The following is a 57,671-nucleotide window of genomic DNA, read 5'->3' as shown; positions in this document are numbered from 1 at the left end:
CCAGGGCGGCGATGGCATCGTTCATGTGCTGTTCCAGCACCCGGTGGGTCAGTAGGATCATGGGCACCAGGCCGTCGTGTTCTTCGACTTCCTTCTGCATGATCGACTCAATATTGATGCCACGCTCCGAGAGGATGCTGGCCACCTGGGCCAACACGCCTGGATGATCCTTGGCCTGGATTCGCAGGTAGTAGGAGCTTTCGCAGGCTTCGATCGGCAGGATCGGGTGGGCCGACAGCGAATCCGGCTGGAACGCCAGGTGCGGCACGCGGTTTTCCGGGTCGCTGGTCATGGCGCGGACCACGTCCACCAGGTCGGCGATCACCGACGAAGCGGTGGGTTCCATGCCGGCGCCAGCGCCGTAGAACAGGGTCGAACCGGCCGCATCACCATTGACCATCACCGCGTTCATCACGCCATTGACGTTGGCGATCAGGCGGTCGGCCGGGATCAGGGTCGGGTGCACGCGCAATTCGATACCGGCAGCGGTGCTGCGCGCCACGCCCAGGTGCTTGATGCGGTAGCCCAGGGCTTCGGCGTAGTTCACGTCGGCGGTGGTCAGCTTGGTGATGCCTTCGGTGTAGGCCTTGTCGAACTGCAGCGGGATCCCAAAGGCGATGGACGCCAGGATGGTCAGCTTGTGCGCCGCGTCGATACCTTCCACGTCAAACGTCGGGTCGGCTTCGGCGTAACCCAGGGCCTGGGCTTCGGCCAGCACGTCTTCGAAGGTACGGCCCTTCTCGCGCATTTCGGTAAGGATGAAGTTACCGGTGCCATTGATGATGCCGGCCACCCAGTTGATACGGTTGGCCGACAGGCCTTCGCGGATCGCCTTGATCACCGGGATACCGCCAGCGACTGCGGCTTCGAACGCCACGATCACGCCCTTCTCGCGGGCCTTGGCGAAGATTTCGTTGCCATGCACGGCAATCAGCGCCTTGTTGGCGGTAACCACGTGCTTGCCGTTTTCGATGGCCTTGAGCACCAACTCACGGGCGACGGTGTAGCCGCCGACCAGTTCGATGACGATATCGATTTCAGGGTTTGTGGCCACGTCGAAGACATCGTTGGTAATCGCAATACCGGTCGTTTGGTACTGAGGCTTTGGCGTACGCATGGCAATTTGTGCCACTTCAATCCCACGCCCTGCACGGCGGGAAATTTCCTCAGCATTACGCTGAAGTACGTTCAAGGTGCCGCCACCGACGGTCCCTAACCCACAGATGCCTACTTTGACCGGTTTCACTGAAGAACTCCCCATGAAACGGCCGACTCAAGGTCGGCCGTGAAAAACAGCCGCACAACTGCGGCTCGCTATTAATGACCCGCCGACGGGTCGGCGGGTCTGACCGTCAAAGGCTCGACGATACTGTTTATTTGGCACCCAGCGCCAGTTTGGCGATTTGTGGGGCCGGCTGGTAGCCCGGAATGACCTGGCCGTCAGCCAAGACGATGGCCGGCGTACCGTTCACGCCAATCGACTGGCCCAGGTTGAACTGCTTGGCGACCGGGTTGGCACAGGCAGCAGCCTTGATGTCCTTGCCGTCGACCATCTTGTCCATGGCGCCTTTTTTGTCAGCCGAGCACCACACCGCCTGCAACTGCTTGTCACCCGGCGAACCCAGGCCCTGGCGCGGGAACGCGACGTAGCGCACTTCGACGCCCATCTTGTTCAGCTCAGGCACTTCGGCGTGCAGCTTGTGGCAGTACGGGCAGGTGGTGTCGGTGAACACGGTGATGTGGGTCTTGGTCTCGCCAATGGCCGGGTACACCACGGTTTCGGCAACCGGGATGGCGTTGATCAACTTGGACACGCCCAGGCGCTCGGCCTTCTCGGTGAGGTTGACCGGCTTGCCGTCTTTCAATTGGAACAGGTAGCCCTGGACGATGTACTGGCCGTCGGCGCTGGCATACAGCACGCGGCTGCCCTTGAGCTTGACTTCATACAGGCCGGCCATGGGGCTGGCGCTGATGCTTTCGACCGGAGTTTCGAGTTGGAGGCTTTCCAGACTCTTACGGATTGTCTTCTCGGCGGCGTCATCGGCGACGGCAAAGGTTGAGACCAACGCAATGGCTGCGGCGGCAAAAATCTGGGTCAAGCGCATGGGAACTCCTGAAGGCAGATGCAGGGACGAAGGCCAGGACGCCGATCTGGAAACACGGCTCGGGACCGTCCCCTTTGCAAACCGGCAAAGCCTACCACAATTGGGCGCCAGGGCAGACGCCGACGGCCAAATTGGGGCCTGTCAGCCCCTTGGGTGATGTTTGGCATGCAGGTCCTGCAACCTTGCGCGCGCCACGTGGGTATAAATCTGCGTGGTCGACAGGTCGCTGTGGCCCAGCAACATCTGCACCACGCGCAAATCCGCGCCATGGTTGAGCAGATGGGTGGCAAATGCATGGCGCAGGGTATGGGGGGACAGCGACTTGCCGATCCCGGCCACCTTGGCCTGGTGCTTGATGCGATGCCAGAAGGTCTGGCGGGTCATCTGTTCGCCGCGCAGGCTGGGAAACAGCACGTCACTGGGGCGCCCGCCGAGCAACTCGCTGCGGGCATCGCGCATGTAGCGCTCGACCCACACGATCGCCTCTTCACCCATGGGTACCAGGCGCTCCTTGCTGCCCTTGCCCATCACCCGCAACACGCCCTGGCGCAGGTTGACCTGCTCCAGGGTCAGGCTGATCAGCTCGGTGACGCGCAGGCCGCAGGCATATAAGACTTCCAGCATGGCGCGGTCACGCTGGCCGATGGCTTCGCTCAGGTCGGGCGCGGCCAGCAGGGCCTCGACGTCGGCTTCTGACAAGGACTTGGGCAACGGCCTGCCGAGCTGCGGCATATCGACTTGCAGGGTCGGATCGACAGCAATCAGCTTTTCCCGCAGCAAATAGCGATAAAACCCACGCACTCCCGAGAGGAATCGTGCAGTGGAGCGCGGCTTGTAGTTTTGCTCAAGACGCCAGGCCAAGTGATCGAGAATCAACTCGCGCCCGGCATGGCTCAGTTCGAGGTTTTTCTCCAGCAACCAGCCATTGAACAGGGCCAGGTCGCTGCGGTAGGACTGGCGAGTGTTGTCCGACAGGCCTTTTTCCAGCCAGAGGGCGTCGAGGAAGCGGTCGATCAGGGGGTGGTCAATGGCGGACATGGGCGCTCGAACGGAGAAAAGAATGGGTAGATCCTATCGCAGCCGCGCTCTATGTAGGAGCCGGCTTGCCGGCGATGGCGGTCTCACGTACTGCGGTGTTGCTGCGGCCCTCATCGCCGGCAAGCCGGCTCCTACGGGTCAATCCACAAACCCAGGCAACACCGGCACCGGCCGCTTATCGTCATCAATTGCGACAAAGCTGAACACACCCTGGATCGCCTTCTCGCGGCCATCGGCACTCATGCTCTCGACAAATACTTCCACTTCCACCTTGAGGCTGGTGTTGCCAACCTTGATCACGCGGCCAATCAGTTCGACGATGGAACCGGCCGGTATCGCGTGATTGAAGTCGATACGATCGGTAGACACCGTCACCAGCGGCAAACGGCAAAAACGCGTGGCGGTGATGAACGACACTTCGTCCATCCAGGCCAACGCAGTGCCGCCAAACAGGGTGTTGTGGTGGTTGGTGGTCGGCGGGAATACGGCCTTGGTGACGTGGGTCACGGACAGGTCGGTGCGGCGCTGGATTTCTTCGAGGCGGGTGGTCATGAACGGGTTCCGGGCAATGGGCAAATTTCAGGCACAAAAAAGCAGCCCGTAGGCTGCTTTTTTCTGCATCGGGAAGCTGGACTTAAGCCAGTTTTTCCTTGATGCGAGCTGCTTTACCGGACAGGTCACGCAGGTAGTACAGCTTGGCTTTACGTACGTCACCGCGACGTTTAACGGCCATGCTGTCGATTTGCGGGCTATAGGTCTGGAAAGTACGCTCTACGCCAACACCGTTGGAGATTTTACGAACAGTGAAAGCACTGTTCACACCACGGTTACGCTTGGCGATTACTACGCCTTCGAACGCTTGCAGACGCGAACGGTCGCCTTCCTTCACTTTCACCTGAACGACAATGGTGTCGCCCGGGGCAAAGGTAGGGATCTCTTTGGTCATCTGCTCTGCTTCGAGTGCAAGGATGATTTTGTTAGTCATGCTGTGCTCCTAAGGTAAATCGTCGGATCTACCATCGATACGTTGTTAACTATCGTCCCGCGCGAGGATGTATTCCTCGAGCAGCTTCTTCTCTTCTCCAGAAAGCGAGCGGCTTTCCAGAAGATCGGCGCGTCGTTCATAGGTCCGACCAAGGGACTGCTGTAAACGCCAACGCCGGATGTGTGCGTGATTGCCACTTAGCAACACGTCGGGAACACGCTGATCCGCATACACCTCCGGTCGGGTGTAGTGCGGGCAATCCAGCAAACCATCCGTGAAGGAATCTTCCTCCGCGGAGTCCGCATGCCCTAAAGCTCCAGGCAGCAGTCGTGTAACCGCATCTATCAGGACCATCGCCGGCAGCTCACCGCCAGACAGGACATAGTCCCCAATCGACCACTCTTCATCGACATGAGCTTCAATAAAACGCTCGTCAATGCCTTCATAGCGACCGGCAATCAGGATCAGTGCTTCCTCATTCGCCAGTTCGCGTACCGCAGCCTGTTTCAGCTGGCGGCCTTGAGGGGACAGGTAAATTACCTTCGCCTTCTCCCCTGCTGCTGCCTTGGCCTGAACCAGGGCGTCTTCCAGGGGCTTGATCTTCATCACCATGCCCGGGCCACCGCCAAAAGGGCGATCATCCACAGTGTGATGTCGATCCGTCGTGTAGTCTCGCGGGTTCCAACAAGTAAGCTGCAAGAGCCCTTGTTTCACCGCCCGACTGGTGATGCCGTACTCGCTGATGGCGGAAAACATCTCGGGAAACAAACTGATCACTTCAATGCGCAAATTAGCCACGCTTAGAAGTCCGCGTCCCATTCCACCTTCATCTCGCCCGCTGCCAGGTCGACGGCCAACACGCATTGCTCGGTATACGGCAACAGGCGTTCGCGATCATCCAGGCTGCCAGCGCAAGGCTTGACCACCATTACATCATTGGCGCCGGTTTCCAGAAGATGATCGATTTTCCCGAGCAATTGCCCGAGTTGATCAATAACCTTCAGACCTTCCAGCTGGTACCAGTAGTACTCGCCATCGGTCAATTCAGGGAACAGGTTGCGCGGCACACAGATCTCATAACCGGCCAGAAGACGCGCTTCTTCACGATCATCGAGACCCTTGAGCTTTGCGACCAGGAACTTGTCGTTCCCGCGTCCACTGACCAGCTCGACCTGTTTCACACTACCTTCGCGCTTGAGCGTCCAGGTCTTGTACTGCAACAGGTTTTCAGTCGGATCAGTAAAGGAATACACCTTCACTTCGCCGCGAACGCCATGAACAGAGTAAATCTTGCCGATAACGATCAAATCATCAGCAACAGCTGGCGTCGCGTTCATATTGCTCAGGCTGCGGCCTTAGCCGAGTCCTTCAACAACTTGGCAACACGCTCGGATGGCTGTGCACCAACGCTCAGCCAGTAGGCTACGCGCTCTTGGTTCACGGACAGACGAACTTCTTGACCACGAGCAACAGGGTTGAAGAAACCAACCTGTTCCTTGTGCGAACCGTCACGCGGGTTGCGGCTGTCGGTTACGGTCAAGTGGTAAAACGGGCGCTTTTTGGAGCCGCCAAGGGCAAGACGGATTGTTAGCATGTGAACATCGTTCCTGTAGTCGGTGCTGCAAATCTAAATGCACAGCGGGCATGGGTGCCCGAAAGGCCGCATATTCTAAGGAATATCCGGACTTTTGCAAATGTCTTTTTCCGGCGCCTGACCGCGTGCCATTCAGATCTGCTATAGAGCCGTCGGTTAAAACGGCGAGTCAGCTCCCGCCAACGGCGGGTTTGCTGGAGATCCCACATCCCTGTGGGTCTGCGCAAGAGCGAACTCTTGCGCGAATTCTTTACATCTTCGGCATGCCACGACCGGGCATCATACCGCCCATGCCACGCATCATTTTGGCCATGCCGCCTTTGGCCGAGAATTTCTTCATCATCTTTTGCATCTGCTTGTGCTGCTTGATCAAGCGCCCGATGTCCTGCACCTGGGTGCCGGAACCCATGGCAATCCGACGTTTGCGCGAACCGCTGATCAGCTCAGGGTCACGGCGCTCGGCCGGGGTCATGGAGTTGATGATGGCTTCCATCTGCTTGAACTGCTTCTCTGCCGCGCCCTGGGCATTGCCCATTTGCGCCAGGTTCACACCGCCGATGTTCGGCAGCTTGTCCATCAGGCCGCCGAGGCCGCCCATGTTCTTCATCTGTTGCAACTGATCACGGAAGTCTTCGAGGTCGAAGCCCTTGCCCTTCTTCAGCTTCTTGGCCAGTTTGTCGGCCTTGTCCTTGTCGAGGGTTTGTTCAGCCTGCTCGATCAGGCTGAGCACGTCGCCCATGCCGAGGATCCGCGAGGCGATCCGCTCCGGGTGGAACGGCTCGAGCGCTTCGGTCTTCTCGCCCATGCCGATGAACTTGATCGGCTTGCCGGTAATTGCGCGCACCGACAGTGCGGCACCGCCACGGGCATCACCGTCGACCTTGGTCAGGATCACGCCGGTCAAAGGCAGCGCATCACCAAAGGCCTTGGCGGTGTTGGCCGCATCCTGGCCGGTCATGGCGTCGACCACGAACAGGGTTTCTACCGGGTTGATCGCAGCATGCAGCGCCTTGATCTCGCCCATCATCTCTTCATCGATGTGCAGGCGACCGGCGGTATCGACGATCACCACGTCGATGAATTTGAGCTTGGCTTCTTTAATAGCAGCGTTGGCAATGTCGACCGGCTTCTGGCTCAGGTCGGACGGGAAGAAGGTCACGCCGATTTCCCCGGCGAGCATTTCCAACTGCTTGATCGCGGCCGGACGGTAGACGTCGGCCGACACCACCATCACGGACTTTTTCTTGCGCTCTTTAAGGAAGCGCGCCAGCTTGGCAGCGGTGGTGGTCTTGCCCGCCCCCTGCAAACCGGCCATCAGCACAACGGCCGGTGGCACGGCGCTGAGGTTCAGGTCTTCGTTGGCCGCGCCCATCAGGCTTTCGAGTTCGGCCTGCACGACCTTCACAAAGGCCTGGCCCGGCGTCAGGCTGCGGGACACTTCAGTGCCAACCGCACGCTCCTTGACCGAGTTGACGAAATCCTTGACCACAGGCAAGGCAACGTCGGCTTCGAGCAACGCCATGCGCACTTCGCGCAGGGTGTCTTTAATATTGTCCTCGGTCAGCTTGGCCTTGCCGGTGACATGGCGCAGCGTCTGCGAGAGACGGTCAGTCAGGTTTTCAAACATGCGCGATCCTTTCAGGCCCTATTCATCGAAGTGCATCGGTAGACCGAGGTAATGGCGGCCCAGGCTGTGATAAATCGCTATTAAAAACAGCGCTCGGCGAGCCTGCGGCGTGGGCAGGTCGCGGATTATAGCGAAGACTGCCGCCATGCACACCCGCTGTCTGGCCCAGTGGTCTTTCGTGGAACGCAGGTGTGTGCCAAACTCATCGGCTTTCGGGCTTGCCTAACAGGATTTATGCTCCCTTTGTCACCCAGTTTGCTACCCAGTCTCGCCGCCGCACTCTTGTATGCCGCTGCGACCCTCTATCAGGGCACCCGCCTGGCCCAACGCGCCAGGGCGGACAAACGCCTGCTGGCCGGCCTCGGCGTGCTCGCCCTGGTGGCCCACGCTGCCAGCCTGTTCACCCACCTGATGACGCCAGTGGGCCTGGGCCTGGATTTTTTCAGCGCCGCCAGCCTGATTGCCGCCGCGGTCATCGCGTTGACGCTGCTGGCCTGCGCGCGGATCCCGGTGGAAAACCTGCTGTTGCTGCTCTTTCCCCTGGGCATGCTGACGGTGCTGCTGGCGCAATTCGCCCCCACCGGCACGGTGCAGGTAATTGATGAAGAGCCGGGCATCCTCGCGCACATCCTGTTGTCGATCCTGGCCTACGGCATGTTTACCATCGCCGTGTTCCAGGCATTGCTGCTGCTCTTGCAGGACCACCAGCTCAAGCACAAGCACCCTTCCGGGCTGATCAAGAACTTCCCGCCGCTGCAGACCATGGAAAGCCTGCTGTTCGGCTTTCTCTGGGCCGGCTGGACGCTGCTGTCGCTGTCGCTGATTTCCGGTTGGCTGTTCGTCGAGAACCTGTTCGCCCAGCACCTGGTGCACAAGACCCTGCTGGCATGCCTGGCCTGGGTGGTGTTCAGCGTACTGCTGTGGGGCCGCAATCGCCTGGGTTGGCGTGGGCACAAGGCAATCCGCTGGACCCTGGCCGGTTTCTGCCTGCTGATGCTGGCGTATTTCGGCAGCAAGCTGGTTCGCGAATTCATCCTGCATATCTGACGGGCAGCGATTATGGACAATTTGCCCCTGGAGCCGATGCTCGCCGTAGTCGCGCTGCTGGTCTTGTGGTCAGCGCTGTTTACCGCCATCGAAGCCGCCCAGCACCATTTGCTGGCCCTGCGCCCCGGTACACGCCAGGGCGACAAGGCCGCCGCCCGCCTCAGCTTCCCGCGCAATAGCCTGATCCTGTGCAATACCTTATGCCGCGCGGTGGTAGTGATTCTCTGCACCCTGCTGGCGCTTCATGCCTGGGCCGAAAACGGTCCCTGGCTCGGCTGGGTGATCTCCAGCGGGCTGCTGCTGGTGCTGGCCGATTACCTGCCGCGCACCCTCGCCACCCGCTACCCGCAGGCGGTGCTGGGGTTTGGCAATACGCTGCTGGGCGTGCCGCTGAAGATCCTCTACCCCTTGGCCTGGGTGCTCAATGGCCTCAGCCTGCTGTTGTTGCGCCCTTTCGCACGCAAGTCCGGGATCGTCAAGAAAAGCGACGAGCCACAGAGCGACCCGTCCGACGAGCAAGCGTCAGACGCGAACGATGACCCGACGTCAGGCATGCCGGGCATCCACGCCCTGGACAACATCACCGTCAATGACATCCTGGTGCCGCGCAGCGAAGTGGATGGCATCAACCTCGACGACCCTATCGAAGAGATCATCGAACAACTGCGCACCTCCCAGCGCACGCGGCTGCCGGTGTTCCACAGTGATATCAACCAGGTCGAGGCGGTGCTCAACACCCGGCAGATCCAGCACCTGCTGCCCGACGCCAGCCTGACCAAGGACGCCCTGCTCGCGGCCTGCCACGAGCCGTACTTCGTCCCGGAAAGCACGCCGCTGCAACTGCAACTGCTGAATTTCCACAAACAACAACGCCGCCTGGGCATGGTGGTGGACGAGTACGGCGAAGTGCTGGGCATCGTCACCCTGGAAGATATCCTGGAAGAAATCGTCGGCGAATTCGAAAGCGAGCAGAGCCTGGACAACCCGCTGATCCAGCCCCAACCTGACGGCCGCTATGTGATTGACGGCGCCGTATCGATCCGCGAGCTGAACAAGTGCCTGGGCTGGCACCTGCCCAGCGACGGCCCCAAGACCCTCAACGGCCTGGTGACCGAAGCGCTGGAGACCATTCCCGATTGCGCGGTGTGCGTGAAGATCGGCCGTTATCGCCTGGAAATCCTCGAAACTGAAGACAACCGGGTGAGCAAGGTGTTGATCTGGCATATCGGCTCAGCGCCGATTGCTACCTAAATCCGAGAGCAGGCTTGTGTGGGAGCGGGCTTGCCCGCGATAGCATCACCTCAGTGTCACTGATACACCATCGCGCCAGGATCGCGGGCGAGCCCACATTTGATCTTTCCAGCCCCAAAGACCGCGCTCCAGCCCTTGTTTGCAGCGCAAACCCCTTCCTATAATCAACCCCGCTTACCCAAGCCCCGCCCGACCGCGTGCTACCCGCACTGAGCGTGTCCAGGCACCGCGTCATCGTGTCTGACCGGTACTCGCTCCCATCCCGAGCCGACTCCGCGCACTGCCCTGATCCATGGGTGCAAGACCAATAAGAATCCGCGCCAAAGGCGCAATGACCATCAGGGATACCTCAATGAGCACCACCTATAACGAGGCCGCTCCCGCCGCCCCGACCAACTCGACCAGCCGCGTCGCGACCGCGAGCATCATCGGCACCGCCATCGAGTTCTACGACTTCTATATCTACGCCACGGCCGCCGCGCTGGTGATCGGCCCGGTGTTCTTCCCGCAGAGCTCCGGCACCGCGCAGATGCTGGCGGCGTTCCTGACCTTCGGTATCGCGTTCATCGCCCGCCCCCTGGGCTCGGCGCTGTTCGGCCATTTCGGTGACCGGATCGGGCGCAAGTCGACGCTGGTCGCCTCATTGCTGCTGATGGGCGTGTGTACCACCCTGATCGGCCTGTTGCCGGGTTACGACAGCATCGGCGCCTGGGCACCGATCCTGCTGTGCGTGCTGCGTTTCGGCCAGGGCCTTGGCCTGGGTGGGGAATGGGGCGGTGCCGCACTGCTGGCCACCGAGAACGCGCCCAAGGGCAAGCGCGCCTGGTTCGGCATGTTCCCGCAACTGGGGCCTTCCATTGGCTTTTTGGCGGCCAACGGGCTGTTCCTGATCCTGGCGATGAACCTGGACGATGAGCAATTTCGCAGCTGGGGCTGGCGCATTCCGTTCCTGCTCAGCGCCGCGCTGGTGATGGTGGGCCTGTATGCGCGCCTCAAACTGCACGAAACCCCAGTGTTCGCCAACGCCGTGGCCAAGGAAAAACCGGTGAAAGTGCCGCTGGTCGAGCTGTTCAGCCAGCATTGGTTGCAGGTGCTGCTGGGCGCGGCGGCGATGGTGGTGTGCTATGCGCTGTTCTATATCACCACGGCGTTTTCCCTGAGTTACGGCGTGAGCACCCTGGGCTACAGCCGCGAAACCTTCCTCGCACTGTTGTGCTTTGCCGTGCTGTTCATGGGCGCGGCCACCCCACTGGCAGCCCTGGCCAGCGACCGTTATGGGCGCAAACCGGTGCTGATCGTCGGTGCGGTGCTGGCGATTCTTTCAGGGTTCACCATGGAACCGTTGCTGACCCATGGCTCGACCTGGGCGGTGGCGCTGTTCCTGTGCCTGGAACTGTTCCTGATGGGCGTGACCTTTGCGCCGATGGGGGCGCTGTTGCCGGAACTGTTTCCGACACGCGTGCGTTATACCGGGGCGTCGGCGGCGTATAACCTGGGCGGGATCGTTGGCGCTTCGGCCGCACCGTTTTTCGCGACCAAACTGGTGGCGATGGGTGGGCTGAGTTATGTCGGCGGGTATGTGTCGGCGGCAGCGTTGCTCAGTTTGATTGCGGTGCTGTGCCTGAAAGAGACGCGGGATAACGATTTGAACAAGGTCGCCTGATAGACCGCTATCGCGGGCAAGCCCGCTCCCACATGTGCAATGCATTCCAATGTGGGAGCGGGCTTGCCCGCGATGCTTTTACAGCTCTACAACCACCGCCTGGGAAGCACGGGTCGCCTTGGCCCGGGCAGCCTCGATAGACTCATCCCGCGCCAGCGCCACGCCCATGCGGCGCTGGCCATTCACTTCTGGCTTGCCGAACAGACGCAATGCCGTGTCCGGCTCGCTCAGGGCCGCGCCGAGGTTGGCGAACGCTGTCTGGGTCGACTGCCCTTCCACCAGGATCACCGCCGAAGCCGAAGGCCCGAACTGGCGGATCAACGGAATCGGCAAGCCCAGGATCGCCCGCGCATGCAGGGCAAACTGCGACAAGTCCTGGGAAATCAAGGTCACCAGGCCAGTGTCGTGGGGGCGCGGCGAGACTTCGCTGAACCACACCTGGTCGCCCTTGATAAACAGCTCGACACCAAACAGGCCACGGCCACCCAGGGCCTCGGTCACGGCTTTGGCGACGCGCTCGGATTCAGCCAGGGCCGCCGGGCTCATGGCCTGGGGCTGCCACGACTCCTGATAGTCACCCTTCTCCTGACGATGGCCCACAGGCGCGCAGAAGGTGGTGCCACCCACGTGACGCACGGTCAGCAGGGTGATTTCGTAATCAAAGTCGATAAACCCTTCGATGATCACCCGGCCCTTGCCGGCGCGGCCGCCTTCCTGGGCGTAGTCCCAGGCTTTCTGCACATCATCGACGCTGCGCAACAGGCTTTGGCCCTTGCCCGACGAACTCATCACCGGCTTGACCACGCACGGGAAGCCCAGGTCTTCGACGGCCTTGCGATAGTCTTCCACGGTGTCGGCGAAGTGGTACGGCGAAGTCGGCAGGTCCAGCTCTTCAGCGGCCAGGCGGCGGATGCCTTCACGGTTCATGGTCAACAGCGCCGCGCGGGCGGTGGGGATCACGGTAAAGCCTTCAGCTTCCAGCTCCACCAGGGTGCCGGTGGCGATGGCTTCGATTTCCGGGACGATGAAGTGCGGTTTTTCCGCCTCGATCACCGCACGCAGGGCCGCGCCGTCGAGCATGTTGATCACGTGGCTGCGATGCGCCACCTGCATGGCCGGCGCGTTGGCGTAGCGATCCACGGCAATCACTTCAACGCCCAGGCGTTGCAGTTCGATTACCACTTCCTTGCCCAGCTCACCGCAGCCACACATCAATACGCGGGTCGCGGTTGGCGACAATGGAGTTCCGATTCGGGTCATCTCAGGTCCTCAGGGGAGCGGATCAGGGGGAGAAAGGCCGGCATTTTACATGAACGGCGGGCATTGGCCTCAGTTAGCGACACGCTGGCGCCGCAAACGCCAGGCCATGGCCAGCCACACCACGGTGACCCCGGCAAATTTCGAGGCCAGGGCGGTGCCGACCACAGCGGGCGTCAACGCGCCGATCAGGCCAAAAAAGATAAAGGTATCGAGGGGAATGCTCAGTGCCGAACTTATCCACAGCCGGTCGTGCAACGGGCGCTTGGTGATGCTGAAGACCAGCCAGTCGATGCACTCGGACACCGCGAACGCCGTGGCGCTGGCCAGGGCGATGGACGGGTCGGAGGTGATATAGGACAGCACCAGCGCCGCGAGCATGGCGATGATCGCCCCGTGGCCGAAGCGCGTTTGCACCATGTCCCGCAGGATAAACACCAGGCCACCCCAGGCGGACCAGATGACATCCAGGTGCGGGGCGGTGGAAAAGGCGAAGTTGATCAGCACGACGCTGCTGATATAGGCGATCAGGAAGAGCATGGGGCGAGGGACCTGTGGGCAAGGGGCACAGGGTACTGCACATTTAGAAATATGTCGTCTGGGCGGGCCTCATCGCGGGCAAGCCCGCTCCCACCTGTTGAAATGCATTCCAATGTGGGAGCTGGCTTGCCTGCGATAGCGGTGGCTCAGGCGTCAGACTTTCCGGGAATCATCCACAACACCCCACTGGCCTTCGCCCGCTCATGACACAGCCCCAGCACCACCCGGCGCTCGGCGTTGTCCATGCGGCTCCAACGGGTGATTTCGTCGACATTGCGCTGGCAACCGGTGCAGATATCGTCGTCATCCAGGGCACAAATACTCACGCAGGGCGAGGCGACGGGGCGTTCAACCGGGTTCATTCCGGCTGCTCGACCAGGTCACGGGCATAGCGCTGAGAGTTGTGCACATAGTGCGCAGCGCTGGCTTCGAGCATCCTCTTCTGCTGCTCGGTCAACTCCCGTACCACCTTGCCAGGCGAGCCCATTACCAGCGAGCCATCGGGGATTTCCTTGCCCTCGCCGATCAACGAATTGGCGCCGATGATGCAGTGCCGGCCAATCTTGGCGCCGTTGAGGATCACCGCATTGATGCCAATCAGGCTGTAGTCGCCGACGGTGCAGCCATGCAGCATGGCGTTATGCCCAACCGTCACACCGGTGCCCAGGGTCAGCGGGTAGCCCATGTCGGTGTGCATCACGCTGCCGTCCTGCACGTTGCTGTTCTTGCCGATCAGGATCAGCTCGTTGTCGCCACGCAACACCGCGTTGAACCAGACGTTGGCGCCCTCCTCGAGCTTGACCTTGCCTACCAGCGTGGCATTGGGAGCCACCCAGCTGTGTGGATGGGTCTCGACACGGGCATCGCCCAGGCGGTATTTCATGGTCTTCCCTCACGGCTTGCCATTCAAACGATGGCTTAAGTATTGATAAAGCTTTTTGGCGGGCGATGCAGGCTGATGTCGGCATCGTCATAGAGCAGGTTGATCAATTCGACGATCATGATCGCCGTCAGGCCCCAGATCTTGTATTCACCAAACCGATAGCTGGGCACATACCAACTGCGGCCCTGGTAATCGATGCGATGGGTGTGCTCGCGCGGGTCCTGGCGGAAAAACTCCAGGGGCACGCTGAACACGGCGGCAATTTCGGCGTCGTTGGCCAGGTACTCGACGTAATCGGGGATCACCCCCACATAGGGGGTCACGCGGATGCCGTGCAGGGAGATCAGGGGGCTCAAGGGCCCGATCACTTCCACCAGGCCCGGCGGCAGGCCGATTTCTTCTTCGGCCTCGCGCAACGCGGTGAACACCAGGTCGGGGTCTTCGGGGTCGCGGCGCCCACCCGGGAACGCCACTTCGCCGCCATGGGTCGACAGGCCGCTGGCACGCAGGGTCAGGATCAGCTCGGGTTCGTCACTGCGGGTAATCGGCACCAGCACCGCGGCCTCGGGGAAACGTCCGTCAGTTTCCAGCGTGCGTGGCGTGTGATTGCTTACCCGGCGAAGTAGCTCGTCCAGCATGAGTCATCTCGATCTGTTGGCTACCTTGCATCATGCACCAAAGCGTACGGGTGCCCAACCCCAAAACCCCGGCGGTGTCGCTAAACGACAACTTGCAGGCCACTGCCCTGCACGCCAAGATAGGCGCAGTCCCCAGGAACCCAAGCATGAACTTCTGCAGCCAGTGCGGTAAACCGGTCACCCAGCGCATTCCCGAAGGCGATACACGCCTGCGTTATGTGTGCGACCACTGTCAGACCATTCACTATCAGAATCCCAATATCGTCGCCGGCACCCTGCCCGTCTGGGGCAATCAGGTGCTGCTGTGCCGGCGCGCCATCGAGCCGCGCCTGGGCTACTGGACCCTGCCTGCAGGCTTTATGGAAAACGGCGAGACCGTCGAACAGGGCGCCCTGCGCGAAACCCTGGAGGAAGCCTGCGCCAGGGTGCGCAACCTGAGTATCTACACGCTGATCGACGTACCGCACATCAGCCAGGTGCATATCTTCTACCGCGCCGAACTGGTCGACCTGGACTTTGCCGCCGGCCCCGAGAGCCTGGAAGTCCGACTGTTCGATGAAGCGGACATCCCTTGGTCCGAGCTGGCTTTCCGCACGGTCAGGCGTACCTTAGAATGCTTTTTTGCCGACCGTCGGCAACAGGTGTTTCCCGTGCGCAGCGAATCGGTGCCACCCTTGACTCAGCCTGCACGATAACAATCGAAGGTCACCTTCAAAGGGATATCGCTTCAATGCGTTGGTTGCTTGCTCTGCTCTGCCTGTCGTTCGCCACGCTGTCGTGCGCCACCACCCTGCAAACCCTGGGCGGTAAACCCGTCGAGAAGATCCTGGTACTCAAGTCCGCGCACCAGTTGCAACTGATCAACGATGGCAAACCGCTGAAGACCTACCGCATTTCCCTGGGCAAGAACCCCAAGGGCCACAAGCTGATCGAAGGCGACCGCCGCACGCCAGAAGGCTTCTACTGGATCGACTGGCGCAAGACCAGCGACCGCTTCAACCTGTCGATGCATATCTCCTACCCCAATATCAGCGATGCCGCCCGCGCCCGCCGCGAAGGGGTCAAGCCCGGCAGCATGATCATGATCCACGGCACGCCTGACAGTGAGGAATACCCGGAACAGTGGTTCCACACCCTGGACTGGACCGACGGCTGCATCGGCATGCGCAATGTCGACATGCGCGAAGTGTGGAACCTGGTCAAGGACGGCACGATGATCGAGATCCGTCCGTAACCTCGACCGTTGGTAAAATAATTCAAAAAAAATCTACCTCTCCTACAGCCCCTGTCGATGAATACCATTTCACCGACAGGGGCTGCGTCTTTCTGCGCGCGATAAAGACCTCTCTAATACCACTTGATACCAGGCACCTTTAGGGTGCCTGTAAACAGGCATGTGCCCGCTTTTGGCGGCATTGACATGGTATTTAAGTGGTATTAATTTCCGGCCATTACCGGGCGACAACACTCCAATAACGCATCGGAAACCCTACAGATGAATCCCATCCAGACCCTGCGTCCTGACGATCGGCAATCCACGCCGCTGTACCTGCAACTGGCCCGCAATCTCGAAGCGGCTATCCATGCCGGCCAGTGGAAATCCGAGCAGGCCTTGCCCTCCGAGCGCGTACTCAGCGAACAGTTGAGCATCTCCCGGGTAACCGCCCGCAAAGCCCTGGAAGTGTTGTTCGCCCAAGGCCTGATCCGCCGCAGCCAGGGCTCTGGCACGTTTATCACGCCACGCCTGGAACAGCCGCTGTCGCGCCTCTCGGGGTTCAGCGAGATGTTGCGGCTCAAGGGGTTTGCCCCCAGTTCGCAATGGCTGGTGCGCGAAATCACCCCGCCGACCCATGAAGAGCTGATCCGCCTGTGCCTGTCGCCCACCGACAAAGTGGCGCGGCTCAAACGCCTGCGCAAGGCGGATGACACCGTGATGGCCATCGAAATGAGCGCCCTGCCCGCCTCGATCATTCCCAACCCCCAGGCCATCGGCAGTTCGCTCTACGAATACTTGGAAGGCATCGGCAAACCGGTGGTGCGAGCCCTGCAGCATATCCAGGCCATCAACGCCTCGGACGAGTTCGCCGCCCTGGTGGGCATCGCCCCCGGCACCGCCATGCTGCTGATGACTCGGGTCGGCTACACCGCCGACAACACGCCAATCGAGATCACCGACACCTACTGCCGCAACGACTACTACGACTTTGTCGCAGAGCTGCGTAGGTACGATTTTTCCGCTGAACTGCGGCCCTAGAGAACTGCCATGTCCGAAGACAATATCCTCACGCCCCACGGCTGGATTCGCGGCCGCCTGGTGCACCACGAAGGCAAGGTCGGCGCCGTCGAAGGCGTGCCTTGCGACCCGGCCGACAATGACCTGCCCTACCTGCTGCCGGGTTTTATCGACCTGCATGTGCACGGCGGCGGCGGCAAGGACATCATGGAAGGCAGCAGCGCCTTCGAGACCATCACCCGCACCCATGTGCGCTTCGGCACCACCTCGCTGCTGGCCACTACCATGACTGCGCCGGTCGAGGAAATCTCCCGGGTACTCGGCGAACTCGGCCAGTTCTGCGAACGGCGCCCGGCCGGCAGCGCCCGGGTGCTGGGCGTGCATCTGGAAGGCCCCTACATCAACCCAGGAAAACTCGGCGCACAGCCCAACTTCGCCCACACGGCATTGATGGCCGAGGTCGAGGAGTACCTGCGCCTGGCACCGATCCGGGTGATTACCATTGCCCCGGAAATCGCCGGGCATGACGCTTTGATCCGTGCCCTCAGCCAGCGCGGCGTGCGCATGCAGATCGGCCATACCCTGGGCAGCTATGAAGAAGGCGTCGCTGCGCTGGCGGCCGGCGCCACCAGCTTCACCCACCTGTACAACGCCATGAGCCCGCTGCATCACCGCGAGCCGGGCATCGTCGGCGCCGCCCTGGCCCACGCGCAATACGCCGAGCTGATCCCGGACCTGCTGCACGTGCACCCAGGTGCCATGCGCGTGGCCCTGCGTTCGATTCCCTGCCTGTACTGCGTCACCGACTCCACCGCCGCGGCAGGCATGCCCGACGGCGAATACAAGCTGGGCAGCCACACCGTGACCAAATGCCTGGGCGGCGTACGCCTGGCCGACGGCACCCTGGCCGGCAGCACCCTGACCATGGATCAGGCGCTGCGCAACCTGGTGAAGATCGGCCTGCCCATCAGCGAAGCCTCACAGCGTCTGTCGCAATTTCCTGCGGATTACCTGGGCCTGGAACAACGCGGCCGCCTGCAACCGGGCAGCTTTGCCGACTGCGTGCGCCTGGACCGCTCCCTGCACCTCACCGACGTAATGGTCGAAGGAGAAACCATTGACTTCAAAAATGCTTGAAGAGGCCCTGTCCTCCTGTGAGGCCGTCGCGGCCCAACTGCAATGCCTCGACCCGCTGCTGGCCGAGGTCGCCGGCCGCCTGCGCCGCCAGCCGCCGCAAGTGGCGATGACCGTCGCCCGTGGCAGTTCGGACCACGCCGCCAGCTACTTCGCCTACCTGACCATGCAGCACGTGGGCGTGCCCGTGGCGTCGCTGCCTATGTCGGTGGTGACCCTGGCGCAGGCGCCGCTGAAAGTCAGCGGCCAGGCGGCCTTCGGCTTCTCCCAGTCGGGGCAGAGCCCGGACCTGGTTAACAGCCTGCGCCTGCTGCGCAAGCGCGGGGCGCTGAGCGTGTCGATGGTCAATGCCGAAGATTCGCCCCTGGAAGCCGCCTGCGAATTCCATGTGCCGCTGTGCGCCGGCCCCGAACGCAGCGTGGCCGCGACCAAGAGTTTTATCGCCACCTTGAGCGCCAGCGCCCAGTTGGTCGGCCACTGGAACCAGGAAGACGGCCTGCTCGAAGCCTGCCACGCCCTGCCTGCCGGCCTGCGCGAAGCGGCGACCCAGGACTGGAGCCTGGCCATCGACGCCCTGCGCGATTGCCAGCGCCTGATGGTCATCGGCCGTGGCGCCGGGTTTGCCATCGCCCAGGAAGCCGCACTCAAGCTCAAGGAAACCTCGGCGATCCAGGCCGAAGCCTTCAGCAGCGCCGAAGTGCGCCACGGGCCGATGGCGCTGATCGACGACAACTACCCGCTGCTGGTGTTTGCCCCGCGCGGCGCCGAACAGCCGGGCCTGCTGACCCTGGCCACGGAAATGCGCCAACGCGGGGCCCGAGTGCTGCTGGCCGCGCCTGACGATATTGCCGAACGCGACCTGACCCTCAGCCGCGCCGAGCACCCGGCACTGGACCCGATCCTGGCAATCCAGAGTTTCTATGTGATGGCTGCAGGCCTGGCCCAGGCCCGGGGCATGGACCCGGATCAACCCCGCCACCTGAGCAAAGTCACCCGCACCCACTGAGTTGGTTTCTGTCGTTTCCTGATGAGTACCGTGCCCATGCCCGACAATAATAATGACCTCACCCTCAGCGCCCCCCTCAGTGGGCCGGTGCTGACCCTGGGCAACGTGCCTGACGACGTGTTCGCCAGTGGCGCCATGGGCGACGGGATTGCCATCGACCCCCTCAACGACTGCCTGCATGCGCCGTGCGCGGGCGTGGTGATCCACGTTGCCCGTACCGGCCACGCCCTGACGATCCGCGCCGACAATGGCGCCGAGGTGCTGCTGCATGTGGGCATCGATACCGTCCAATTGAATGGCGAAGGCTTTGCCCTGCTGGTCAAGCAAGGCGCGCGGGTCAGCAACGGGCAGCCCCTGGTGCGTTTTGACCTGGACCGCATCGCCCGCCAGTGCAAAAGCCTGGTCAGCCTGATCATCCTCACCAACGGCGAGCAGTTCGAGTTGCGCCCGGTGGCCGTCAATACGGTCAAGGTCGGCGAAGCCCTGCTGCGCATCGTCGCGCGCCAGCCTGCCGCCGTGCAGTCTGTGTCCGACAACTCCCAGGCACATGCCAGCGCCAGCGTGCGCATTACCCATCGCGGCGGCCTGCATGCGCGTCCCGCAGCCCTGGTTCGCAAGACCGCCCAGGGTTTCAGCAGCCAGTCGCAGCTGCATTTCGCCGGCAAGTCAGCTTCGTGCGACAGCCTGATCGGGTTGATGGGGCTGGGTATTGGTGAGCAGGACGAGGTACAGGTCACCTGCCTGGGCAAGGATTGCGACGCGGCGTTACAGGCATTGGTCGCAGCCCTATCGGTCACCACCCACGAACACGAGCAGGCCCCAGTGATCGTGACTGCGCGCCCGCTCAACACCGAAGCGGGCGTATTGCAGGGTGTGTGTGCCGCACCCGGCCTGGTCTGCGGGCCGCTGTTGCGGCTGCACACCATCGAGTTGCCGCAAGACCCGGGCAACCACATGCGCGAAGAACAATTGCAGCACCTGGACAGCGCCCTGGAGCAGGTACGCGGGGAAATCCGCAACACCCTGGAGCACGCCCGCCAGCGCAAGGCCGTCGAGGAAGAAGAGATCTTCGCCGCCCACCTGGCCCTGCTGGAAGACCCGACCCTGTTGGAGGCCGCCACCGCCGCCATCGAGCACGGCAGCGCCGCCACCCATGCCTGGCGCGATGCGATCCAGGCCCAATGCGCGGTGTTGCTGGGCTTGGGCAAGCCGTTGTTTGCCGAACGCGCCAACGACCTGCGGGACTTGCAGCAACGGGTGCTACGCGCCCTGCTGGGTGAGGCCTGGCAGTTCCAAATGCCTGCCGGGGCGATTGTCGTCGCCCATGAATTGACGCCCTCGGACCTGCTGCAACTGAGCGCGCAAAATGCTGCCGGCATCTGCATGGCCGAAGGCGGCGCCACCTCCCACGTGGCGATCCTGGCCCGGGGCAAAGGCATGCCATGCGTGGTCGCCCTGGGCAGTGCAGTGCTGGAGGTGCCGCAAGGCCAACGGGTAGTGCTGGACGCCGGCAATGGGCGCCTGGAACTCACCCCGGACGATGCCCGCCACGCCCAGGTCCACCAGATTCGCGAGGCGCAACAGCAGCGGCGCCAGCAGCAACAGGCCCAGGCCCAGGCAGCGGCCGGCACCCTGGATGGCGTGGGCATTGAAGTGGCCGCCAATGTCGCCTCCAGCAGCGAGGCGCAGATTGCCTTGGCAAACGGCGCCGATGGCGTGGGGCTGTTGCGTACCGAGTTTCTGTTTGTCGACCGTCGCACCGCACCCGACGAGCAAGAACAACGCCAGGCCTATCAGGCGGTGCTGGATGCCATGGGCGACAAATCCGTGATCATCCGCACCATCGACGTGGGCGGCGACAAGCAGCTCGACTACCTGCCCTTGCCCGCCGAGGCCAACCCGGTGCTGGGCCTGCGCGGTATTCGCATGGCCCAGGTACGCCCGGAGTTGCTCGACCAGCAACTGCGCGCCCTGCTGCAGGTCTGCCCGCTGCAGCGCTGCCGGATCCTGTTGCCGATGGTCAGTGAAGTCGACGAATTGCTGCACATCCGCCAGCGCCTCGATCAGCTGTGCGCCGAGCTGGAACTGACCCAGCGCCCGGAACTGGGGGTGATGATCGAAGTGCCGGCCGCCGCGTTGATGGCCGAGCAACTGGCCGAACATGCGGACTTTTTGTCGATCGGCACCAATGACCTGTCCCAGTACACCCTGGCCATGGACCGCGACCACGCCGGCCTGGCCGCGCGGGTCGACGCCCTGCACCCGGCGCTGCTGCGCCTGATCGCCCAGACCTGCATTGGCGCGGCGAAACACGGGCGCTGGGTCGGGGTGTGCGGCGCCCTCGCCTCTGACCCGCTGGCCACCCCGGTGCTGGTGGGCCTGGGGGTGCGCGAGCTGTCTGTCAGCCCGCCGCAAATTGCCGAAATCAAAGACCGCGTGCGCCACCTGGACGCCGCGCAATGCCGGCAACTGAGCCAGGGCCTGCTCGACCTGAGCAGCGCCAGGGCCGTACGCCAAGCCTGTCAACACCACTGGCCGTTGAGCTGACAACAACAAGAAAAAGGAGACTCGCCATGTACCAACTGTTTATTGAAGGCCTGCAACGCCTGGGCCGTGCGCTGATGCTGCCCATCGCCATCCTGCCGATTGCCGGCCTGCTGCTGCGCCTGGGTGATACCGACCTGCTGAACATCGCGGTGATGCACGACGCCGGGCAAGCGATCTTCGCCAACCTCGCGCTGATCTTCGCCATCGGCATCGCCGTGGGTTTTGCCCGCGACAACAACGGCACGGCCGGGCTGGCCGGGGCCATTGGCTACCTGGTGATGGTCTCCACCCTCAAGGTGATGGACAGCACCATCAACATGGGCATGCTCGCCGGGATCGTCAGCGGGCTGATGGCCGGGGCGCTGTATAACCGCTTCAAGGACATCAAGCTGCCGGAGTACCTGGCGTTCTTTGGCGGGCGACGCTTTGTGCCGATTGTCACCGGGTTTTCGGCGGTGGGCCTGGGGGTGATCTTCGGGTTGATCTGGCCGCCGGTGCAGCACGGCATCAATAGCTTCGGCGTGCTGCTGATGGAAAGCGGCAGCCTGGGCGCCTTTGTGTTCGGCGTGTTCAACCGCTTGCTGATCGTCACCGGGCTACACCATATCCTCAACAACATGGCCTGGTTTGTGTTCGGCAGCTTCACCGACCCGGCCACCGGCGCGGTGGTCACCGGCGACCTGACCCGCTATTTTGCCGGCGACCCCAAAGGCGGCCAGTTCATGACCGGCATGTTCCCGGTGATGCTGTTCGGCCTGCCCGCAGCGTGCCTGGCGATGTACCGCAACGCCCTGCCGCAGCGGCGCAAAATCATGGGCGGGATCTTCCTGTCGATGGCCCTGACGTCGTTCCTGACCGGGGTCACCGAGCCGATCGAATTCGCCTTCATGTTCCTCGCGCCGTTCCTGTACCTGCTGCATGCGCTGCTCACCGGCCTGTCGATGGCGGTCACCAACCTGCTGGATATTCACCTGGGCTTTACCTTCTCCGGAGGGTTCATCGACATGGTCCTGGGCTGGGGCAAGTCCACCAATGGCTGGCTGGTGTTGCCGGTGGGCCTGGCTTACGCGGTGATCTACTACAGCGTGTTCAACTACTGCATCCGTCGCTTCAACCTGAAGACCCCGGGCCGTGAAGATAGCCAGGTGGCACAGGCCGAAGCGATGAGTGATCACCAGCGGGCCAGTGCCTATATCCGCGCCCTGGGCGGTGCCGACAACCTGCTCAGCGTCGGCGCCTGCACCACCCGCCTGCGCCTGGACATGGTGGACCGCAACAAGGCCATGGACGCCGAACTCAAGGCCCTGGGAGCGATGGCCGTGGTGCGCCCGGGCAATGGCGGCAGCTTACAGGTGGTGGTGGGGCCGATGGCCGACAGCATTGCCGATGAGATTCGCCTGGCCATGCCGTCGTTTGTTGCATCGGCGCCCGTGGCGGTTGTGCCTGTGGATAAGCCAGTCATGGTGAATGTGCAGGAGGCCGAACAATGGCTGGGCGCCTTGGGCGGCCGGGCGAATGTACGCCAGCTGGAAGCGGTGGCGATGACGCGGTTGCGGGTGGAACTGGGGGATGATTCGGTGTTGTCCGAAGCTCAGTTGACCGCACTGGGTTGCCAGGGCGTGAGCCGGCTTGAAAGTGGGGTCTGGCACCTGTTGATCGGTGACAAGGCAGCGGGGTTGGGTGAGGCCTTGGAGCGGTTGGTTAGCCGCCCGGTCAACGCCTGATCCGAACGGACGCAGAGCGTCCAGGGCGGCGTACCGCTACTTATCTACCGCCCAGCCAAACGCACAACTCCTCATGCTGAGGGTTCTTACCTCAAGCATGGAGAGCGTGCCCGTGAGCACAACACCCCAGACCTTTGAAGGCATCAAAGGCCACCTCAACCAGATCAGCCATCACCTGCTCCAGGTCGAAGCGCCGCTGTTGCCCGAACAAAAACCTGTTGCCGAACTGGCCTACCTGGAAAAAATCAATGGCCAGCTGACGCGCTACCGCCAGCAATACATGAACAAGAGCCAGGTCCTCTATATCGGTATCAAAGCCAACGTCCTGCCCGCCCGTGTGGCGACACTCAAGACCACCCTGAACACGTACCTGCAACAACTTGATCGCGACGAGCAGATCGACGGCAAACCACGCAAGTCCTATATGACCTTCGAAGCCGGGTTCAGCGCCCTGGCCCATGAAACCAAACTCAGCGCCCAGGACCGCCTTCTGCATCCGCAACAACAGGCCATGCTTGAGCGGGTGCCCCTGGGCAGCACGCAACGCCCGGGCCTGTACGCCCTGTCGTTCCAATACCAGGAGCGCACCGTCGAATTGGCCGGCGCCTTTGTCCTGACACAGCAATCCAGCCCGCTGGTCGCCGACCTGGACGCCGGGCCAGCGGTGGGTGAAGTGATGCTGTTCACCCCCTCCCGCGGGATCGCATCCTTCAGTTCCCTCGCCCAACTCAACCGGCATCTACTGCAAGGAATGGACGATGCCGAGCAACGTCGCGACTTCATGCAACTGCTGCCCGTGCGTTATCACGATGTCAGCCCCGAGGCCATCTGGCCGCTGCAACTGGCACCGATCAGCGACAGGCCGCTGTTTGAACACACCTACAACGCCCTGATCGACAAGCGCACCCAGGACATCGAGCGCGCCTTGAGCCTGGTGGACAACCCCACACAGAGCCCCGCGCAACTGATCAGTGCCCTGGACCGCGCCATTGCCGGCGCCTTGCCGGACCTGCGCGCGCGCCTGGCGTGGCGCGCGCGCCGCTTGCTGGAGCGCCACCTGCGCCACAGCGCGCCGGACTGGTATCGCAGCGCCAGCGAAGCGCGGCGCGCCACCCTCGCCACCCACCTTTGGCACTACAACGAAGCCCGCCAGGACCTGCTCGACCTGCTGGGCCCGGTCACCACCCCGCAGTCCCTGGCCCGCTACCAGTTGCTTGAACGCCTGAGCGACGAGCTGGACATTCAGGACCTGGCGCCAGAGCACCTGTTGATCAACACCCGGCGCTATGTCTACCCCATCGGCGAGTATGAACATGATCGCAGCCTGGTCGACCTGGCCCTGCGCGGGTTGCAAGACGGGGATGCCCTGCCGGGCTCGGACTTCCTGAACAAAACCACGCTCACCTATCAGGGCGCGACACTGCCCACCGCCTACCAGGACCTGACACCCGCCTGGCTCGCACAGACGCTGGCCACCTTACAGCCGCGTATCGACTTTGCCGACGCGCAACGGCAAATGCATGCCAAACCAGAAGTCAGCCGTAGCATCGAACGGATGCTCGACCAAAGGCTCACCGCACTGGCCTACACCGCCCTGCTGCAAGGCCACCTCAGTGACGAGGACTTTCAATTGGTGCAGGACCTGCGCCAGGGCACCAACCCGCACCTGAGCGCCGCCACTCTGTCGCTACATGCCGCTCAATTGCAGGACCTGTGGGTACTGCGCCAAAGCGATGCGAGCGGCGCAATCATCCGCCTGTTGCTGTGCACGCCCGAAGCGCCGCGCGCGCAGCAGTTCATGGCGTTTGACAGTGAACTCGCCTGCCAGAACCACATCCTCGGCTGGAGCCTGGACAATGGCAGCAAACACCCCCCGGGTACCCTCACCGACTATCTGATCAAGCGCGTCGCCCTGCGTTTTCGCGGGGCCATGAAGCAAGTCTTGAGCGGCCTGAGCTTCAAGTTCCACGACCAGGAATACCAAGAGATCGGCTTTGGCAATATCGGCAGCCACGCCATGTGCCTCAAGGCGATGTCGGCCCATGTGCTGGCGACCCGCATCGACGACTATGAGTTCGGCACCCCGAGTTGGTACCGATCCGCCAGCGTCGACAACCGCCAGCAGCTGTTGAAACTGGCCGAAGACAGCGAGGGCGCGCTGCTTACCTACAATGAACATCCGTTGTCTGACGCTCGATTTCCCAGCTTTACCCATTTCCTGCATGAACAGGCGAGAAAAAGCCTCAACGACTTGCTGGGCCGCCCCCAGAACGATGTCGACCCGGACACCGTGTGGGCCTTTTCACCGCCGTCGTTGCTCGGCGCGCTGACCCCGCCGCCCCTGACTTACACCCAGCTGTACCGCGATGGCTACGCCGACGGCGTGGGTTTTCTCGACGAGAAATTCTCGCGTTCGGCTCGTTTCAAAGGCCCGCCCGGCGTTGACTTGAGCCAATTAAGCGCAGAAAAAATTGCACGCTCGGTCACCGGCACCTGGGTCGGCGAGCGCTACATCAACCAGGTCAAGACCCGCTTGCTCAACACCGGCAGCACCGACTATGCACTGCGGCGCAATGCCACCTTGAGCATCACCCAGCACCAACTGCAGAACGCCGCCCTGGAGTGCCGGCTGGAGGGGTATATCGCCGGGGTAGACTGGACGTGGTTGCAACGCAGTATTGCGAGCATGCACGACACCGCCGCCCAGACCCGTGGCACCTACGCTATCCATCGCCTGCTGGTGGACGGCGAATGGGTGATGGGCAACCTGCTCTTCAGCCATGGCGATTTTCCGACGTTGCTCTACACCCCAAACGCACCGGACGGCATCAGCTTTCGCGAAGCGCGGCTGTTCAATTACCGGTTGAAAAAGATTCCCGGCATGGTGGGCTATTTCACCCTGCGGGTCGGCGCCCAGTCCCAGGTGCGGGTCCGGGCCTTCCTGGAAAACGCCAAGGCCCAATTACCCGAAGACCTGAGCCAGACCGACACCAGCCCGGCACGCTATGACTCGACCCACGGGCAACCCCCGCTGCAGGATCTACGCGAGGCCCTGTACAACATGCCGTTGCAGCGCAAGATCGATGACGTGCAAGGCACCACGGTCAATCGCAACCAAATGATCAGCGCCATTTTGTGGAACTGCGTGGAATGGGTCACCGCGATTGCCACCGCGCCGTTTCCCAGCCTCAGCCTGAGCCTGGGCATGCTGCTGGCATTCAAGGACGGCATGCTGGCCCTGCACGCGTACCAGCAGGGCGATACCGGGGCGGCACTGGAACACTTGCTCGGCTACGTGCTTAACAGTGCCGGGGCCGCCGTCACCGATCTGCGCCCGGCCCTGGCCTCGGTCAAACAGCTCGCCCGGCCGGGCCTGCGCCAGGTCACCAGGAGCCACGCTGCACCGAGCGAAGCGGTGAGGCTGGTGCAGCCCCTGCAACCCAAGCCCCTGGCGCTGGAAAATATGCAAGCGGTGCTGTTCGAAGGCCAGGCGCTATGGGCCAAAACCGTTCCAGACCCGATCGGCCGTTACCTGCTGTATCGACTGGATCCTGTCACCGGCAGGCTGGTCTCCACCACTCGGGTGGCCGCGCCAGATAGCCAAGGTGTGTGGCGCCGCACCGGGGTCACTGGTGGCGCACCCAAGTACGAAAAACTACCCGAGCCCCCCGAACCGCTGAAAACCTATGAGATGCCACCGAGCTATGCCCGCGATCTGGGTAAGGCCATCAACCCGGATACGCGCGCACAGATGCTGCTGAACACGAGTGAGTTAGTGGGCTCAGAGGGGGTGGCCAGGGGCGTGCTCGCCCTCGACCTTAACCCGCTGCGTACGGTTTACCTGCAACAGGTCGAACGCCTGAGCACTGACGCCCAGGACTTTTTCACCCAGCTCGCGCCTTTACCGGCGCGCACCGCTCCCCCGGCCGTGGACGCCAGTACCTCATTCGCGCAACTGATCGCCAGCGATGCGTTCAGCGGCAACAAAAACCTGATCATTGGCGCAATACCGGGCTCCATCGCCAGTAAGCAGCTGCTGATCACGCAGATGGATGCCTTGATCAGCAACGGCTTCAAACACTTGTACATTGAGTACCTGCCCGCCGATGCATTCCGCACACGCCTGCAGCGCCTGCATCAGGGTAAAACCTGGGAAAACATTCGCCAGCATCTCGAAGCGGTCGACAAGGGCTTTGGTCTTGCCCCGGACGCTGAATACTCCTACCTTGCCCTGGTACGCAAGGCCAAGGACAAGGGCGTGAAGATCCTGGCCCTGGACGCTTCCACCTCCTACTTGCTGGACGATTTCCTGCAAATGCGCGACACCCCGCCGACCATCCCGCGCAGCAACAGCATCAGGAATTTCTACTCCCATAAAGCCATCGGGGCCGATGCCCTCGTCGAACAGGACGAACGTTGGGTGGCCCTGGTGGATCACAGCCGCCTGCGCACGTTCGAGGGCACGCCGGGCCTGGCCGACTTGCAAGAAGCAGTGGCCCTGCGCGTGGAGGATGTGGCGGCGGGCCAGCCGGTGGGCCTCTGGGTCGACACGCCCGGCGCCATAGCCGGTGACCCGTTGGCCAAGGGCGATTATCGCCTGGCCCTGCACACGGCGTACAAGGAACCCGGGCAAGCCGCTTCTGCCAGCGTCGCGTCTACGACGGACGTGACGCACTTCAGCGACTACGATATCCCCCACGCCTTCCGGGACAGCATCAGCCGGCAAAGCACCGCCGGCCGTGGGCTGGACAGCAACTACGCCTCACCGATCGCCACCGAGCAAAGGGCTTTCAGCGTCTTTCTGGACGCCCGAGAGCGCCTGAGTCGCGATGCGGCGGCTTACCTGGAGCAGCATGTACCGCCAGCCAGGCCCGATCCCTCCACCCTGGGCACACCGGCCACCCCGCAGGCGCTGCTCGAACGTGTTGGGAGCAGCGAGTTTTCCGGGCTGGTGGTCGGTGAAGCGCACCAGGCGCAGTCGAGCAAGCGCTGGCTGCGTGAACATATGAAAAAGCTAAAGGAACAGGCATTCAAGACGCTGTACGTAGAACACCTGTTGACCGATATGCATCAGCAAGATCTGGATCTGTTCCTGCGCACCCAACACCTGCCGGACAACCTCAAGCGCTACCTGGCCATGCTTGATCGCGGCCAGATGCCGCACTACAAGGGCAAAAATTCCTACACTGAAGTGATCCAGGTCGCTGCCAGGCATGGCCTGCGCATCCGTGCCCTGGACTGCACCGCCAGCTATAACGTCAAGGGCCTGGAGGATGGCGATCTGGGGCGCAACCAGATGTTCAGTTACTTCGCGTCAAAAGTAATCCAGGCCGACCAGGCAGCACAGGGCCCGCACAAATGGGTGGCTTTTATTGGCAGCGCCCACACCAATAACAACCTGGGCGTGGCCGGGCTTGCGGAACTGCAAGGTGCAGTCAGCCTGCATGTGCGGGATACCGCCCCGGCGCTGGCGCAGAATATTCGCCCGGGGACCTGGGAGGTTTCGACCTCGGGCATAAAGCCGTTCAGGCGGGCGTTACGCGGCGACCTTGTTTTAGAAGCCGGTGTGGAGGGGATTCGTGCGCCAGCGCCCTTTGTCCCGGTAGACCGTCGTCGATTGAATCTCGCGGGCCTGTACTTGATCGAACGCCCGTCGCCTTCGCAGACCAACCTGCTGCACCGCTCGCGCAGCGGCGAAATCGTGTCGACGCCGATCAAGGTCGACCACGACGGCCTGTTCTATGTCGAACGCTGGGCGCCGATGCAGGGCAAGCGTTTCAGCTACGAAAACACGTTGATCAGCGCCCTGGAGGTGGAGGTGGGACTAAAACCTGCGCCAGACATCACGAGGCTTTGATTTCGGCGATCTGACAGGCAAAAAAACCCGCTGGCCAATTTGGCCCAGCGGGTTTCTTGTTCTAGCGGCCAGCGGATCAGAAATCCGCCAATTGCCAGACCTCATAAGCCGGTGTCTCGTAGGGATGACTCAGCTTCATCGCAGCAACTACCGCCACGATCAACGCATCGGCCACCACCAGCTCAACCTTCCATTCTGCAACCACCTCGACCTGGCCCACCTGCCCGATAAACGGCTGGCTGCCATCCATCGCGCGGAACTGGCCGCGGCCCAGCACTTGCCAGGCACAGTTGTCGTAGTTGCCGATGCGCCCGCCACCGGCCGCGAAGACGGCGCTTTTCACCGTCTCCACATGGCTGTCGGGCACAAAGAAGCTGAGCTTGTACACCGCCTTAGTTCACCCACACACGAGCGTTACGGAACATGCGCATCCACGCGCCGTCTTCGTTCCACTCTTCCGGGCGCCACGAGTTCTGCACGGCGCGGAACACCCGCTCCGGGTGCGGCATCATGATGGTCACGCGACCGTCGCGGCTGGTCAGCCCGGTGATCCCGCGCGGCGAGCCGTTCGGGTTGGCCGGGTAGCTTTCGGTGACCTTGCCGTGGTTGTCGACAAAACGCAGGGCCACGGTGCCGGACAGATCGGCTTCCAGCAACGCTTCCTCGCTTTCGAACTCGGCATGGCCTTCACCGTGGGCGATGGCAATCGGCATGCGCGAACCGGCCATGCCTTGCAGGAAGATCGAGTTCGATTCCTGCACCTGCACCATGGCCACACGGGCCTCGAACTGCTCGGAACGGTTACGCACAAAGTGCGGCCAGAACTCGCTGCCCGGGATCAGTTCGCTGAGGTTGGACATCATCTGGCAACCGTTGCACACACCCAGGGTGAAGCTGTCGTTGCGTTCGAAGAAGCCCTGGAACGCATCGCGCGCGCGGCTGTTGAACAGGGCCGACTTGGCCCAGCCTTCACCGGCACCCAATACGTCGCCGTAGGAGAAACCACCGCAGGCCACCAGGCCCTTGAACTCATTGAGGTCGACGCGACCGGCGAGGATATCGCTCATGTGCACGTCGATCGCATTGAAGCCTGCACGGTCGAACGCGGCCGCCATTTCCACCTGGCCGTTGACGCCCTGCTCACGCAGTACGGCAACCTGTGGCCGGATGCCTTTCTTGATGTACGGCGCGGCGATGTCCTGGTTGACGTCGAAGCTGAGCTTGGTGCTCAGGCCCGGGTTGTCTTCTTCCAGGATCACGTCGAATTCCTGCTCGGCACAGTCGACGTTATCGCGCAGGCGCTGGATCTGGTAGCTGGTCTCGGCCCACTGGCGTTGCAGCAGGCGGCGCTGGCCTTCAAACACGGTGTCGCCGTTGAAGACGATGTTGATCACGCCGTTGTTGATCGGCTGGCCAACCACCGCCACGCAGTCGCCCAGGCCAGCAGCGCTGAACTGTGCAAGCACGTCCGGGGTCGCGTCCTGGCGCACCTGGATCACCGCGCCCAGTTCTTCGTTGAACAGGATGGCGGCGATGTCAGCGGAAGTTTCCGCCAGACCGTCGAGGTTCAGGCTCAGGCCGCAATGACCGGCAAAGGCCATTTCCACGACGCTGGTCAGCAAACCACCGTCGGAACGGTCGTGGTAGGCCAGCAGGTGGCCGTCGGCGTTCAGGCCCTGGATCACGGCGAAGAAGGCTTTCAGGTCTTCGGCGTCATCGACGTCCGGCGCCTGTTTGCCAAGCTTGCCGTGGGTCTGGGCGAGGATCGAGGCGCCCATACGGTTCTGGCCACGGCCCAGGTCAACCAGGATCAGGTCGGTGGTGCCCTTGTCCATGCGCAGTTGCGGGGTCAGGGTCTGGCGGATGTCGGTGACCGGCGCGAAGCCGGTGACGATCAGCGACAGCGGCGAAGTGACGCTCTTGTCGGTGCCCTCATCGTTCCAACGAGTGGCCATGGACATGGAGTCCTTGCCCACCGGAATGGTGATTCCCAGTTCCGGGCACAGCTCCATGCCGACCGCCTTGACGGTGTCGTACAGGCGCGCATCTTCACCGGGGTGGCCGGCAGCAGACATCCAGTTGGCCGAGAGCTTGATATCGGACAGCTTGCCAATGCGCGACGCGGCGATGTTGGTGATGGTTTCGCCAATGGCCATGCGGCCCGACGCCGGGGCGTCCAGCAAGGCCAGCGGCGTGCGCTCGCCCATGGCCATGGCTTCACCGGTGTACACGTCAAAGCTGGTGGCGGTCACGGCAACGTCAGCTACCGGCACCTGCCATGGGCCGACCATTTGGTCACGGGCCACCAGGCCGGTGATGGTGCGGTCGCCGATGGTGATCAGGAAGCTTTTGCTCGCCACGGCCGGGTGGTGCAGCACGCGCTCGATGCTGTCGGCCAGGTCGAGGCTGCTTGGGTCGAAATCATCGCCCAACTCGGCTTCACGTACCGCCGAGCGGTGCATGCGCGGAGCCTTGCCCAGCAGCACTTCCAGCGGCATGTCCACCGGGCTGTTGCCGAAGTGGCTGTCGGTGACGGTCAGTTGCGGCTCGGCGGTTGCTTCGCCGACGACCGCAAACGGGCAACGCTCGCGCTCGCAGATCGCCTGGAAGCGTTCGAAGTCCGCAGGCCCCACCGCCAACACGTAGCGTTCCTGGGATTCGTTGCTCCAGATCTCGTGCGGGGCCATGCCCGGCTCGTCGTTTGGAATATTGCGCAGTTCGAAACGGCCGCCACGGTCGCCATCGTTGACCAGTTCCGGGAAGGCGTTGGACAGACCGCCGGCGCCGACGTCGTGGATAAAGCTGATGGGGTTCTTGTCACCCAACTGCCAGCAACGGTCGATGACTTCCTGGCAACGGCGTTCCATCTCAGGGTTTTCCCGTTGTACCGAAGCGAAGTCCAGGTCCGCCGAGCTGGTACCGGTGGCCATGGAGGAAGCCGCGCCGCCGCCCAGGCCGATCAGCATGGCCGGGCCGCCGAGGACGATCAGCTTGGAGCCGACGAGAATCTCGCCCTTCTGCACGTGGTCTTCACGGATGTTGCCCATGCCGCCGGCCAACATGATCGGCTTGTGGTAACCGCGCACTTCATCGCCACGGGGGGTGGTGATGGACTGCTCGAAGGTACGGAAGTAACCGGTCAGGGCCGGACGCCCGAATTCGTTGTTGAACGCGGCGCCGCCCAGGGGGCCTTCGATCATGATGTCCAGCGCGGTGACGATGCGCTCAGGCTTGCCGTATGGCACTTCCCACGGCTGTTCGAAACCTGGGATCTGCAGGTTGGACACGGTAAAACCGGTCAGGCCGGCCTTGGGCTTGGCGCCACGACCGGTGGCACCTTCGTCGCGGATCTCGCCGCCCGAGCCGGTGGCTGCGCCCGGGAACGGGGCAATCGCGGTCGGGTGGTTGTGGGTCTCGACCTTCATCAGGATGTGCACCGGCTCCTGCACCGCGCCGTACTGGCGGGTCTGCGGGTCCGGGAAGAAACGGCCGGCGACAGAGCCGACGATCACCGAGGCGTTGTCTTTATAAGCCGACAGAACGCCTTCGCTGTGCATCACGTAGGTGTTCTTGATCATGCCGAACAGGCTTTTTTCCTGGCTCTGGCCGTCGATATCCCAACTGGCGTTGAAGATCTTGTGGCGGCAGTGCTCGGAGTTGGCCTGGGCGAACATCATCAGTTCGATGTCGTGGGGGTTGCGCTGCAAGCCGTTGAAAGCGTTGACCAGGTAGTCAATCTCGTCTTCGGCCAGGGCCAGGCCCAGCTCGGTGTTGGCCTTCTCGAGGGCGGCGCGGCCACCGCCGAGCACGTCAATCGCGGTGAGCGGCTTGGGTTCGGCGTGGCTGAACAGGCCGCCAGCCTGTTCCAGCTGGCTGACGATGATCTGGGTCATGCGGTCGTGCAGGCTGCTGGCGATCAGCTCGGCCTCGGCGTCGCTGAACTGGCCAGCCACGTAGAAGGCGATCCCGCGTTCCAGACGCTGGATTTTTTCCAGGCCACAGTTGCGGGCGATATCGCTGGCCTTGCTCGACCAGGGCGAGATGGTGCCGAACCGCGGCAGAACCAGGAACAAGCGGCCAGTCGGCTCTTGAACGGGAACGCTGGGGCCGTACTTCAGAAGGCGTGCCAGCACTTGCTGTTCGTCGGCGGTCAAAACGCCGTTAACGTCGGCGAAGTGAGCAAATTCAGCATACAAGCCAGTGACAGCTGGAACCTTCTGGCTCAGTTGCTCAAGGAGTTTGCTGTGGCGAAAGGCAGAAAGGGCAGGAGCGCCGCGCAGGATCAACATCTTCGGGACAGCCTCGGGAAGGGGGTGTGCTTTGAGGCCGTGCATTCTAGCGTAAACCTGCGCCAACGGCACCCGAAACGGCACCGCTGGCCGCTGCCGAACGTCAGTTGGCACCGATTGCACGGTATCGGGGCGTTTTCCAGGGCCGGCGGCGCAGTTATTTTAACCGTCACAATCGCGTCCCAGGCCACGTTTCTGCGGGCTGCAGCACAGTTTCGCGGGCGCTAGCAGACAACGCCGATGCTGTCGAGATATGGCGCCATGGGCCGTTTGCGTATACTGCGCAGATGTTCTCCCCAACTGCTTTGCGCCCGCGATGTGCCAAATGGCTCCTCGCCACCGGACTCTTCCTGATGCTCAGCGCCTGTGTTGATAAGCCCAGCACGCTCGAGCGAATCAAGGAGGATGGCGTATTGCGGGTGATCACCCGAAACAGTCCGGCCACCTATTTCCAGGACCGCAACGGCGAAACCGGTTTCGAATACGAACTGGTCAAGCGCTTTGCCGACGACCTGGGGGTCAAGCTTGAAATCGAGACTGCCGACAACCTCGACGACCTGTTCGGCCAGTTGGGCAAACCCAACGGCCCGGTATTGGCCGCTGCCGGCCTGGTCAGCAGCGAACAGCGTAAACAGCAGGTGCGCTTCTCCCATGCGTACCTGGAAGTGACCCCGCAGATCATTTACCGCAACGGCCAGTCCCGCCCCACCAACGCGGCCGACCTGGTGGGCAAGAAGATCATGGTGCTCAAGGGCAGCACCCACGCCGAGCAACTGGCCGAGCTGAAAAAGCAGAATCCTGCGATTGAGTACGAAGAGTCCGACGCCGTTGAAGTAGTCGACCTGCTGCGCATGGTCGATGAGGGGCAGATCGACCTGACCCTGGTCGACTCCAATGAAGTGGCGATGAACCAGGTGTACTTCCCCAACGTGCGGGTGGCCTTCGACCTGGGCGACGCCAGCAACCAGAGCTGGGCCGTGGCAGCCGGGGAAGACAACAGCCTGCTCAACGAGGTCAACAGCTACCTCGACAAGGTCGAGAAAAACGGCACCCTGCAGCGCCTCAAGGATCGTTATTACGGGCATGTCGATGTGCTGGGCTACGTCGGCGCCTACACCTTTGCCCAGCACTTGCAGCAGCGCCTGCCCAAGTACGAGAAGTTTTTCAAGACCTCGGCCAAGGAAGAAAAGGTCGATTGGCGGCTGTTGGCGGCCATTGGTTATCAGGAGTCATTGTGGCAGCCGGCGGTCACCTCCAAGACCGGCGTGCGTGGCCTGATGATGCTGACCCAGAACACCGCCCAGGCCATGGGCGTATCCAACCGCCTCGACGCCCGGCAGAGCATCAAGGGTGGCGCCAAGTACCTGGCGATGATCAAGAGCGAACTGGACGACAAGATTCTCGAACCTGATCGCACCTGGTTTGCCCTGGCGGCCTACAACGTCGGCGGCGGTCACCTGGATGACGCGCGCAAGCTGGCGCAAAAGGAAGGCCTGAACCCGAACAAATGGCTGGACGTGAAGAAAATGCTGCCGCGCCTGTCGCAGAAGCAGTGGTACAGCAAGACCCGCTACGGCTACGCCCGGGGCGGTGAGCCGGTGCACTTCGTGGCCAACATCCGCCGTTACTACGACATCCTGACCTGGGTGACCCAGCCGCAGCTGGAGGGCAACCAGGTGGTGGAAGGCAATCTGCATGTGCCGGGCGTGGACAAGACCAAGCCGCCGCAAGATACCCCCCAACTCTGACCCCTGGGAACGACCAGACACCACAAAACCCAATGTGGGAGCGGGCTTGCCCGCGATCGCGGTGGGTCAGTCAAATACTCATCAACTGACCCACCGCTATCGCGGGCAAGCCCGCTCCCACATTTGTTTTGTGGTGTTCTACAGGCCGGTGATCAGATGTACTACCCCGCCCGCCAGCACCATCACCGCCGTGATACCCGCCGCCTTCAGCGCCGCCTCGTCCACCCGCGCCGGGTCCTGTAGCTGCACGCGGATCCGGGTCAATGCCACGCGCTGCTGTGACTTGAGATTACTCGCCCCACCCAACGCACTCAGCACCTCAGGCGCCAGCATCGCATCAGCCGCCGGCTCGGCAACCACCGTTTCTGCCACCAGGTCCGGGGTCAGGGCTTTCCAGAACGCCTGCTGCAATTTCTCGAACATATTCAGTTCTCCACAACCAGTGAGGTTTCCACAGTCGCCGCGTGGTACTGGCTCAAGGCCTCGCGCACCTGGGCGGCTTCTTCCAGGTTTAACACCTGGTGGGCGATCAGTTGGCAGTCCGCCAGGTCCAGCTCACGCACCGTGGCCTTGATGCTCGGGATCAGCGGTACGCTGACGGACAACTCGTCCACCCCCAGCCCGATCAGCATCGGCACCGCCAGCGTTTCGGACGCCAGCGCGCCACACACCCCCACCCACTTGCCGTGGGCATGGGCGGCCTTGACCGTGGTGGCGATCAGGCGCAGCACCGCCGGGTGAAAGCTGTCGGCCTGGCTGGCCAGGCGCGGGTGGTCGCGGTCCATGGCCAGGGTGTATTGGGTCAGATCATTGGTGCCGATCGAGAAAAAGTCCACGTGGGGCGCGAACACATCCGCCATCAACGCCGCTGACGGCACCTCGATCATGATCCCCAGTTTCGGCAGTTCAGTGAGCCCCAGGGCCGCCGCTTCCTCTTCGAGGATCTGGCGGGCCTGGCGCAGCTCCGACAGCAGGCTGACCATCGGCAACATGATGTGCAACCGGGCCAAGCCCGCGCTGGCGAGGATTGCCCGCAACTGCTCGCGCAACAGTTCCGGACGCTCCAGGCACAGGCGAATGCCACGCAGGCCAAGAAAGGGGTTGCTCTCGCTGTCCATCGGCACGTAGGCCAAAGGCTTGTCACCGCCCACATCGAGGGTGCGCACCACCAGGTTGCGCTCGGTGCCCAGGGCACCGGCAATGGCGCTGTAGGTCTGGGCCTGTTCCTGCGGGCTCGGCGCACGGTTGCGGTCCAGGTAGAGAAACTCCGAGCGCAACAGCCCCACACCCTCAGCCCCCAAGACCAGGGCTTGCTGCACTTCTTGCAGCGAAGCGACGTTGGCTGTCACCTCGACATGATGACCATCGCGCGTGGTAGCCGCCAAGGCGGCCTGTTGCACATCGCGCTGGTGACGCAACACCTGTTGCGCGCGCGCGGCCCGCAGCCGCTCGATTACCGTCGGGTCCGGGTCCAGGTGCAGTTCGCCTTTATCGGCGTCCAGCAACACTTGCTTGCCCTCGGGCAAGTCCAGGACCTGGGCTGGCACCCCGCAAATCGCCGGCAAGCCCAAAGCACGCGCAAGGATCGCGACATGGCTGGTGGCGCCGCCGGCAACGGTGATAAATCCCAACACCTTGCGCGGGTCGAGGCTGGCGGTTTGCGAGGGTGTCAGTTGCTCGGCAATCAGGATTGCCTGCTCCGGCAACTCCCAGGCGCCGTCCTGCACCCCGAGGATCAGCTTGAGTACACGCTGGCCAACATCCGCCATATCGGCGGCGCGTTCGGCCAGCAGGGAGCTGCCGGATTGCTCGAACAGCCCGGCGGTGGCGAGTGTGGCGCTGTTCCAGGCAAAGGCGGCGCTCTTGCCTTGGGCGAGCAGGCCGTGGGCTTGTTCAAGCAGGGTCGGGTCTTCGAGCAATTGCTGGTGGGCGCGGAAAATCTCTGCCTGGGCACTGCCGCCGGCCTTGTCCTGCAACACTTGCAGCGCTTGGGTTGCAGCGCGCAAGCCACGTGCCAGGGCGGCATGCTCCAGCGTCTCGCCAGCCCCCTGCTCAGGCACATTCAGCTCGGGCTCAGCCACCTGCACCACCTGACCAAACGCCGAACCCGGCGATGCACATACGCCACGCAGCACGCTTGCCGATGACAGCGGCGCAACTGGCTCAACCACCTCGGCCACCAGCGCAACGGTTTCGCCACAGCCTTCTGTCAACAGCGTAACCAACGCCTGGATCGCCGCCGCGGCATCCTCCCCCGCCGCGCTCACTTGCAGGGTATCGCCCCGTACCGTTTGCAAGCCCATGATCGCCACCAGGGACTTGGCGTTGGCGCTCTGGGTTTGCTTGTGCAGGCAGATGCTCGCCTTAAAAGCCTTGGCCGCCTGGGCCAGCACCGCCGCCGGGCGGGCATGCAAACCGTTGGCGTTGGGCAGCTTCAGGGGCTTGGAGAACAGTGCGTCACCCTCCTCCTCGTCATCGTTGGCGGCGCGTATTACCGGCGTCACACGCAACAACGGTTGCCCGGTTTCCACCAACCCCGCGCCCGCCGCCAGCAGCACAAATGGCTCGCCGCTGACCACCAGCATCAGGGTCAGCAAGCTACGGGCATTGAGCGCGATAAAGTCGCCATCGAATTCGATCAAAGGTTGGCCCGCCTCGACCCGCTGGCCTTCCTCGACCAGCCGGGTGAAGCCCTTGCCCGCCAGGTTCACGGTGTCCAGGCCGATATGCATCAGCACTTGCACGCCCTGGTCGTCGGTGACGCTGACCGCATGCCCACTGTCCTGGATATTGCTGATCACCCCGGCCAGCGGCGCGCAGAGGGTCTGCGAGGTGGGATCGATACACACGCCGTCGCCAATCAGGCGGCTGGAGAACACCGGATCCGGCACCTGGTCCAGGGGCAACAGCACACCCGCCAGGGGCGCCAGCAGTTCCAGGGGTTGAGTTGTGGTCATGACATCACCTGCTGTTTGGTTCTGTAAAAAACATGGGCCGAGTACACATCCCGGGGTGAAATGGGCCCCTGTGGGAGCTGGCTTGCCTGCGATTGCATCAACGCGGTCTCATTGGAATACCGAGCCGCCTGTATCGCGGGCAAGCCCGGCTCCCACATAAAGCCGGTGTTTATTTCCACCAGTATTCGACCTGCACACCGAAGTTGGAACCGTGGCGCGCGGTGCCATAGGAGCCGGTGTCGGACAACGCCGAACCCGCCGCCAGTTCATTGGCCGCGCGCTTGGCTGCTTGGTTCCAGGTGGCATAGGTGTAATACAAGCGCACCTCCGGCCGCGCCCAGAAATCCGGGCCCTTGGGCGACCAGGTCGGGGCGAAGGTGAACTTGCTGAGTTTGCGCGTGCCGCCGCTGGCGTCGACCTGATCGTGGCCCAGTTCGGTGACCAGCTTGAACTGTTCGCTGATGGCATACGCCGGGCGCACACCGACAGACATCCAGGTCTGGTCCTGGCTGCCGGGGCGCACGTCTTTCTGGTACACCGCCTCCACCTGGCCGCCAAAGCGCGGGGTCACTTGCCAGTCAAAAAACTCCACCGCGCGGTAGCTTTTGCTACTGCGCTCCAGAGCTGTATTCCCGGTGTAGCCCAGGCCGGTGCCCGGCCCTTCGCCGTACTGCAGGGCGAACTTGTTCTTGCCACCGAGGAACGCGGCCTGCACATGCTGCGCAGTGAGGGCCCAGCCACTGTGGGTGTCGCGCCCGCCCGCCTGTTCGATATAGCTCAGGCCCAGTTCCAGTTCGCCGCCGGGGTTGGTCTTGAAGCCTGCGACGTTGAAGTCGTGACGGGTGGCGTATTGCTTCTGGTACAGGTTGTCCTTGCGCGACAGGGCGTAGCTGTACTTCAGATCGCCGATCAGCACGTCCTCGATGCCGCCGCCGGTGGCGCTCTGGTTCCAGTAGTAGAAGTCGGAGATATGGATGTCGTTACGTTTGTAGTAGCGCCGACCGGCCCACAGTGAGCCGCCGTTGAGGCTGGGCATGTTCGACCATTGCGCATACATCTGCGGCATGCGCGCCGAGCCGTTATTTTCACCCTGGAACTTCAGTTCGCGGTCGTATTTGTTATACAGCGAGGCCATGGCATCCACGCTCAGCACCGAACCGTCGTCCAGGGTGAACAGGTCCTGGCGCAACTCCAGCTCGGCATATTGCTCGCATTCGTTACCCAGGCGGTACTTGGATTGGGCGCCCGGCAGTTGGAAACATTGCTGCGGGCCGCTGCCGGTCGAGGTGCCGGCGCCGCTGCGCAGGTAGCCGGCAAACTCCAGGGCGTGGGCCGCCAGGGGCAGGGTCAGGCAGGATGCGACGAGGCCCAGCTTTATTGTTGTTTTCATGAAGCGCTCCATTATTTTTTTTATTTTTCCCTGTCGGAGCCGGCAAACCGGCTCCTGAAAAGGGGATGTTTCAGTCGGTCAGGTGCAGCACAAAAGACTCGTAAGGACGCAAGATGAGCGTGTCGGTGCGCACCGGGCAGTCGGGGTAGTTGCTGATCAGCAGGCGTTGCGCGCTCGCCGAGCCAATCACGCTGTGAGGCAGTTGGATTTCGCAGGGCTGGCCGTAGAAGTTGTTCAGCACCAGCAGGCGTTCGCCATGGCCTTCGCGCAGGTACGCCCAGACCTTGTCGTGGTCCTGTAGCAGTTGGCGGTAAACACCCTCCTGGATCAGCGGCTCAAGGCGCCGCAAAACGATCAAGGCCCGGTAGTGATGCAGCACCGAATCCGGGTCATCCAGCTGGCTCTGGACATTGATCTGCGCCGCATTGGCCGGGATGCCGATCCACGGTTCAGCGCGGCTGAAACCGGCATTGGCCTGGCTGTTCCACTGCATCGGCGTGCGCCCGTTGTCACGGGACTTCTGCATGATCGCGGCCATACTCGAGGCCTCGGACTCACCGGCATCGCGCTTGAGGCGGTAGATGTTCAGGGTCTCGACATCACGGTACTGCTCGATGCTGTCAAAGCCCGGATTGGTCATGCCCAGCTCTTCGCCCTGGTACACAAACGGCGTGCCCTGCAGGAAGTGCAAAGCGGTGGCGAGCATCTTGGCCGAGACCACGCGGTGCTCGCCGTCATCGCCAAACCGCGAGACCACCCGCGGCTGGTCGTGGTTACACCAGAACAGCGCGTTCCAGCCGCCACCGGCCTGCATGCCCATTTGCCAGTCGGAAAGAATCTGCTTGAGCTGCAGGAAATCGAAGTCGGCGCGCACCCACTTTTGCAGGTTGGGGTAATCGACTTTCAGGTGATGAAAGTTGAAGGTCATCGACAGTTCTTTCGACTCAGGGCGAGAGTAGCGAATGCAGTGTTCGAGACTGGTGGAGGACATCTCGCCGACGTTGATCAGCGCGTGGCCCTCGAACACTTCGCGGTGCATTTCCTGCAGGTAGGCATGCACGTTCGGGCCGTCGGTGTAGAAACGCCGGCCGTCGCTGTTGTCTTCGGGGAAATCCGCCGGCTTGGAGATCAGGTTGATCACGTCCAGGCGAAAGCCGCCCACGCCCTTGTCACGCCAGAAGCGCATGAGTTTGTAGACCTCGGCGCGCACCTTGGGGTTGTCCCAATTGAGGTCGGCCTGGGTGTGGTCGAACAGGTGCAGGAAATACTGGCCGGTCTGCGCCTCGTATTCCCAGGCCGAACCGCCGAACTTGGATTGCCAGTTGTTCGGCTGGTCGCGCCAGATGTAGAAGTCGCGGTACGGGTTGTCGAGGCTGCTGCGTGCCTGCTGGAACCACTCGTGCTCCATGGAGGTGTGGTTGACCACAATATCAAGCATCAGCTTGATGCCGCGCTTGGCCGCTTCGCTGATCAGCAGGTCGCAGTCGGCCATGGTCCCGTAGCTGGGGTCGATGGCGTAGTAGTCGCTGATGTCGTAGCCGTTGTCGCGCTGGGGCGAGCGCAGGAACGGGGTGATCCACAGGTAATCGACGCCCAGCCACTGGAGGTAGTCGAGCTTGTCCACGATGCCCAGCAGGTCACCGGTGGCGTTACCCGCGTGGCTGTGGAAGCTTTTGGGGTAGATCTGGTAGATCACCGAGTGTTGCCAGTCTTGCATGGTGGGTTCCTTCAATTGAGTGGTGTAGCGGCCTTGCGGGCCTCATCGCGGGCAAGCCCGGCTCCCACAGTTGAAATGCATTCCTCTGTGGGAGCTGGCTTGCCTGCGATAGCGATCTATCAGGCGACGCGATAACCCGGCCGCACAATTTTCATGCTTAACCCACAGGTCAAAACAAACGGCACCACAATCGCGACGGCCATGCCGATGACAAAGCTTGGGATGTATTGCGGGATGATCGAGATGAATCCGGGCAAGCCGCCAACCCCGATGGCCGAGGCCTGGACCTTGTTCAGCGAGAGGAAAATGCTGCCCAGGGCCGAACCCAGCAACGCGGCATAGAACGGAAACTTGAAGCGCAGGTTGACCCCGAACATCGCCGGCTCCGTGATGCCGAAGTAGGCGGAAATCGCCGAGGTCGAGGCCATGCTTTTGTCTCGCGCATTGCGGCTCATGTAGAACACGCCGAGGGCTGCACTGCCCTGGGCCAGGTTGGACATGACGATCATCGGCCAGATAAACGTGCCACCCTGGGTCGAGATCAGTTGCAGGTCCACGGCAAGGAACATGTGGTGCATGCCGGTAATCACCAGCGGTGCATACAGCAGGCCGAAAATCGCCCCGCCCACCATTGGCGCCAGGTCAAACAGGGTGACCACGCCTTCGGTGATCAGGATGCCGAGGTGCCGGGTGACCGGGCCGATGATCGCCAGGGCCAGCACGCCGGTGACGACGATGGTGGTGATCGGCACGACAAGCAATTGAATGGCATTCGGCACCCGCGCCCGCAGCCATTTTTCAATCACGCTCATGACGTAGGCGGCCATCAGGATCGGCAGGATCTGGCCTTGATAGCCAACCTTCTCGATCTGGAACCAGCCCAGAATGTCGAAGTACGGCAGGCTCTGGCCGTCGAGCCCGGCCACCGCCTTGCCGTAGTTCCAGGCATTGAGCAGGTCCGGGTGGACTAGCATCAGGCCGAGCACGATGCCGAGGATTTCACTGCCACCAAAACGCTTGGCCGCCGACCAGCCCACCAGCGCCGGCAGGAACACAAACGAGGTGTTGGCCATCAGGTTGATCAGGCTCCACAGGCCATCCAGGTTCGGATAGGCCTCCAGCAACGTCTGGCCCTCGATGAACATGCCCTTGGCGCCCATCAGGTTGTTGATGCCCATTAGCAGGCCGGCAATGATCAGCGCCGGCAGGATGGGCATGAACACATCGGAGAACACCCGCACCAGGCGCTGCATGGCGTTGGTCTTGTCGGCGCCCTTTTTCTTCACGTCGGCGATGGTGGCGGCGGCCAGGCCGGTCTGTTCGCGCAGGGCGGCGTAGACCTTTTCTACTTCGCCGGGGCCGATGACGATCTGGAACAGGCCGCCGGTGAAGAACGAGCCCTTGACCAGGTCGACCTGGTTCAACGCACTGGCGTTGACCAGGCTCGGGTCCTTGAGCGCCAGGCGCAGGCGCGTCACGCAGTGGGCCGCTTGCTCAAGGTTATCGCTGCCGCCGAGGTTCAGGAGAATCTCGCGGGCAATGTTGGAATAGTCGTGGCTCATGCTTGGTCTTCCACTTTAGATTCTTGTTATTGGCAGCACGCCGAGGGCAAAAGTACTCGTCTGTACGAGTTAAAGCAACAACTCGTCTGTACGAGTTGTAAAAATATTCGCCCAGCGCTTTCCAAGGGTCCAATGGACAAAGCCCACCTGTGCCACTAAGGTTCCTGCCTTGAACGCAAACGCGGCACAGAGCCCTCTCCATGAGTAAATACAACCAGATCTACACCGATCTGCTTGCCAGCATCACCACCGAACGCCTGCAACGCGGCACGCGCCTGCCTTCTGAAACCGAATTGATGCAGACCTACCAGGCCAGCCGTGGCACCGTGCGCCGGGCCATCGAGCAGTTGCAGGAGCGCGGGTTTGCGCAAAAAATCCACGGCAAGGGCACCTTCGTGCTGTCGCCCAACCCGATTGAGTTTCAACTGGGCGGCATCGTCAGCTTCCACGAAACCCACGCCGACCTGGGCGATGACGTACGCACCGAAGTGGTTGAGTTCACCCAACTCCCGCTGGAAGGTTCGCTGCTGCAACACATCGAGGCCGATCCCGGCACCCTGATCACCCGCATCAAGCGCGTGCGGCGCATTGGCGGCAAACGGGTGATCCTCGATATCAACCACTTCGTTGCCGAGCTGATCCCGGGCTTGGACCAGACGATTGCCGAACAGTCGATCTACGCCTTCATCGAACAAACCCTGCACCTGCAGATCAGCTACGCCCAGCGCACCATCGAAGCCCTGCCCCGCAGCAAGGACGACCAGGCGCACCTGGACCTCGACGGCCAGAGCCATGTGATCGTGGTGAGCAACCAGACGTTTTTGCAGGATGGGCGCCAGTTCGAGTACACCGAGTCGCGGCATACCCTGGATAAGTTCTACTTCTCCGATATCGCCCGGCGTTAATTATCTACCCACACCCACTCTGAAGCGCTTGGCATGCTCGCCTCCCCCCCTCAAGGAGAGCAGCATGCCACTTGCCGACACATCCCCCGCCGCCCAGCAACAACTTCGCGCCCTGGCCCCCGTGGTACTGGATGCCTGCCCGAACATGCAGGCGATGGCCATCGAGGCCGCCGGTGAAATCCTCACGAAACATGGCCTGGCGCACCTGGATCCCGATCAGGTGTACTGGCACCGCTTCAGCCGCGGCACCGGTGATCCGGCGACCTTTACCGGCTGGAGCCATAACGAAAAACCCCAGGCGTCGATGACCCTGACGCAGTTGGTCATGCACCGCTTCGAGGTGCATGACCAGGATAATGCCGACCTGCTCGACGGCGATGGCGGCTTCTACAGCGAGGGTGCCCAGGCGCGAGTGTTCGATCAGCACAACGAAGTGCAGCTGTCCGCCAGCGCCGTGCTCCATGATTTCTGGGCGATCAATTTCAGCGATCGCTACACCACGCGCGTGGAGCAATTCTGGAGTACCCACCACCACCATTTCCGCACCCTGGCCAAGGTCAATTGCCTGGCCCAGGCCCTGCAAGCGCGACAGGCCGGGCACCTCGACGAGGAGCAGTTGCAGAAGGTGACCAAGGCCCTTGCCGGCAACCTGGGCTGGCCGCCGACCCTGCCCGACCTGCAAGCCGAGGCAACCCCGGCAAGCGGGCTACGCGTGGCGGCACTGGATATTGGCGGGCATATCGCCACGGACATCCTGCGTATTGTCGATGGCGATGGCCGACAAATCCTCTACGTCCCCGGCGAGGCCCAGGCCTTCCACTGCCTTGAGACGCCTGCCGACCTGCATTTCTGGCTGTTGAACCAGACCAACCACGCCGATAACCGCGCGCGTTTCATGGCCCATTTCCCCTTGTCGGCCCAGGTCCAGCAGGACGACACCGACGCCGTGACCTGGAAGCAAATGCTGCTGACGCCCGTGCTGATCTACCGCACCGCCCAGGCCGTGGCCGGCACGCTGCCGCCAGACTGGGTGGACAAAGGCCTGAACCACCAACTCGACCAGCTGTTTACCGACTGGGGCACGTGGGACCACCACCTGATCAATCAAGCCGACCAGCCCCTCGACGGCGACGCCTTTACCTGGCTCGCACAGTCGAGCCGTGCGCGCATGGACAACGATGCGCAGTTCTCCCTGCAGAGCAACGGCGACCTGCGCAAGAAGCTGTGGATCGGCTACCTGGCCGCCTTTGGCAAGACCTTCGGACCAATGGCCGTGGCAGGCTGGCCGGTGGCCCTGGTGGTGATGGGCGCCAGCGTGGCCAGTCTGGGCCTGAATATCGACCAGGCGATCAATGGCAAAACCCCGGCCGAACGCCGCGCGGGAGCGCTGGGCGCGGTCCTCAGTGCTATCGATGCGGTGTTCAACCTGACGCTGCTGAAGGCCGACGGCGTCATGCCGCAGATCGCCGAAACAGTCGATACCGTGGCGATTGAACACACTACGCCCGCCGTTATACCCATGTCGCCAGAACCGACCGTACCTGCCAGCTACCAAAGCAACCTGATCCTGGAAGGTGAAACCCTCAACACCGCACCCGGCAAGTTTCGCCAGGTCTATACCCTCAAAACCTCCAGCGGCATGCCGCAGCACGCCATTATGCTCAACGATGAAGCCTATTACGTACGCTACGAAGCCGACCCCAACGGCCACGGTTTCTGGGCGATCGTCGACCCAAGTAACCCCCATGGCTTTTCCGGCTCGCTGCCAGTGCGCCTGAACGAACTCAACGAATGGGAACCCGTCAGCGCCAGCAAAGGGTTGAAAGGCGGTGGCGGCAACTCCAGCAAGGCCGCACACACGCCAGCGCCCTCCCCTAGCGAGGAACCGGTGACTGCCCCCGTCAACCCGCTGCGCCGGGTCACTACCCCCTTCGACACCCCGCCCTCGACCCGCACGCACATAAGAAAGTGGGTACTGGGCCTGCCTGAAACCCATGTTCAAAGCCGCTTCGGGCGCATCGACCGCTTCACGTATTACTTCGGCGTCACTCACGACAAACTGCTGCAAACGGCGAAAGACTTCTTTACCGAACTGCCCTGGAACCGACTTCCAGCGCGCCCGGACATCCCCGCGTTCGAGCCCACTACGCCCTTTGCCGAAATCATCGAGCGCCTGCCCGAAGACATACCCGGATACGTCATCGGTGAAACCCTGGACCGCATCGCCAGCACCCGCCTGGTGATCGACAACCTGCCCCTCTTCGCGCGCAAAGGTGTGAAGACCCTATATCTGCGCCGCCTGCTCAACGATTTTGTCCAGGATGACTTGAACCTCTATTCGCGCACCGGGGTGATGTCCGAAGACCTGGAAAGCTACCTGAACCGGCTGGGCACCGACCCGGCAGGCCAGTACAACGAGCTGGAGTTGGTCAAGACTGCCAGGGCCAATGGCATCCGCGTGCAGGCTCTGGACTGCGTCGCCCACTACAAGTACCCCAACCCCACCGCCAACCTTTCAGAGCAAGCGATGAGTAACTACCTCGCCCATACCATTATCCAGGCCGACCAGGCCCTCAATGGCGGCGGCAAGTGGCTGGTGCTCACTGGCGCGCGAAACATCAATACCTTCAATGGCTTTGCCGGTATCAGTGAACTGCACGGCGGCATCGGACTGCGGGTCGAGGAGGTGCTTCCCGGGCAAGGCAGCGACATACGCATTGACCCCGGCATCGACATCGACCGCGACAGTGCACCTGCCCACGAACACGTCGGAGACAGCTTCGACACCTTGCATGCCGACCTGCGGGTGCAAGTGGAGGCACCGCTGGTGCACAGGACCCTGGAGCAAAACCAGCGGCTGCTGTTTCGCAAGGGCATGTACCTGATCGATGCAAGCCAGGGCCGCTATACCCTGCTGCATCACAGCCGCGCCATGAGCGTCGTCCGTACCCCCATCAACCGATTGGCCGATGGTAGCTTCTCCATCGACCGGCCGGCCTGGCCCGGGGTACATAACGTGCACTTCGCGACCCTGGAAAAGCTGTCCAGCGCCCTCACCAATATGGGCTTGAACCTGCAATGCCGGCTGCCCGCTTGACGCCCCCCGCGCGCGCCAGGCAGTAAAACGCCTGCCGCGCGGGGCGCCCATGACAAGCCGAGGCCAAACGTTGTTTAATCGGCGTTTGACAACGCTCAGGCGAGGACCGGGACAGCACCGTGAACATTCCAGAAAAGTGGCGTGAACAGTTCCCCCTCGCACTCATCGAACAACAGGCCATCGGCGAGTCCCGGGCTGACGTGTTTCGACTGCGCAGGGACAACGGCCCAGACCTGTTCCTGAAAGCCGAGCCCCTGGTCGAACACGCCGAGCTTGCCGACGAAATCGAACGCCTGCACTGGCTGCAGCAACAGGGCCTGCCAGCGCCAGTGGTACTGGACCAAGTGCAGGAAAACTATCACCACTGGCTGCTGATGAGCGCCATGCCGGGACAGGACCTGGCCAGCAGCAGCGCGCTTTCTGCCGCGCAGATCATCGACGTCCTGGCCACCGCCTTGCGCACATTGCACCAGGTACCCGTGGCGCAATGCCCCTTCGATCACAACCTGGAACAGCGCATCACCGTCGCCCAGGAACACGTCGACGCCGGGCTGATTGATGGGACGGACTTCGACGATGAGCGACTGGGACGCAGCGTCCGCGATGTGTTTGCCGAACTCCTCGCGACACGGCCCGCCACCCACGACCTGGTGGTGACGCACGGCGATGCGTGCCTGCCAAACTTCATGGCAGCGGGCGGTCACTTCAGTGGTTTTATTGACTGCGGTCGCCTTGGAGTCAGCGACCGCTATCAAGACCTGGCCCTGGCGGCACGCAGCGTCGAACGCAACCTGGGGCGGGAATGGGTAAGGCCGTTCTTTGAGCTGTATGGTGTGGAGCCTGATGAGCAGCGAATGGCTTTTTACTGCCTGTTGGATGAGTTTTTCTAATTGCTCCTGAGCAGCCCTCGACACTACCTCGACAAGCTCGCTGATACGACGCATCCGATATATGAGTCAAACCATGAGGAAGAACGCCATGCTCATCAAGAGCCTGTTGCTGAGTTTTTGCGCTGTGTTATTGGTTGGCTGCACGGGCCGGGGTTTTCAACCTCCGCCGCCGGAATTTACCAATTGGAAGAAAATCGGAGTGTCTGAAGAAGGCGTCAAGAGTGCTATGACCGCCTGCGGCTATACCAACCTGATAGGGACGGGGGACAGGACGCCGATTGACCAGGTACTCACGCGGTTTTATTGCATGAAAGACGCCGGTTTCAAGCGCACAGATAACATTGACCTGTGCAAGGAAGGCCGCATCGGCGAATCACCGGTGTGCGAAGGCCGCCGGTAATCCATTGGGGGGTTGGTGGTAGTAGCGCTGGGCAGTCGCGCCTTCTCGACCGCCATCACCGGGGAACCTGGCGAGCCCTAATACCAGTCAGTTAAGCGGATTCTGCTTTCTGTAGGAGCGAGCTTGCTCGCGAAGGACGTCAACGATAACGCGTGTTTGCTAGGTAAACGCGGCGCTCTCAAGTTCTTCGCGAGCAAGCTCGCTCCTACAAAAAGGCTTAACTGACGGGCATTATGGCGAGCCCCAAAAAGCCAAAAGCCCGCAATTAAGCGGGCTTGAGGGTACTTTTTGCTAGGGGGTGCCGGTCAGTGCCGGACGCCCAATCATTCCCACTCTATTATTAACAAGCAGGTAAACCTCAGGAAAAACGGCGCTTCTGGAGAGTTGAATCGCACAAGACCATGAAAAATACCATTTTACATCTCAGCGCATCATTCGTTATCTGTCGCAGATTATGCCGTAACACTCAGGAGTAATTCCCCTTACTGACTCGCCTACAAGACTAGCCAAGTCGTCGATGTGCGAAGGCTGACAGGTTCAACGTCAAGCCCTGCAGCAACCGCAGGACCTCTGGATCGTTGTCCGTGAGAAGCTCGACCAGATCCTCTTGGTCAGGTTGCCCAAGCGCTACGCGATATAGGAGGCGTTGCATCTTCAGCTTGGCAAATCGATCGATGTCGCGGCTCTGCGGCAGGGCGAACAGGTGGCGTTTGAGGTCAGCACCGGGCAGCGTCCACCAAGGTGTGAGGCCGGTTTCGTCATCTTTGAAAGCCTCGTCGGCAACTTTTGCTATCGCGTCCCAGGGAGAGGTCAGGTCGCGCCGGGCCGTGGTCAAGGCGTCCTTTCCGAGCTTGTCGGCGAGCGGACGGCGGACGGTGAGGCCGCCAAAACGCTGAACGCGGCCCTCGCGCTGTTCGAGATCAACCGGGCTTGAGCAAAGGTCCCAATGCCCGAGACGGTCGCACCAGCTATGGAAATCGAGACCTTCCTGGCCAACTGAGGTGGTCGCGAGAACATAGGGCCAGAACGGCGTATTGAACGCGCTGCGAATCTCCTCCGAGCGCGCGGGCGTCTGGTTGTCGTCGCCCAGATCCTGACGCTGCGTCTCGCTCTCAGTGCCGCCGAACGGCACAGCGGCATGGCAGCGGATGCGGATCTTCTCTTTCTTCGCCAGCCCTTTGAAGCCGAACGTCCCGACATTTGCAGAAAGCGCTCCAGACAGGTCGTCGATAAGGCCGATGCCACCCACCTTGGATTTGCGTAGCCAGAAATGCTCGTCGAGCACCGCTTCGAGACAACCCTCGATGCAGGCGCGCTGATATTTGACCGTCGCATCGTCTCCCGGCAGTACCGACCAAAAGACCGGACGATCCAGATAGGTGCGTAGCTTGGTCCAGCAGAACCGCGCCAACTTACGATAATGCTGACCTTTATAGTCGAAGAGCTCCGGGAGATGGCGATAGAGCGCGCGCCCGGCGACAACACCCGGTGCGCCGAGCGCCATGTCGACCAGCGCGTCGAGCTCCCACTTACTGATCCAGCTAATCGGCTCCGCCTGCTGACGCTGTTCGAGGAGGGATTTGAGAGCCGCGTCATTCAGCGCCACCCCTCCCCACTCCTTTTGGATCGCTGCAAACTCGCGAACGTGCGGCTGCGGCTGCGCTGATTCGATCGCTGCGAGCACCGCCCAAGCTGGTTTGCGACGGCGACCATCACGCTTGTTGGGCGCCTCGAGCGCAATGGATGCCGGTAGTGCCCGAATGATCTGCTGCCTTGCCCGAGCACGAACTTGCTTGAACGAGGCGCCGTCGCGGACGTCGAGCGGATCGACGGCGCGGATCAGGAACGGGCTCGGGTGGAAGAGCACGAAGGTCGGCCCTTGATTAGGCTTAGGATTGAGATGGCGCTTTTTCCAAGCGTTCATATAAGGCAGGGAGCTTCTCCCTACGAACTTGCGCTCGACCTCCAGGCTTACCAGCGCCGCGACGCTTTGCGGCGTTGCCCTAAATCGGCTGAAGATCATCATCTTTTGGGGTCGCCTCACCTTAGCCCAAGGGCCTGCAGGATCCCACCAACTCAACGACGGCAGCATCCAGGGTAAAGCGAGCGCATCGGTTGGCAAGATATCGCCGAGCGCCCGGAGCTTGGCACTCCCCCAGGCATCTTTCGGTGGCTTGGCCCAAGTCGTGATGCCAAGATGCGGGACGCTGCGCGTCACCGGGAACTCCACACCACGTGTGATTTGATAGCGGTCGCCGAGGGCCTGTGCAGGCAAAGGGACCGACAGCCAATAGGCGATCGTGGCGGTCTTCAGGTTCTTGGGCACCCCAGCGGTAAAATGGCGATAGACGTGTAGGTCGTGCGGCTCTATGCGCACAGGCTTAGGCGATGATTCGCTACTTTCTCGAGCGGCAGGACGTTCCGTCCGAGACATGAGCGGCGTCAGCAGTCTCTCTAACTGATGCTTGATCGCCTCAGCCTCGCCGATCGCCGCCCCACGGCTCTCGACCGGCAGGCGGCCGATCGCGTGCAGCAGATCGCCGAATCGGCGGAATTGGGTCTCAGCCTTGCAACGAACATCAGCACCGCCCAGAAACGCGATGAGTTCGAACAGTTCGACGTGCGGAGCGACGCCCGCGCCGGTCTCCCAACGCTCCGCATAGAAGCGGTAAGGCGTGGCCGAGATCAACAGGATTGGCGGCGGCGAGGAGCCGCTCTTGCCTTCGAGCATCTGGCGCGCGAGTGGATTGTCCGCGCGCGCATCGAGCAGTTCGCGGTAGCACTGGAACTCGTCGAGGATCACAAGATCCGGCCTCGCGGAGTCAAGCGCCGCTTGCGCCAGAGCCTTGCGCATTAGACCGATCGTGTGGCCGTTTGAGATCATCTCGTCATTGGCTGCTTGCGAGATGGTCTTGCGCGCAGCCCTGCCAAACTCTCCTCTGAGCGCCCTGCCATAGGCGGTCTTGAAGGCAACTGAGGCATATTCGAACTTTCGCTCGGCTTCGGCGAGAGCCCAGACCCAGCCTGTCGTCGCGCCGTGCTCAATGAATTTGTCCGGAAACGTGTTTGTCAGCCCTGGATAAATCTCATCTAGCAACAGTTTGATAAAGGCACGTTCGACAGCTTTGCCGCCGTAGAGGCGCTTCTTGCTGGAGAAGGACGTGTGGGGCGTAAATGCATAGAGCCGCAGGCTGCCGGTACGTTTCTCCTCAATCGGGATCAGACCGACGCGATCAATCTTCGAGAGCGCCGCGTCGGCGGCATCCTCGTCCAGGAAGCGCAGCAGTTCGACCTTGTTCTGATCAGCGACCTTGTGACCGCTCGAGATGTAATAGACCGTGAACTTGCGGGCGTTATGGGCGAGCGCCGCGAGCGTGTCGCGAGCGACGACGGTCTTGCCGAGGCCAACCTCGTCAGCAACGAGGAACCGGCGAAGCTGATTTCCGCCGGAAAGAGCTTTTGTAGCCGCTGCGACCGTCGCTTGCTGGAACGGCTTGGACCGGGCACTCATGAGGCGAGTTGCATGCGTGCGATCGCCCAAATCTGCGCGAGCTCGTTCAAATCTTTCTTCTCCGCTGTGGTGAGGTTCTCGTCATGGGCAAGTAGCGCTTCGACATAAGGCCCGAAGTGTTTATCAACCCTTGTGAACGCCCTCTCATCGCGAGCCCAAGCGGTGAGGATGTCTTCGAGCGTCAAACGGCTATAGCTCAGCGCCTTGCGCCCATTGGCCGGCCCTTCCATTTCTTCGTCCCAGGCAACGTCACCGATCGGAATGGTTTCTCCGCCTAGCATCGCCCGCATCCAATCGTGGAAAGCGCGCAGCCCCAAGTGACTGGCGAGAGCGGCGAGGTCGCGCTTTTCGTCGAGCGGGGGATCGACCGTCACGCGCTGCATCCACCGCGCTGATTCCCCGGCTGAGGTTATGCGGACCTGGATGAACGCTGATTGGATCGACAGCGGAATAGCCCCGAGATCGAGCCGGACACCGTCCTGGGGCCACTCGAGAAGATCGCCATTGGCATGCCCGGCGGACAGGCGGTGGCTCGCATCCGTGAGTTGCGGCTCTGCTCTCGCATCGAGGACGAAGCGATCGTCATCACGGCGGAGGATCGGATCCCACGATGCCATGAGCGCCTTGCGTGATTCTTCTAGCGCATCCCCCTTGCTGGTGTCGGCGGGATTGGTCTGCGCAAGTTCCTCGATCGTGACCGGGGTGGCCTTGCCAATCAGGAAATCGAGGCCGGCATTGAACGCGTCGCCCGCTTCGAGCTCGACCATTACTTCGGAATTCCTGCCAGCCCAAGCGCGGTCAGTGGCGTTGGCGCTGCCAACGCGGACGATTGTGGTGTCACCCTGATGAAAAGCGACGAGCTTGGCATGAAGCGCAAGAGGCTGCGGCTCGGCTTCGTCGTCCGACATTGAGGTCTTGGGTACCTCCGGAGCCTTCTCCTCAATGGTCTCATCTGGTGCCGCATAGGCGAGGACACGTGAAAAGGCCGCGAGCGACGATCCCGAACGGTTCGCAATCTCGACCAACGCAGGCATCGAGGAGACCAAGGTGCGCGCGCCGGTCGGGCCCCAGCGCCCCGCTGCTTTCAGAAACTTTGGCGAGAGAAACGGGCTAACGATCGTGATGCCATCGATAGTGCCCGCAGGAGGCTCGACGGCCAGAGCGACACCGTCTTCGAGACCGTTGAGAAGAGCCCGCAGTCGAAAGCCCGCCGGTGCCTCCCACCAGACAGAGTCCAGTTCCTCACTTATGGCCGAGGCATCCGCCCGACCGGCCGCTCTGGCAAGGCTAGCGCCAAGATCACCAATGCCGTCGAGGCGCATTCGACCTTTTCCACGCTTTCCATATCCGTCGAGAAGCACGCCCACCTCAAGGTCCTGTGACCGGGTGAGGTTCCGGCTCCCGACCCATAGCTTCCAGCGGGTCGGCCCCTTCTGGCCTTCGTATGCCACGAGTGCGATCTTTGGATGCCAACTGCGGAAACGCTCGTCATGCGTCTGCTCAATCACGAATTGGTCGAGAATACCCGCGACCCTCGGTAGCGCGACCGACCGCACGATTCTCCCGCGCTGAACCATGATCCGCACACGGTGCCGCAACTGATCAACCGCTTCCGCGAAATCGATCGCCGCGCCAGAGCCCTTCTCATTATTACGACCGATCAGCGCCAGCAGCATCGCTGCGATGGCCGAAAGGTCCACCGAATAGGTCGCGAACAGCGCCAGACGGACCGTCTCGCCGCGCTCTGGGCGAAGCTCGTCAAGATAGGGCTGTCCGTCCCATGCAGGCGGGCGCTCCATTAAGCGACGCCCTCCAAGTCCCGGAGAAGGCGTTTTACATTGCCCCAGCGGTAGTGAAGCGGATGCGCAAAGCCATGATTCTCGGCCTGCCACTCCATGCGCCGATCGACACCGAACTGGTTGTTAGCGAGGCGCGACCGATCACCTTTTCGGCTGTACTCGGCCCTGCTATAGACATCGAGCAGGGAAGCTGGATTCTTCGTCCTCGAGCGGATCCAAGCGAGCGTCTCGCAAAGCACCGCTTCGACGGGCGCGGGGAGGTGGCCGACATCTTCGAGGAACTGAGCGAAATCGAGGGCCCCCGCCTGCGCCCCCCATTCATCAACGACATCCCCGAGTCTCGCACGGTGCAGCTTCTCCTGGGGGCGCTTGTCTCGGGTTTCCTTCAAGGACTCAACAAGTGCGGCATAGACAGCCCGGCCAATCGCCGAGAGCGCGGCTGCCTGTCCGGCGCGCTTCAGAAGAGCGGCGTCCTTACCCGCAAGGCTAAGGATCTCGTCGCCCCAGCAATGCACGGCATCGTCCAGCGGACGCCCCACGAGCTTGGCAAAAAGGGAGGGCTCGCTCGGGTCGCTCGGTGAACGGACAGAGCGAAGCTTGCGAGCCAAGAATTCCTGTTCACGTGCCGAGAGCTCGAGCGTCAACTTGCCGTCGCCGTCCCATCCCGCCGGTGCTTCGATTAGACCCGTGATCGGCCATGCGACCGCATCGATGGGCTTGCCGTCGTCATCCTGCATCGACCGCTTGCTTCCGGCCGCGAGCAGCCGCGCCATGTCGGGGCGGCTCCAAGGACGTCCGTCGGGGCGGGCGCCTATCAGTCCCCATTTCGTGAGCGCCGTCCAGTAGACATAGGCAGGCGGCTGGCTGATGGGCCGAGGAAAGACTTCACCACCGATCACGCCGTCAGGCTCCCCTTCACTGCCCTTGAATTGAAGGCGGCCGGTCAGCCTATGCTCGAGATCAATGAATGCATGTGCGAAATCTTTGGGGGACGGCCGCTTCGCCCGCAAGCTCTGATATAGCCAAGGGATGAGAAGCGCGTATCGGAGTCGGGTGTGCAGGACCGAGGTGCCCGGGAAGAAATGGTCTGCGTAACGTTGGTGAACAATTAGGAAGCCAACCTCATCGCGGACCCCGGAGCTGACACCGAACATCATCTGCTCTGCCTGCCCAAGTGCCTTTCGCGAAAGAAATGTAAAGCCAAAAGATGACAAGAGGCTGCTCCCTATGAACTCTACACATCAGATTGCTGTTTGATACCAGATAAAGCACCAGTTCCCCGGCTCACAGTATTGACCTCGCGCAGCGCCGTGATCAACCACATTATCCATGCGTTACGCGGCTGATCACGGTGATCCGGAAGCAGCGATATACCTCACAATCCGAGGCATTCACATAGGGATGCAAGGAAGTTTATATATAGCAACTACTCCAGGCGAGTTCTAACCTGCCGATTAAATCATTTATCGCTAAACTTATAGCTAATCGAGACACTCTCCGAACTGACAATTACTACCGAATGCGCGTTAGTGCTGTTCTCGCCCGCCACTTCCAAATAATAAAGCTCGGGAGTTCTTAAAAGCAGCTTTCCTTCAATGGTACTACCAGAAACAGATTTACCAAATCCTAACGGCTCGGTTAGCACAACAGGCATTCCCCCAACACGCATCTGAAACAGAGCGTTACCGGCAAGCGCAGCCGCATAGGAATGAAATATAACAGGAGTAACCAGTGCTATCCCTGAAAAAACCAACGGCACCCACCAGCGATTGATTTTCCCATCAATGCCATTAGAAATCCAAAAGAGTACATAGCCTCCTATCAAAAACGCGAAGAATAATGTTGCAACCAAGAGATCATAACTCTTAGCGTAATACGCAACACCCAGTAGTCCCACAGCAATCAAAAGCGCTGCCCCAGTTGACAAAGCAACTAAAAGCCAAGGAGCTTTCGCCTTCCAAAATATAGCAGCCCCCATCAAAGACACAGACAAGACAATAAAATTAAATAGGACATTCAAACTAATAATACGCATACCTCCCTGCTGCGAGCCAAAGATCTCGTAAGCAAAAAAACCATGCTGTCGCATATAGATGGACAGCAACAAACTAGGCAGCGCGGACAACGTCATGGCGAGCAGTGCTGCAGAGCCAAGGTACTTGATGAGGCCCCGCTTATTTTCGACCACTACTTTGAGAAGTTCCTTTTTTGCACCGCCCCCCCTTTCCCAAAACAGTACACCTAACATCAACAGTACAAAAAACATTCCCACTACAAAACCTCTCCCTATCAGCGAACAAAACAATACGCACCTACTGACTGCTACACACAGCAGGACCCATAGAGCAGCGTGTATTCTTTTCGGCTAACGCAGCAGAAACTTAAGCGCCGCACAAACAAAAAGCCCGCAATTAGGCAGGCTTTTGGGGTATATGAAAAGAACTCACTCCGACTCTATTATCAATTAGTATCAATTCCTCAACAGATACGGCCACTCCGCCGAGCAAAATCACTTAAACCATGAAAAGCACCATGTTGAGTTTTTGGCGTATCATTCGTCTCTATGGCTTCAAATACACTACGCTTTGAGCACCGACATCAACCCCTTCAAACCCTCGATCAATTGTAAATCGCCCTGAGTCGGCAGTAGATTCTTAACAATCGCATTAGCCTCTTCTGCCGCAGCAATGCATCGTGTATTTTTACCTTCCGTCCTCAGCATGTGCAAAGCGTAATACAAAAGAGCGTATGCGAGCGGACTTGGATCCCCAAATGGTTCACTCACCATTAGCCCACGGGCAGCGTCCAATGCTTGACCGCAGTATCGCTCCATCTCCTGAGGAGTTGACTCAATCATAAGTCCAGCTGCACACAGTTCCAAACACGTATTAGTGAACTCTCTGGCATACATGGATGGAAATTTCTTTGACAAAGTTTCAAGCAGAGGAATTAGTTCTTCAAATAACTTCAATGCCTTCAGAGCTTCACCTGAGCTGAGCATTAGACTCGCTTTGCTAGACAGATATCGCACTTGTTGTTCTGGGGATTGATTATCCGAACTTAATACTTCACCTCTAAACTGTTCAATCCGATCAAATGTTTCATTAGCCTTGTGACTCTCCCCCATGGCATTATAGGTAGTCGCCAAATTCACAAGATTTTTGATCAACTTAGCGTCGAAGCGACCGACCTCTACTCCCAGAATTTTTTTAAATGTTACTTGAAGATTCTCATACCAGGCCATCGAATTTTCAAGATTATTTTTCGCCGCCTCAAAATCCCCCCGCGCATAATAAATAGTTCCAAGATTATGCAAAAAATCAGGGATAAATGGAGTGATGGATGGATCGCCTTGCAGCATGTTAGAAGCCATCTCTAGACCATTATTAAACACGGCCTCAGCTTGATCGAGGAGATCAGCATTGAAATAAATTGTTCCAACTTCCTCATAGCAAGCCACATTTCTAAATAAAAGCTCCGAAAATTTATCACTGAGCTCGTCGCACGTTTTTAGAGTTTGACCTGCAAAATCACAAGCCTCCGAGGCCTCCCCATTGAGCAAGAGCAAGATAGCCCGAAAAATCCGTTCATCAATATTCTGGGAAAGTCCATTTAACATAGTACTCTGCAGAGACAATAGTTCATCTTTCTGAGCGTCTAGCTGCTTTTCATTTAAAACGGCTAACGCCCCAGCTATATCTCCTGCCAAAAACCTGGTGATGCTTGCCGAACAAAGCTTTGAAACTTCTTCCGGCTGGAATTTAGATAGTTTTTCGATTAGAGCGTTAACCTGAGATTCGAGTGAGCTCTTCTCTTCTTGCAGCAGATTAAGACGGCGATTATTATTCTCCAACTCCGAGGCAGCCAAAGCAACATTCAGATCAACGAAAGCTTGTTTTTCTCTGATTGTATTTTTAAGTGTTTCCATCTCATCGAGCATCACCTGATATCGAGGTATTCTCAGGTAGAACTTGTTCAAATCCTCCGGACTTGCTGCAGCAAGGCGATGGATCTGAACAATTTGCTCCCAACTCTGCTTCGCCGCTCTGATCTGGTCTTCAGATATCCCACTGGTCAAACCAGTTGCTCGATGAGCAAGATCGTGATCATTTGGGCAAAGTACTGCGAGGTTAGGATATGTATTGTCTTGTGACAGCTCATACTTAATGATGTGATGAATGACATACCCATCACTTTTCACACCCTTACAGCAGCAACATGTAAAGTTATTATTTTCAAGCAAACCTTGAATTACAGCAAAGTCAATAGCCTGACGA

The 57,671-nt window shown here is 61.2% G+C and carries 42 protein-coding genes (2 of these 42 running past the window's edge); 16 read left to right on the top strand and 26 right to left on the bottom strand.

Annotated features, from left to right (window positions below; all coding sequences use genetic code 11):
• The 9 genes from AC19YY_RS17565 to ffh form a co-directional block, all read right to left on the bottom strand.
• Positions 1-1,246, bottom strand: partial view of a homoserine dehydrogenase gene (locus tag AC19YY_RS17565; RefSeq protein ID WP_029296281.1) — the 5' portion only. The gene continues 59 nt to the left of window position 1, outside the view; the window shows 1,246 of its 1,305 coding nt (coding positions 1-1,246); the start codon lies at positions 1,244-1,246; its stop codon lies beyond the left edge, outside the window.
• A gap of 127 nt (positions 1,247-1,373) precedes the next feature.
• The gene (gene dsbC / locus AC19YY_RS17560; RefSeq protein ID WP_169955683.1) at positions 1,374-2,105 is read right to left on the bottom strand and encodes a bifunctional protein-disulfide isomerase/oxidoreductase DsbC; all 732 of its coding nucleotides are present in this window, start codon (positions 2,103-2,105) and stop codon (positions 1,374-1,376) included.
• Between the two features lie 141 nt (positions 2,106-2,246).
• On the bottom strand, positions 2,247-3,143 hold the full coding sequence (xerD, locus tag AC19YY_RS17555) for a site-specific tyrosine recombinase XerD (protein ID WP_500604594.1): 897 nt from the start codon (positions 3,141-3,143) through the stop codon (positions 2,247-2,249).
• Between the two features lie 138 nt (positions 3,144-3,281).
• Entirely contained in the window at positions 3,282-3,695 is a 414-nt protein-coding gene (locus tag AC19YY_RS17550) for an acyl-CoA thioesterase (RefSeq protein WP_057437995.1), read from the bottom strand.
• Positions 3,696-3,777: 82 nt separating this feature from the next.
• A complete protein-coding gene (gene rplS, locus AC19YY_RS17545; protein ID WP_003175895.1) occupies positions 3,778-4,128 on the bottom strand; it encodes a 50S ribosomal protein L19 in 351 nt (116 codons plus the stop codon).
• Between the two features lie 45 nt (positions 4,129-4,173).
• Complete coding sequence (gene trmD / locus AC19YY_RS17540) at positions 4,174-4,947, bottom strand: tRNA (guanosine(37)-N1)-methyltransferase TrmD (protein ID WP_024077235.1); 774 nt, start codon at positions 4,945-4,947, stop codon at positions 4,174-4,176.
• A complete protein-coding gene (rimM, locus tag AC19YY_RS17535) occupies positions 4,929-5,465 on the bottom strand; it encodes a ribosome maturation factor RimM (protein ID WP_010565276.1) in 537 nt (178 codons plus the stop codon). The genes trmD and rimM overlap by 19 nt, the downstream gene beginning before the upstream one ends.
• Before the next feature lie 5 nt (positions 5,466-5,470).
• Positions 5,471-5,722 (bottom strand): 30S ribosomal protein S16, encoded by a 252-nt coding sequence (gene rpsP / locus AC19YY_RS17530; protein WP_003175899.1) that lies wholly within the window; start codon positions 5,720-5,722, stop codon positions 5,471-5,473.
• 250 nt (positions 5,723-5,972) lie between these two features.
• Positions 5,973-7,349, bottom strand: coding sequence for a signal recognition particle protein (gene ffh, locus AC19YY_RS17525; protein ID WP_029296179.1), 1,377 nt, complete (start codon positions 7,347-7,349; stop codon positions 5,973-5,975).
• A gap of 234 nt (positions 7,350-7,583) precedes the next feature.
• Here ffh and AC19YY_RS17520 point away from each other — a divergent pair, with 234 nt between their 5' ends.
• The 3 genes from AC19YY_RS17520 to AC19YY_RS17510 all read left to right on the top strand — a co-directional run bounded on the left by AC19YY_RS17520 (position 7,584) and on the right by AC19YY_RS17510 (position 11,310).
• Positions 7,584-8,396, top strand: coding sequence for a cytochrome C assembly family protein (locus AC19YY_RS17520; RefSeq protein WP_407073441.1), 813 nt, complete (start codon positions 7,584-7,586; stop codon positions 8,394-8,396).
• Between the two features lie 12 nt (positions 8,397-8,408).
• Positions 8,409-9,647 carry a transporter associated domain-containing protein gene (locus AC19YY_RS17515; protein ID WP_169956633.1) on the top strand — a complete coding sequence of 413 codons (1,239 nt, stop codon included), beginning with the start codon at positions 8,409-8,411 and terminating at the stop codon, positions 9,645-9,647.
• Positions 9,648-9,999: 352 nt separating this feature from the next.
• Positions 10,000-11,310 carry an MFS transporter gene (locus AC19YY_RS17510; RefSeq protein ID WP_169878379.1) on the top strand — a complete coding sequence of 437 codons (1,311 nt, stop codon included), beginning with the start codon at positions 10,000-10,002 and terminating at the stop codon, positions 11,308-11,310.
• 78 nt (positions 11,311-11,388) lie between these two features.
• On the opposite strand, the gene purT is transcribed toward AC19YY_RS17510, so the two are convergent.
• From purT to AC19YY_RS17485, 5 genes are all read right to left on the bottom strand, one after another.
• Entirely contained in the window at positions 11,389-12,570 is a 1,182-nt protein-coding gene (purT, locus tag AC19YY_RS17505) for a formate-dependent phosphoribosylglycinamide formyltransferase (protein WP_076962107.1), read from the bottom strand.
• Positions 12,571-12,639: 69 nt separating this feature from the next.
• A complete protein-coding gene (locus AC19YY_RS17500; protein ID WP_029296170.1) occupies positions 12,640-13,107 on the bottom strand; it encodes a VUT family protein in 468 nt (155 codons plus the stop codon).
• A gap of 146 nt (positions 13,108-13,253) precedes the next feature.
• Positions 13,254-13,469, bottom strand: a complete 216-nt coding sequence (locus tag AC19YY_RS17495) for a DUF1289 domain-containing protein (RefSeq protein ID WP_133715832.1) — start codon at positions 13,467-13,469, stop codon at positions 13,254-13,256.
• Positions 13,466-13,990 carry a gamma carbonic anhydrase family protein gene (locus AC19YY_RS17490; RefSeq protein WP_070994759.1) on the bottom strand — a complete coding sequence of 175 codons (525 nt, stop codon included), beginning with the start codon at positions 13,988-13,990 and terminating at the stop codon, positions 13,466-13,468. Before AC19YY_RS17490 ends, AC19YY_RS17495 begins: the two co-directional genes overlap by 4 nt.
• A gap of 35 nt (positions 13,991-14,025) precedes the next feature.
• On the bottom strand, positions 14,026-14,628 hold the full coding sequence (locus AC19YY_RS17485; RefSeq protein ID WP_029296164.1) for a CoA pyrophosphatase: 603 nt from the start codon (positions 14,626-14,628) through the stop codon (positions 14,026-14,028).
• A gap of 146 nt (positions 14,629-14,774) precedes the next feature.
• On the opposite strand from AC19YY_RS17485, the gene AC19YY_RS17480 reads away from it, so the two are divergent.
• The 8 genes from AC19YY_RS17480 to AC19YY_RS17445 all read left to right on the top strand — a co-directional run bounded on the left by AC19YY_RS17480 (position 14,775) and on the right by AC19YY_RS17445 (position 29,129).
• Positions 14,775-15,323, top strand: coding sequence for an NUDIX hydrolase (locus AC19YY_RS17480; RefSeq protein WP_500604593.1), 549 nt, complete (start codon positions 14,775-14,777; stop codon positions 15,321-15,323).
• Positions 15,324-15,358: 35 nt separating this feature from the next.
• A complete protein-coding gene (locus AC19YY_RS17475; protein WP_169956643.1) occupies positions 15,359-15,862 on the top strand; it encodes a L,D-transpeptidase family protein in 504 nt (167 codons plus the stop codon).
• A 261-nt stretch (positions 15,863-16,123) separates the two neighbouring features.
• Complete coding sequence (locus AC19YY_RS17470) at positions 16,124-16,882, top strand: GntR family transcriptional regulator (RefSeq protein WP_169956645.1); 759 nt, start codon at positions 16,124-16,126, stop codon at positions 16,880-16,882.
• A gap of 9 nt (positions 16,883-16,891) precedes the next feature.
• Positions 16,892-17,998: an N-acetylglucosamine-6-phosphate deacetylase gene (gene nagA / locus AC19YY_RS17465; protein WP_169956647.1), complete on the top strand. Its 1,107-nt coding sequence runs from the start codon at positions 16,892-16,894 to the stop codon at positions 17,996-17,998.
• Positions 17,979-19,001: an SIS domain-containing protein gene (locus AC19YY_RS17460; protein ID WP_169956649.1), complete on the top strand. Its 1,023-nt coding sequence runs from the start codon at positions 17,979-17,981 to the stop codon at positions 18,999-19,001. The genes nagA and AC19YY_RS17460 overlap by 20 nt, the downstream gene beginning before the upstream one ends.
• Positions 19,002-19,037: 36 nt before the next feature.
• Entirely contained in the window at positions 19,038-21,548 is a 2,511-nt protein-coding gene (gene ptsP, locus AC19YY_RS17455; protein WP_500604592.1) for a phosphoenolpyruvate--protein phosphotransferase, read from the top strand.
• Positions 21,549-21,574: 26 nt separating this feature from the next.
• Entirely contained in the window at positions 21,575-23,272 is a 1,698-nt protein-coding gene (gene nagE, locus AC19YY_RS17450; RefSeq protein ID WP_169956653.1) for an N-acetylglucosamine-specific PTS transporter subunit IIBC, read from the top strand.
• A 112-nt stretch (positions 23,273-23,384) separates the two neighbouring features.
• Positions 23,385-29,129, top strand: a complete 5,745-nt coding sequence (locus AC19YY_RS17445) for a dermonecrotic toxin domain-containing protein (RefSeq protein WP_500604591.1) — start codon at positions 23,385-23,387, stop codon at positions 29,127-29,129.
• 76 nt (positions 29,130-29,205) lie between these two features.
• Here the strand turns inward: AC19YY_RS17445 and AC19YY_RS17440 are convergent, their stop codons facing one another.
• Together AC19YY_RS17440 and purL are read right to left on the bottom strand one after the other, a co-directional pair.
• Complete coding sequence (locus AC19YY_RS17440) at positions 29,206-29,517, bottom strand: NGG1p interacting factor NIF3 (protein WP_500604590.1); 312 nt, start codon at positions 29,515-29,517, stop codon at positions 29,206-29,208.
• A gap of 4 nt (positions 29,518-29,521) precedes the next feature.
• Positions 29,522-33,418, bottom strand: a complete 3,897-nt coding sequence (gene purL, locus AC19YY_RS17435) for a phosphoribosylformylglycinamidine synthase (protein WP_169956698.1) — start codon at positions 33,416-33,418, stop codon at positions 29,522-29,524.
• Positions 33,419-33,705: 287 nt separating this feature from the next.
• Between purL and mltF the strand changes: the two genes are divergently transcribed.
• Positions 33,706-35,166 (top strand): membrane-bound lytic murein transglycosylase MltF, encoded by a 1,461-nt coding sequence (gene mltF, locus AC19YY_RS17430; RefSeq protein ID WP_169956667.1) that lies wholly within the window; start codon positions 33,706-33,708, stop codon positions 35,164-35,166.
• 138 nt (positions 35,167-35,304) lie between these two features.
• Here mltF and AC19YY_RS17425 read toward each other — a convergent pair whose 3' ends face one another.
• The 5 genes from AC19YY_RS17425 to treP form a co-directional block, all read right to left on the bottom strand.
• On the bottom strand, positions 35,305-35,589 hold the full coding sequence (locus AC19YY_RS17425; protein WP_169956669.1) for a PTS sugar transporter subunit IIB: 285 nt from the start codon (positions 35,587-35,589) through the stop codon (positions 35,305-35,307).
• Between the two features lie 2 nt (positions 35,590-35,591).
• Entirely contained in the window at positions 35,592-38,123 is a 2,532-nt protein-coding gene (ptsP, locus tag AC19YY_RS17420; protein WP_500604589.1) for a phosphoenolpyruvate--protein phosphotransferase, read from the bottom strand.
• Between the two features lie 169 nt (positions 38,124-38,292).
• A complete protein-coding gene (locus tag AC19YY_RS17415; protein ID WP_170042961.1) occupies positions 38,293-39,513 on the bottom strand; it encodes a maltoporin in 1,221 nt (406 codons plus the stop codon).
• Positions 39,514-39,583: 70 nt separating this feature from the next.
• Entirely contained in the window at positions 39,584-41,230 is a 1,647-nt protein-coding gene (gene treC, locus AC19YY_RS17410) for an alpha,alpha-phosphotrehalase (RefSeq protein WP_500604588.1), read from the bottom strand.
• Between the two features lie 119 nt (positions 41,231-41,349).
• On the bottom strand, positions 41,350-42,792 hold the full coding sequence (treP, locus tag AC19YY_RS17405; protein WP_170042963.1) for a PTS system trehalose-specific EIIBC component: 1,443 nt from the start codon (positions 42,790-42,792) through the stop codon (positions 41,350-41,352).
• A gap of 200 nt (positions 42,793-42,992) precedes the next feature.
• Here treP and treR point away from each other — a divergent pair, with 200 nt between their 5' ends.
• The 4 genes from treR to AC19YY_RS17385 all read left to right on the top strand — a co-directional run bounded on the left by treR (position 42,993) and on the right by AC19YY_RS17385 (position 48,084).
• The gene (treR, locus tag AC19YY_RS17400) at positions 42,993-43,697 is read left to right on the top strand and encodes a trehalose operon repressor (protein ID WP_169956677.1); all 705 of its coding nucleotides are present in this window, start codon (positions 42,993-42,995) and stop codon (positions 43,695-43,697) included.
• Between the two features lie 64 nt (positions 43,698-43,761).
• A complete protein-coding gene (locus AC19YY_RS17395) occupies positions 43,762-46,794 on the top strand; it encodes a dermonecrotic toxin domain-containing protein (RefSeq protein WP_500604587.1) in 3,033 nt (1,010 codons plus the stop codon).
• A 119-nt stretch (positions 46,795-46,913) separates the two neighbouring features.
• The gene (locus AC19YY_RS17390) at positions 46,914-47,684 is read left to right on the top strand and encodes an APH(3')-II family aminoglycoside O-phosphotransferase (protein WP_500604586.1); all 771 of its coding nucleotides are present in this window, start codon (positions 46,914-46,916) and stop codon (positions 47,682-47,684) included.
• Between the two features lie 88 nt (positions 47,685-47,772).
• Entirely contained in the window at positions 47,773-48,084 is a 312-nt protein-coding gene (locus AC19YY_RS17385) for a hypothetical protein (protein WP_169956683.1), read from the top strand.
• A 502-nt stretch (positions 48,085-48,586) separates the two neighbouring features.
• Here AC19YY_RS17385 and AC19YY_RS17380 read toward each other — a convergent pair.
• The 5 genes from AC19YY_RS17380 to AC19YY_RS17360 form a co-directional block, all read right to left on the bottom strand.
• Positions 48,587-51,595, bottom strand: coding sequence for a helicase (locus AC19YY_RS17380; protein WP_500604585.1), 3,009 nt, complete (start codon positions 51,593-51,595; stop codon positions 48,587-48,589).
• Complete coding sequence (locus AC19YY_RS17375) at positions 51,592-53,394, bottom strand: phospholipase D family protein (protein WP_500604584.1); 1,803 nt, start codon at positions 53,392-53,394, stop codon at positions 51,592-51,594. The genes AC19YY_RS17380 and AC19YY_RS17375 overlap by 4 nt, the downstream gene beginning before the upstream one ends.
• Positions 53,394-54,608 (bottom strand): DUF6361 family protein, encoded by a 1,215-nt coding sequence (locus AC19YY_RS17370; protein WP_240997171.1) that lies wholly within the window; start codon positions 54,606-54,608, stop codon positions 53,394-53,396. The genes AC19YY_RS17375 and AC19YY_RS17370 overlap by 1 nt, the downstream gene beginning before the upstream one ends.
• Positions 54,609-54,853: 245 nt before the next feature.
• Entirely contained in the window at positions 54,854-55,660 is an 807-nt protein-coding gene (locus tag AC19YY_RS17365; protein WP_500604583.1) for a hypothetical protein, read from the bottom strand.
• Between the two features lie 312 nt (positions 55,661-55,972).
• Positions 55,973-57,671, bottom strand: partial view of a hypothetical protein gene (locus AC19YY_RS17360; RefSeq protein ID WP_500604582.1) — the 3' portion only. It continues 173 nt past the right edge of the window; only the last 1,699 of its 1,872 coding nucleotides appear in the window; its start codon lies off the right edge, out of view; it ends in the stop codon at positions 55,973-55,975.

The sequence above is a fragment of the Pseudomonas sp. MF09156 genome (assembly GCF_059862305.1).
This window is presented reverse-complemented; position numbering and strand designations above follow the sequence as displayed.

Coding starts and splice junctions, on each gene's coding strand:
- ptsP (WP_500604589.1), bottom strand. CDS start 38,123: ATGACCACAACTCAACCCCTGGAACTGCTGGCGCCCCTGGCGGGTGTG.
- AC19YY_RS17375 (WP_500604584.1), bottom strand. CDS start 53,394: ATGGAGCGCCCGCCTGCATGGGACGGACAGCCCTATCTTGACGAGCTT.
- ffh (WP_029296179.1), bottom strand. CDS start 7,349: ATGTTTGAAAACCTGACTGACCGTCTCTCGCAGACGCTGCGCCATGTC.
- AC19YY_RS17395 (WP_500604587.1), top strand. CDS start 43,762: ATGCCACTTGCCGACACATCCCCCGCCGCCCAGCAACAACTTCGCGCC.
- treR (WP_169956677.1), top strand. CDS start 42,993: ATGAGTAAATACAACCAGATCTACACCGATCTGCTTGCCAGCATCACC.
- rimM (WP_010565276.1), bottom strand. CDS start 5,465: ATGAACGCGACGCCAGCTGTTGCTGATGATTTGATCGTTATCGGCAAG.
- treC (WP_500604588.1), bottom strand. CDS start 41,230: ATGCAAGACTGGCAACACTCGGTGATCTACCAGATCTACCCCAAAAGC.
- AC19YY_RS17475 (WP_169956643.1), top strand. CDS start 15,359: ATGCGTTGGTTGCTTGCTCTGCTCTGCCTGTCGTTCGCCACGCTGTCG.
- AC19YY_RS17415 (WP_170042961.1), bottom strand. CDS start 39,513: ATGAAAACAACAATAAAGCTGGGCCTCGTCGCATCCTGCCTGACCCTG.
- AC19YY_RS17495 (WP_133715832.1), bottom strand. CDS start 13,469: ATGAACCCGGTTGAACGCCCCGTCGCCTCGCCCTGCGTGAGTATTTGT.
- AC19YY_RS17365 (WP_500604583.1), bottom strand. CDS start 55,660: ATGTTTTTTGTACTGTTGATGTTAGGTGTACTGTTTTGGGAAAGGGGG.
- mltF (WP_169956667.1), top strand. CDS start 33,706: ATGTTCTCCCCAACTGCTTTGCGCCCGCGATGTGCCAAATGGCTCCTC.
- nagE (WP_169956653.1), top strand. CDS start 21,575: ATGTACCAACTGTTTATTGAAGGCCTGCAACGCCTGGGCCGTGCGCTG.
- AC19YY_RS17520 (WP_407073441.1), top strand. CDS start 7,584: ATGCTCCCTTTGTCACCCAGTTTGCTACCCAGTCTCGCCGCCGCACTC.
- AC19YY_RS17470 (WP_169956645.1), top strand. CDS start 16,124: ATGAATCCCATCCAGACCCTGCGTCCTGACGATCGGCAATCCACGCCG.
- dsbC (WP_169955683.1), bottom strand. CDS start 2,105: ATGCGCTTGACCCAGATTTTTGCCGCCGCAGCCATTGCGTTGGTCTCA.
- purT (WP_076962107.1), bottom strand. CDS start 12,570: ATGACCCGAATCGGAACTCCATTGTCGCCAACCGCGACCCGCGTATTG.
- rplS (WP_003175895.1), bottom strand. CDS start 4,128: ATGACTAACAAAATCATCCTTGCACTCGAAGCAGAGCAGATGACCAAA.
- AC19YY_RS17550 (WP_057437995.1), bottom strand. CDS start 3,695: ATGACCACCCGCCTCGAAGAAATCCAGCGCCGCACCGACCTGTCCGTG.
- AC19YY_RS17385 (WP_169956683.1), top strand. CDS start 47,773: ATGCTCATCAAGAGCCTGTTGCTGAGTTTTTGCGCTGTGTTATTGGTT.
- ptsP (WP_500604592.1), top strand. CDS start 19,038: ATGCCCGACAATAATAATGACCTCACCCTCAGCGCCCCCCTCAGTGGG.
- xerD (WP_500604594.1), bottom strand. CDS start 3,143: ATGTCCGCCATTGACCACCCCCTGATCGACCGCTTCCTCGACGCCCTC.
- rpsP (WP_003175899.1), bottom strand. CDS start 5,722: ATGCTAACAATCCGTCTTGCCCTTGGCGGCTCCAAAAAGCGCCCGTTT.
- AC19YY_RS17490 (WP_070994759.1), bottom strand. CDS start 13,990: ATGAAATACCGCCTGGGCGATGCCCGTGTCGAGACCCATCCACACAGC.
- AC19YY_RS17485 (WP_029296164.1), bottom strand. CDS start 14,628: ATGCTGGACGAGCTACTTCGCCGGGTAAGCAATCACACGCCACGCACG.
- trmD (WP_024077235.1), bottom strand. CDS start 4,947: ATGGGACGCGGACTTCTAAGCGTGGCTAATTTGCGCATTGAAGTGATC.
- nagA (WP_169956647.1), top strand. CDS start 16,892: ATGTCCGAAGACAATATCCTCACGCCCCACGGCTGGATTCGCGGCCGC.
- AC19YY_RS17500 (WP_029296170.1), bottom strand. CDS start 13,107: ATGCTCTTCCTGATCGCCTATATCAGCAGCGTCGTGCTGATCAACTTC.
- AC19YY_RS17425 (WP_169956669.1), bottom strand. CDS start 35,589: ATGTTCGAGAAATTGCAGCAGGCGTTCTGGAAAGCCCTGACCCCGGAC.
- treP (WP_170042963.1), bottom strand. CDS start 42,792: ATGAGCCACGACTATTCCAACATTGCCCGCGAGATTCTCCTGAACCTC.
- AC19YY_RS17480 (WP_500604593.1), top strand. CDS start 14,775: ATGAACTTCTGCAGCCAGTGCGGTAAACCGGTCACCCAGCGCATTCCC.
- AC19YY_RS17380 (WP_500604585.1), bottom strand. CDS start 51,595: ATGAGTGCCCGGTCCAAGCCGTTCCAGCAAGCGACGGTCGCAGCGGCT.
- AC19YY_RS17510 (WP_169878379.1), top strand. CDS start 10,000: ATGAGCACCACCTATAACGAGGCCGCTCCCGCCGCCCCGACCAACTCG.
- AC19YY_RS17515 (WP_169956633.1), top strand. CDS start 8,409: ATGGACAATTTGCCCCTGGAGCCGATGCTCGCCGTAGTCGCGCTGCTG.
- purL (WP_169956698.1), bottom strand. CDS start 33,418: ATGTTGATCCTGCGCGGCGCTCCTGCCCTTTCTGCCTTTCGCCACAGC.